Below are 57671 nucleotides of genomic sequence, written 5' to 3' on the forward strand. Positions count from 1 at the left end.
CGACGGCCGTCGCTGTTTTGACGAACCACTCTCAACTCAGAGTCTTTGTCAGCCATAGGTGTCCACCTCCAAAATAGGTGGACACCTATGCTCCTCGCTCAGAGCGCCGTTGGGTAGACGCCGACAATGGACCGCATACGATAAAGCAAGGTCCGCTTGGACAGAGGGTGCTGTACCTCTCCGAGCACTATTCCAACACCCTGAGCGCTTCCTCAAGCGCGCTATGGGGGTGGGCGGCGTGGGGACACCATACTGCCGTCAACACGAGAAATGAACGTGAGGGATGCGTCGTCGCCCGCGTACTCACCAGCACATGACATATCGTCCACGCTTACGAAGACTTGAACACAACAGGAATAAGGGACGGACTTGGGTTGCGCAAAAAATACATACTGTATGCGCCAACAGGTACTTTTGCTCCTTATGCGACGCGGCTTTCGCGGTACTGCACTTTTCTAAAAAAGTGCAGTACTCGCCGGGTCCGAGTCAGCGCAGTTTTCTCATTTTTCATGAGAAGTCTTGAGAAAGAGCATCATCGCCAACCGCGAAGGAAGTCTTCAAAATCCGTAGCGTAAGCGCAGCTCATCGGCTCTAGGTCTTCGTCAATTGCCGGACATGTGCTGTGAGCGATGCTCCGACGGAAAAATGTTTGTGCGGGCTCAGGTATTTCGCGCAACCGAACGTACCGTACCGTGCCACCTGTGTGCACAGGCACTTCGAGAAGCGTCGGACGCGGCGGTAGTTGCTCCTTGCCGCCGTTCAAAGCAGCGGCAAGGCATCTGGCCACAAGGTCCCACACGGTCGCCGACCAACGCGGATAGCTGCGCACATGGGCAATGGCGCCAACATCACCGAGCAGCGTTTCTTCCAGGTGCACTTCGTAGTCGGCGAGTGCGCCGTTTTTGACGCGCCCGATGTCCGCAGTGGCAATGACCCTTTTGCTGGACTCGCGACCACCTGGTCACAGTTCTACAGTAACTCTTAGCATCCTTTGTACTCCGTATCGTTATACATCGTTGCTAGTTTAGCTTTCAACTGAGCAAGCACACTCGGCTCGCTGAGGCCGAGCACTGGGTCCGTGAGGACGAGGTGGTCGCGGCACCAAGCGGGCCAATGCAGCCAATCATCATCCATAGCCAACCACTCGACCGGCCACCGGCGCAGGACGTCCGCCCAGATTTGCATGCCACGTGGCGCAGCGGCGAAATCTTCGCGGTTCATCCGGCTGTGATATGTCGCGCCCACGACGCGCGCCTGCAGCGAAGGTGTGAGCCGGCGCGACACGCGCACGATACTTCCGCGATAACGGCGCACCCAACTGGTGGACAGCACTATTTGCACTTCGGGATACGGTTCCAGCACCTCTTCAAGCAGTTTGCAGTGCTCAAAAAGGCTGTGACCCGGCGAGTTCAGTAAAATTGGACCACGCTTGTGAAGTAAGTAGACGTCCTCGGGGTGAAGCACCCCATCGTAATCAAGATACAGTACGCGGCCGCCGGTTTGTCGAGGGGGCGGTATCTGCGGCGTGGGGACCTTCAGTTTTGTTAACATTGCCTACCATATTCCCTGTACAAGTGTGAGCCAACTGCTGTGTGGACATGCAGTCGAAAACTCAGTCGTGCCAGCGGTGGCCGGCGCGCTGGTGCCTCCGCACAGAGAGACGGCATAATTCCAGTCCTCTGACGCTCCAGTCTCCTCAACGCTCGTTCCCCGTGATTTTTTCAACGGGCACCTGCCGCCCGTTCCGTGGATTCAATCGCTTGGATGCTTTGACGCTGCCTCCAACACGCGACGGGCAGTGGTAATGACGTCGTCGCCAATCACATACGCTGCGGGTGGGAGCTGCGCAATCAATTGAGCCGTTCGTGCGCTGGCATAAGCGAAACTTCCTTCGCATAGAACGTCAATTCGAAAGGTGGCCACTAGCCGGGTGCCCGCAGCTGCATGGCGGGAAGTCTCATGAACAAAAATCGTGAAGCGCTCCGACACCGGGTATGGGCCACGCGGTGTCGGATAGGCGAGCGCCCGTAGAGCGCGCTGCGACGTCAAACCGCCCGATTCGATGGAAGTGCCGTCGCACACCACGAGCAAGGTATCGCCACTGCAGTCACCCAGATACACAGCGACGTCCGTCTGCACGGCAGCGCTATGTTGCGATATACCCGGGGCATCGCACATGGCTAGTCCTCTCGCGTCTCGATTCGTCTCATGGAGTGTCCTGATTACCACGCTCGTACACGACTCTCCTGCTACCAACCTGAATCCGCCGGGTGATACGTCGTCGGCCAGTGGTGACGACTGCCACCATCGGTATTTGCGTGGACGTACCACCGTTGTACTCTCTCGCGAGCTTTCCCGGACCGACGGAAATGCCCAGCTTTTTGAAAGCCTCCGCAGCTATTGACTCGAACGTTGCGGCCGACGCGGGACGGCCCGTATATCGATTTATGCGGGTTTTGGCATATATGCCATGGCCTACTCGTATCAGTTGTCCAGTCGCGACCAGCTTGGCTAGCACGCGGGTCAGCTGCGATTGGCTTCCCAGTCCCGACACCTCCGAGCGAAGAATGACGACGCCCGTACGCTGGCGGATGGAGCGCACGACACGAGTCTCCAGTGTCATCTTCGTCAGTTGCTCGGCGCATCGATTGATGAAGTCAATCGCAAAGAAGTCTCCCCATTGCTACGCCGACTTGCATGCCGCAGAACGCGACCAATACCAAACGAGCGACGCTTCAAAGCGGGTCTCCCCGCCGCATACGGAGCATGATGTCCGCGACCGCGGGTTGATGGTCTCTACTAGCCAGATGGAGCAGCACAGCAAGGCCGATTTCTGAAGCAGAATGAGATGGGTCCACGCGCATTCGCGCGATTTTTACCGCCCGCTGGCCAGTGGCAACAGCCTCCCCACGTACTCGCCCTACCGAGTCAACAGATACTGTGAACCGACCGGCCGCATTTTGCACAGACGCTCGCTCCCGCTCCACGAGGCAGGTCACATGCGCTACACGGCCCCGTTGTGTAGTCGGCACAGGCCTATTTGCTATCACGGGACCGTCCTCCGATATGAGTTGTGCGCTCTCATATCGGTGTAAAGCGTGATATGCGTCAGCCCAAATATCTGGAACGCCGCTGTGCTGTATGCACCGGGTGTACAGCTCTTGTGTCCATCGCAGGTCTGAGCCGAAACGGCCAACGCACACGGCAATGGCGATATCCTCGTCCTGCCTGAATCGCGCCGGTTCTACTACATAAGCCAACATTACCACTGCTCCTGTTACATCGCGTCTCGTTGACGGCAGCCTGTCTCGGTGTCACACGATTGCACGCCATTCCTAGCAGGCGTCGGCACCAAACACGTTCTGCACCAGCAGCAAACCCGGGCCACCTATAAGTCGGTAACCCTGCGCAGGGAGGACATGCCCTCTCTGCGACCCGGGTGGCCGATGGGTGCCCAGTCTAAAGCGGAAAACATGCAATGTAAAGATTGGCAGTTTATAAACCGCCACTTTAAATAGGGTAGATTCACAGCTGGCGATGGGCGATGCTCCTGTCGCATATGGAAGACACCACAACACCTCACCAAAAGGCTGCCCGGCTGTGGCTCGGTGCGAATCTAAAATTGTTACGCGGGAAGCTGGGCATCTCGCAAGAGGTGCTCGCTGACCGCGTGGGGTTGCACCGGAATCACGTCGGGCAGATTGAGCGGGGCTTGGCGAACGTAACTCTGGACACTCTGGTGTCGCTCGCCAATGCGCTCGGCGTTCACGAGTCTCAACTGCTCCTAGAACCTACCGAGCGCCCTGTATCCATCAAAACCGGCCGCAAGAAGAAGACCGACGCAGGCGGCCAGACCACGGGCGACCGCAATAAGCCGAAAACTTAACGCCTCGGGTATCCGGTTGATGCCGGCGCAGTGTCTTAAACGCGTCCGCTCAAAAAATCGTACTCGTGGTGGCAGAGCCAAGAGTGCTGCCTCGTCGCAGGATGGCTGTACCGACTCGGTCGCGGAACGACGTCCATGACGCTCGCAGCCACGCCTCGACGGCGCCCTGACACCAACGCAAAAGCTCGTGGTCAAGGAGCCCGGCCTCCCGAGCGCGGCCATCTGTCAGGCCACGCCCATCCGCGTTGTGTGCGTGACTCCGAATCCGCACATGTTGGGCAGGGCTTGAACCGCTCTCCCCTTCCTCCCTCTTTTCGCCTAAAACAGCCTGTTCATCCGACGTCGCTATATGCCTTTGGAACGCTGCGACGCTTGGCCATCGCTGATGGACGTCGCAACGCTCCGCGCGCCGCGGGACGCTGCGAAACACATAACGGCAGTGCTCCTGCATTTTGTGAACCAAATTGACGGCCCCGTTACGGTGTATGGGCAGGCTTGGCCTGTTCACAAACCACCGGCGTCGAAGTGCCAATGAACCTCGAAGTCTTTCTCCCCCGCAAATACATGCTGCACCTCGTTCAAGCGGCGGAACGGCATGACTTCAGCACTGCCCGTTCGCGCATTTAAGCGACCTGCCTATAGAACGGACCATCAATTTTCTGTCGATGATGCCGCCACCGGACATAACGGACGGACGGTCAACTGCCTCGGATGCAGATGACCGGAGGTCCCATGAAAAATTCATGTGAAATCAATCGCGTAGAAAGAGTTCGTTATCGTCTGAAGCTCTGCCATAACGCAGACGATAAGGGTGACTCCTGGCGGCTCGTCGACGGTCCATGCGAGCATCGAATGCTTACATACGAAGAAGTCATCGCCCACCGCAAAACCGAACTCGTTGTCCCGTCTGAGCCCGCGAATTCGAGCGCCGTCCAGGTATTCCGCAACCACCTTTCCACCCTTCATTCATACCTTGCCTATGCAGGGAAAACGGAAGAATCTGCGGTCGGCCGCGAAATGCTTGCTGGATTCGACACGGAACTCCGCTCCTACGTCGACTCGCTGGGCGCTACTGTTACCGCGCGAACGAAAAGCGACCGGCGGAGCCACCTGCGTGCTTGGCGCGCTACGGTTGACGCCCTGCGCAACGGCGTACACAACAAGCAGACGAGCGGCGGCAACCGCGACAAGACGAGCCCATTTCACCATTTGCTGCGACGGTCGATATCGGCTGCCAACGCTCCCGCGAAGACCCTCGCCAAGCGTGCCGGCGCGTCAACCTCTGCCCTGCAGCGCTGGCTCAAGGGGGCCTATCCAAACCGCCGCGCCTACCCATCGGTTCACCGGATAGAAGCTGAACTGGGCCTCGGACGGGATGCGCTGCTTGGCCTGGTGCCGTCGACCACTCAGGCACAGGAGGTCGTGCGCGGAAAGGTATCGACCGAATTTGGCGAGCGTCAGCGCCGCAACAGCAAAAATACCTACCGGCTCCGGACGAAAGACATGTCGTCCGAGTTTCGCCAAGAATGGTATGGCTTCTTCGACTACAAGACCTCACGGAGTCCCCGGTTCAAGCGCCACGACCGGGGCGTCTGGCGTCAACTCCCCGTAGAGAAGCTTGCCAAGAAACTGCCCGCGTATGCGTATCGCGGAAACAAGGGCTCCCCGACTGCGAAAATCGCGATGGAGCGCATTCGCAGTTTTGTAGGCTATCTCGCGCTGCCGAGGAAGGCGGGCGGTTTCGGCCTGCCGCCCGAGGCCGCCCAGTCACTTGCGTGGCTTGCCGTGCCCAGCGCCATCGATGGGTATCTGGAGTTCATGAGCGAGCGGTCCAACGGTGCTGTTCACGGCGGTCACGCCGGCTTCTGTGCGCTCGGCGCCAGCGTTACGCACGCCGCCTTCGGTTACCTGACGCAACAGCCGTCGTTCGCCACCCGCATTCCGGCAGGCTACCTGCAGGATAGCTGGGCAACGACCTGCGAGCAGGCCTACGAGCTTTACCGGCATTGGGCCCGGGACGCGCGCGAAGTCTCGCGCAAGCCCGATGCGCCGATTCAGACGCTCCTAAACGCATCCGAACCGCTCGTGCCTGTCTTTCGTGCCATCGATGCGCTGGACCGGCTAGCTGCCGAGTCCGCACCGGGCAGCCTGCAGGAGAGCCTCTATAAGCGCGATGCGTTGGTTCTCTCGATGCTCACCGCGAATCCGCTGCGGGCGCGCAACTACATTCTTCTGTCGTGGCGTGAAGACGGTACGGGGTCACTGTATCGCCGCGAAGACGGGCAATGGCGCATCCGGTTTGGCGCCAACGACTTCAAGAACGACAGCGAGGCGTCGCATACCGACTATGACGCTCCACTCCCGCGTGCCCTGACCAAGCGGATAGAAGAGTATATCGATGAGTACCGCCTGCGTATTCTCAAAAACACACCCGCAGTCGACCTCGTTTTTCCAGCGAAAGGCGGCGGGAAGTGGGAAAACATGGGCAAACAGCTCGCACGACAGACGCGAAGGCTCATCCCGGGCACGCCCGGATTTGGCCCCCACGCCATGCGCCATTTGGTCGCAACAGATTGGCTGAGGAAACATCCGAATGACTTCTTGACCGCGGCCATGCTGCTTCACGACAAGCTGGAAACCGTACTTAAGAATTACGCCCATCTTAGGCAAGACGAAGCCTTCAATCGTTTCGAGGAGCATTTGAATGCAGTGGGTCGTGCAATGAAGGGCTGAAACGGAGATTCGTCCATACGATACGCCTCGCCTCCCGGCCGCCTGCACCGAAAGCCGTCTGTTCCATGAAGAACGAACGGCTTTTGCTTGCTTTCCCGGACGCTGCCATCCCGGGCCGCTTGTAACAGCTGCGGCTACTCACTTCGGTGGCTTCTCACGCAGCACATACGGCGAGACCTCGCAGCGCGCCGCCTTGGCTGCTGGCATTCAAAGCAATCATCCACGACACGCACCACGTCACACGGTCTCAAGACTCCGAAGGTTCTAGCAGGGCACCGACGTTCCTCCCTGTCGCTCGCAGGGCTCAGCTCCTTTCCGTGGCAAAATGCATCTGCTTACGCCACAGGCTACGAGAGGCTTGAAAAAACCTCTGAAAATCGAGAGCAACAATAAACGAAGGAGAAAAGCTGTCTTGAAGCCCAAAGTCTTTATCGGTTCCTCGGTTGAGGGCCTCGATTTCGCTCAAGGAATTGCCGCTGGTCTGGACTACGCCGCGCGTGCTGTCCCTTGGCCGGCGACTTTCCCTGCAAGCGGAATGACAATTGATTCGCTACTCGAAGAGTTCGCAAACAAGGATTTCGCTGTATTCGTGTTTTCACCGGACGACGTTGCAAAAATTAGAGAAACAGAGTACGCGGTAGCGCGCGACAACGTTCTTTTTGAAGCCGGTTTGTTCATGGGCATGCATGGGCGGAACCGCGTGTTTATCGTCACCCCCCGCGGCACCGAGAAGCCCTTTCACATTGCCAGTGACCTCCTTGGCTTTACACCCATCGGCTACGACCACGATTGGGCAAAAGAGGAAAGCATCGCAGCGGGGGCTAATCCGGCGTTTCTCATAAAATCGGCCATCCAGAAGAGCAATTGGTCCACCCAGCGACTCGATATAACGGACAAAAAGGTATTCTTCCAGGATAAATCAGATACGGGCGCGGATATCACGTATAAAACAAAGCTGTTCTTCAAAGTTTCAAACAACACCAAGTGGCCGGTGGTCGTCGAATCGCTCGAATTTAACTTTGGTGAGCATGCGGCGTGCAAACTTGCCAACATCTATGGCAAGCGCGGTGCGAGCGTTCACAAGCCCGAGTTTCATACGGGTGTAAAACACGACAAAAAGCAGGACGACTACAAACCTGTCTGTCACCTCTATCCCGGTGAGTCCGTGAATGCGTGGGTTGCATACGAGCCCGATACCGACCCCGTCACGCACGCAGCTCAGCTCAATGCACTTGCGACGAGCAACAAGCTCGCGACGTGGACATATTCTTGCGCGTGGGGCGGAGGTCGGCCCCGCAAATACCGCGAGCAGATGTAAATAGAGCCCGACGCCGGTTCAGAAGTCACTGGAAATCAGCAGCGGCCCACCACCGTGGGCTCGCTTGCTAAGTCGTGGAGTGTCTACGCGCTCAGTCTGTGCAACATCCACCCAGCCTACTCTTCCGAGTGAAACATTCACGGCCAAAGACGGCAGTCAGTTGCTGGTCGACGACGAGCCACGAATGGCTAACCATCGGCGAATTTCGAACCGATTCGGTCGCGAGCAGCACCGAGCCTGCGTGGAGATTGCTTAAGCGTTAGGCACTCTAAACGGTGGACCGTGAATGCCTCGTTGGTCCACAGTCACCCAATTGCGTTATGAAAATTCGTAAAGCCGCGCCGCGTTATCTCTTACGAACTCACGGGCCGAATCGTGAAAACCTGGCGGCAAGACCTTATAGCTTCCCACCGGCAGCACAAGTTCAACCCAATCGTTGTCGGGCATCAGATACTGCAGACCCAGTGCTCCATCGCCGCTAATGGCGGCCCGCATCCTTGTGTCCATCGCGAGCATCGCTTGCTTCACGGCAGCAGGGCCTTCAGAGGATTTTCGCGCGTGGCGGCGCCAGCGGTTGTGCTGGTACCCGACTATGGCTTCGTCGTACTCGAAAAGCTTGCTAGACACTATCTGAACGCGCTTAGGGTCCACGCTCGACCCGGCAGTCCAAGCGCTTGGGCGAAAGATGGCCTGTTCAGGACGACCCCGCAACAGCCCTTCCACGTGTGCACGCAATAGCGGTTCGAGTGCCGAATCCACGCTGAAGTTCGGTGAAAGGTCTCCATTGTGCTCGGCAAACGGCGCGAGCAGCCAGGGGAGCACCTTGTCAAGCAAGGTATTCGCACGATGAATCGGAACCAGTACGTCGTCAAGCACTCCCGCCCCAGAGAACCCAACAAGGAACTCCGCACCCGATGCATCCCATCTGGTTATCTCAGCATCGATTTCGTCTAGTGAAGAAAAGACATATTCCAGCGGGTGCGGTCCGAATGCCGACAGACCACGCCGCTTTTTCCTGCTGTCTCGTTCAATCTCAATTCGTCGAATATCCAATCGACGCCGAATTTCTGCTGCATCCCAGCGACGGTCGACAATTGCAAGCCTGCATTGGGAAGGACGAGCAAACCGCTGCCCTGCGACCGCAAGCAGCTCGACTGCGTTGGGGTTCACCCTTTGGCTGACCAGCGCGTTGACGTTCTCGTCTGAAGGCGGCTCTGGCCAGTTCGCGCTATCTGAAGCTCTTGAGCGGGACTCGTGGGTGAGGCCCCAGATAGGCAGGTATGTGCCCGCGTCCCCTTCTGGAATATTCAGACGTCGCGCCAAGACCACAGTTTGGTATCGGTGACGTTCTACGAGCTCAGACGCCGTATTTTGACTGTCTAGCGGGCTGGCAGGAATGCCGCTCTGCACCGCGCGCTCGAGCGCGTGCCAATCGTCAAAGCCAAGCGCCTCGGCAGTGACCTGCTGAGCAGAGGAAAGTGTCAAACTGGGAAATGCCCGACGGAGCTGCTTGGCCTTACGCTTGGCGTGAGCGATATTCGAAGGGACGAAGACGGGTGCAAACTGGACGGCTGCTGACATGGCTCGCTCCTGCGCGTAAGCGCAACGAAAGGCTTGTGCCGGCTCCAAGCCTCACAAGGGAACAAACCAAGTGATGTGTGGCAAAACGCGAAGCTTCTTCTCCAAGAGTTGTGCTACCGGCGCACACGACCAGAAGCGGGGCCGCGCGTAATTAAATCACGCTGCGCCTTGCACGCGCAAGCGCCGTCGGAAAACCTCCCTTCACGCTTGGCTTGGGGTGCGGCGAGACGACGGCCAGTTCCAGCAGAACGCACTTGCTCACGTAACGGCCGTTGAAATTTCGCACTTGAACTGCTACCCGGGCCTGCTATCTTGAAAGGGTGTAGCAGCCGGAATACGAGGCTGGATAAGGCTTTCGGGGAATCCGTCGCGAATCCCTGATTCGCCACCAAATCTCGAAAAGCCTTGTAGATCATCGATCTGCGAGGCTTTTCTCATTTTGGCACCCGGAGAACGACACCAGAAAACGACACACCTGGAGTTCGAACCCATGCCGTGTGTCCGCCTACCCTCCCATCTGCATCGCTCGCCGTACAGCGTCTACCCTTTCCGTCTAGTTCTGCCCGCCGCGCTCGCCGAAGCCGTCGACAGCCGAGGAGATCGCTGCGGCCGAGGCTGAAGCTGAGGCCGGCCGCAAGCTTCGGGAGGCCGCGGGCGCCAAGCCGCTCGGGGAATGCGTCCCGCTGTATCGGAGCACCAAGGGCGGCTCGCACCGCCGTCCCGAAAGGATTAACAGAATGGGCTTGCTCAAAGCGCCAGCGTCAATGTCTCGCAGGCTAGCTTGCTGCAACCATTGATTTGAACGATCCAGACTGCTCTATCCGCGATACCGCGTCAGATCTTGGACGCGCTGAGGGGAACCGTCCGCGCGACACCCCCGGCGCTCCCCCGGCGGAGAATTCCGATCGCGAGGCCCACGATGATCACCACGATCGACACCATTTCCACCCGCTGAACACGTTCACCGATGAGGGCGATCGAGGTCACGATCCCGAACACCGGAATCATCAGGGAGAGCGGCGCGACCGTCGACACGGGATACAACTTCATCAGCGAGTTCCATCCCCAATACGAAAAATGCGTCGCGAGATAAACCTGGAACACGAGCGAAAACACGGCAACGCTGCCCGCGTTGTGCCAGGTCGTCACGAACGGTTGTCCGCCCTCGACTAGCCACGCACCGACCAACATCGGGATGGGAGGAAAGAGACTGGCCCAGACCATGAACGAGAAAATCTCCTTCACGCCGGATTTCTTGATGATGACGTTGCCGATACTCCATGCCACCGCACTGAGTACGATCAGCGCAATGCCGAACACCTGATGCGCGCCTTGCTGCGCCAGGAAGATGCCAGCCAAGCCGATCAGCACGACAGCGGCACCGATCCATTGCGCCGGGCGCATGCGTTCGCGAAACAGCAGAGCACCCCAGAACATCGTGAAAAAGGCACTCAGTTGAATGATTAGGGATGCGATTCCCGGTGCCACGCCCGCGGCAATACCGTAGTTAATCGCACCCCACATGCCGATGCCGAATATCAATCCGTAGGCTGCGACGTAGCCGAAATTAACGGAAGGCCGGCGTACGAAAAAAACCAGTGGTATAGCCGCGAGCACGAATCTGATTCCCGTGAGAACGAACGGATCCATCGAATCCAGACCTAGCTTGGTAATAGGGAAGTTGATGCCCCATACGAAGGTGACGAGCAACGCCAGGGCAAGGTGCTTTTTTTCCATGATGGCTCCAGTGCAAGAAATTCGATTGGCGGGCGCGATGAGGTCGCTCCCGCCGCGCAGCGTTGCGCCTTCCTGCACACCGCTGCGGTTGCAGGAAGGCGCCCGCGTCTCGCTAGCGAAGCGCGAAGCGCTTTTGCAGCAATTAATAACGGATTGATCTTTCACCTGTGTGAGGTCGAGCCCGGAGCAGAAATGCTCGCTGGTGCTGTAAAGTACAGCTGCGCCAACATCATCGGGGATATTTGAAAATATTTCGCGAAGCTCGAACATCATCGACTTCGGCATCGCGTTTCGCTTTTTGGGGCGGTTTAACCCAACCATTAAAACGTTGTTCTGTCGAGACACCTTAAGAAAGGATTGACCTGTCAATTAAACCATCGCATTTTTTGGAATAGCGATACTACCGTGCAATCGAGCATGTTCAGTTGCGAAATCAGGCTTTCTTATTATAAAATTGGGCCAGCGGCATCTCATCGCGAAGCGCGCCAACGGCCGGGCGCGAAGCACCGATTGATCCAATGAAAATAGAGAGATTCGATTCGAACGATGGTCCCCATGCGACTGATGTCGCAGTGACGACTCGAACCTTTAAGGCAGGCGAGGTGTTCGCTCGCCACAGTCATGAGGAAGGACAATTCGCCTACGCGGCGACGGGCGGCATTTCGATGTTTACCGATGAGGGAAACTGGATCGTACCGACGCAGCGCGCGATCTGGGTGCCCGCGAGCGTCGGTCACGAAATGCATATGCACGGCCCCGTCACCATGTTCAATACATTCATTGGGCCGAGGGCGGCTCAGCTTGCGGCTTTGCCATCTCATTGCCAGGTTTTCGGCGTTTCTGCGTTACTGCGGCATCTGCTCGACGCGATGTTGGAACTGCCGGTAGATGCGGGTGCGAAACGTGCGCGACTGGAAGCGGTGCTACTCGACGAGATGAGCGAGATGCCGCGGCTTCCGTTCAGCGTGCCGTTACCCCAGGATCCGCGGTTGTCGCGTGCGTGTCGGCATATGCTCGACGCGCCAACACAGACGATATCGATCGACGAAATGGCAAGGCTGGCGAATGTCAGCCGGCGCACGTTCACGCGGCAATTCCGCGAAGCGACGGGTCTTAGCTTTGTGGCGTGGAGGCAGCACGTCTGCGTGCTCGAAGCCCTGTCTCGACTGAGTCAGGGGGCGAGCGTGAAAGATGTGTCGGTCGATCTGGGATATAGCAGTACCAGTGCTTTTTCCGCCGCGTTCAAACAGCTTCTCGGGGAGCCACCCGTTCGTTACTGTTCTCGATATCGAGCACTTGCGGTAACGGCTCGTTGAGCGCAATCGCGATCCCGGGTCAACATGAACCAATACTGCACCCATTCCATTTAGACCCATTTCAGGCCGACCTCAGCCTCGGCAGAAATGGGTGTAAATGGGTGTCGAAATGATAATCGCCCCTCACCGCTCCGCATTGGCGCTATGCGGTACCACCACTCGTCCGCTCGAGTTCGGTTGGAGCGGCACCATCGCCTCGATCGCCGTCCCTTCCCCCGGCGCACTGACGATAGCGAGCGTCCCACCCAGCATCGACACGCGCTCCCTCATCCCCGCCAATCCGAAAGACCGTTTGCGGATCGCCACCGGATCGAAGCCGCGGCCGTCATCGCAGACGCGCAACCTGCACGAGCTTGCGTCATGCTCGAGCGTGACGACGACATGTTGCGCGCGTGCGTGCCGGCGAACGTTCGTCAACGCTTCCTGGGCGATGCGAAACAAGGCAACGGCGTGATCCTCGGCCAGCGGCGGCACCTCTTCCGGCATCTGGAGCCTGCACGACGGCGGTTCGTTGTGCCCAAACTCCGCAACGAGCCATTCGAGCGCCGCTGCGATACCCGCATCGAGCACCGCCGGCCGCAACGACGACACCACGTCGCGAACCACCCGCATCGTCTGATCCGTCAGCGTCACGAGCTTTCGAACATGCTCGGCGAGCTCGGGGTTATCGGTGCCGAAGCGCAGTCGAAGCGTCGATGCGCCCATGCGAAGCGCCGTCAAATGCTGCCCCAGTTCGTCATGCATCTCGCGCGCGATGCGCTTGCGCTCCTCCTCGACCGCCGTTTCGCGCTTGGAGGTCAGCTCGCGCAACAATTCATAGGACTCATGCACACGATGCTCCGCGTCCTTGCGCTCGGTAATGTCTCGCCAAATCGTCAGCACGCCCTGGACCGCACCCGCGGTATCGTACTCGGGCACCGCGTGCACGTACCAGCACTCATGTCGATCATCGTGATCGCCCGAAAGCTCGAACTTCGCGGGCCGGCCGCTCACCATGATCTGCTTCAACCTCGCCTTGAACTCGCGCGCGGCGCCGCGCGGCGCGCGCGGCAAGCTCCCGGCGCTGCCGCCGATCAGCTCGGCGGCTCTGATGCCGCTCGCGCGCTCGAACTCGGGGTTGACATACGTGCGCCGGCAGTTCCGGTCATACCGGGCGATCGGGTCGGGCGCATTTTCGGCGAGTGTCCGAAATGCGCGTTCGCTGTCTCGCAGCGCCCGCTCCATGAGGCGCAAACGTGTAATGTCCCGTGCGAGACCCAGCACACTGATGACCTCTCCTCCGGCGCTTTTCTCGGGAATGTAGCGCACCTCGAAGATGCGCTCGCCTTGGGGCGTCGCCCATTGGACTTCGGCCTCGTTGGGCTCTTTGCTGATGAAAGCGTGGTGGACCGCGGCAATATGGCGCTGCTTCAAGTCCGCGTCGTCGTTCGCGGCGAACTCGAACGGACGCCCACCGGCCGCTGCCCGCCGCGCACTCCCGAATGCGGCGGAGACGGCCGGATTGGCGTAGATCACTTGCCCGGCGCTATCGAAGCGCGCAATGAAATCGGGCAGATTTTCGGTCAGCGTGCGAAACAGTTGTTCGTTGCGTTTGAGCTCGTCGATATCGCGGCAGATGGCAAGAACGCTTGCCACCGTCCCGTCAGGCGCCAGCTCCGGCACCATGCGCATATGCCCCCAGCGTAGCGCGCCGGAACCGTCGCGAAACCGCATTTCGTCGGTGATCTCGTTTCCTGTTTCGAGAACGTATCTGAGCTGCGCCATATATCGGCCGGTATCGACGATGGGCGACAGTTCCGCGGGAGATCGACCGATCACGTTCGGGGCAAAGTTGAGCAACGCCGGGTTGACATAGGTGCGGCGCAAAGCGCGATCGTAGCGGGCGATATAGTCGGGCGAATGTTCGACGACGGCGCGAAACGCCTGTTCGCTCGCATGCAGTCTTTCTTCGGCATTGCGCCATTCGGTAATGTCGCGCCCGAGCGCCAGCGCGCCAATGACCTCTTTCGCGGGCCCGCGCTCGGGAACGATGCGGACATGGTGATGGCGGACGGTCCCGCTCGGATCCGCCAACGACATCCCCAGTTCCTGCGGCGAGCCCGATGCAATCACCTCGGCGAGCCGTTGATGAAGCACCGCGAGCGTTTCGCCCGGATGATGCTCGCTCGGCGTTTTTCCGAGCAGCATCTCCAGCGGGTGGCCAAGCGTGGCCTGCAAAGCCGAGTTCGCGTAGACGAGACGGCACTGGAGATCGTAACGGCAGATGACGTCCGGGCTGCACTCGGCGAGCCGGCCAAATTGCGCATCGAGTTCGACCTGGGTCGAGAGCAGCGATTGCGTCTGCTCCCGCGCCTTCAATTGCAAGAGCCCATCGAGACGCGTCAGCTGACGTTCGAGACGATCGGCCCGCTCCTGCAGGGCGGCATTATTTCGTTTCAATTCCTCGAGCAGGTTCGAAACGGGCGAATGGGTGGGGGTTCGACTCATGCGTCACTTTCTCCGCGTCCCGACGGATCGCTAACGCAGGCATTGGGGAGGCAAGACTGGCTCGAGTGAGACTTCCCGAGCACCGGGCCAAGCGCCCCTGCGTCCCGCCTACGGCCCGCTTGTACTTTGCGCCGATCGTCGTCATAGCGGAGTGTACACGCGTCGTTAAAACGGCCCGCCCCCTCGCGTGACCTGGGGGGCATACTCAACCGTCATGATCGCTTCGTCGCCGAGCATGTCCGCCATCGATACCTGCATATGCAAACGCCCGGGCGAAAGCGGATTGGCGTCAACGCATTTCATTGCTTCGAGCAGCAGCGCCAATTCGTCCCGCCGCGGATCCTCGGCAGACATCCGCGCGAGCCGCTCGGTCCCGCGGCCGATCAAGTCCGCATCGGTCGCCCGCGTGCCGATCTCGATCAATTGTCCGTGCGTCAGGGTTCGGTCAGCGTCGAACGCCTCGACTACCGCGATGCTCCCGGCGTAGATCGCCCGATAGCCGGGACCTTCGGTCGGGATGCGATCGCGTATCGTTTGAACATCGGGCAGTTTGAACCTCGCCAACGTCGGCCGATCGACCAGGTCTTCGCGTAACAGGTACTGAATCCCCTCGTCCCAAAATCGTTTATGCCAAGCAGCCGACCCAATGTCATCGTAATACTCGAGGCTGCACATCTGCGCGGAGGTCGCCGGCTCGATCTTGGCTAACGGTTCATCGTCACGTTCGCCCCACTCGCCGACCAATAGCGAGCGACGGACATAGCTTTCGTGAAACGAGCGGGCGGTACAAACAATTTCGTTCTGATCGACGACGGCAAACATCTGACACTGCATGACCATGGCGGCTGCCTCCTCGCGGCTCACGTCCCCCGCTTTCACGGCATCGCCGAGCATCTCGTACCACTTGGCCCGCTCGCGCTCCGACGCGTGATGAGCTGTCCCGGCCGTAAATATCTTCGCCACCCGAAGCTCGAACGGGTCGAAATGCGCATTGCGCGCCGCATGTCCGTAGCGTTGCAAGGTGTGCGGTACGAACGGAGGTTTGCGGTCGCTGCCCACGTTCCAATCGTGGCGATAGCCCACCGCCTCATAGAAGTCGAGGCCCAGGCTCGCCAGTCGCCCGGGAAAGGGTTCGCCGAGCGCGGCGCAATAAGCGAGGAAATTTGCGCCGGCCGCCCGGCCAACCCCCGCACAGTGTTGCGCGTCGTGTTGAAAACCGGGGCCTTCGTACCCCACTTCGCTCCTGAACGACGCTGCGCATTCCGGTGCCCGGGCAGCAAATCCCGTTGCCCAATGCGCGTCGTCGGTCGTCTTGCGGCCAGTGGATTCCAGCGGTGCCCTGGAGAGCGAAATCTTCGAAGCATAGGCGGCAGGCAGCGGCGGGCGGCCCCCACTCGCAGGGAAAAGATCGATGCGTACCGGTCCTGTAAGCTCGGCACGCCTCGCCAACGCGCCTTGGCTCGTACCCCGGAAATGCGGAAGCTCGCTCAGCGCAGCCGGTCGCACGGCCGGCGATCCCGGTTTGACGACCTCTTTCGAGGCCGCATCGTCGGCAGGCCGATTGACGTTGTTATCCGGAGTGCCTCCCAAGCCCCGTATCGAAGAATCCATGTGACAGAGATACCCGTGACGAAGGGAAATCGATGCTATGAGAACGCCGCCGCACGTTTGCGTCGAGAGGCGAAGCAGCGAGAGGCAATACGAAAAGTGGACTAGCCGCGGCCGATGGTTCGAACGCCGCAGCGCTTATCGACAACCGGCCGCGTCGGGAGGTTTCGAGCTGTGGCAGTGGCAGCGGCTGCGGCTGCGTCACGCATGCGCGACGGCCATGGCGACGCGATTGCGCCCGCCGCGCTTGGCAGCGTAGAGCGCGTGATCGGCCTCTTCGACGAGCAGCTCGACGCTCGCCGCACCCGCGCGCACCGTCGCGCAGCCGACGCTGACGGTCACACTCAGCCGCACATCCGGCAGCACGATGCCATCGCCGGCAATCGCTTGACGAATGCGCTCGCCGGCCGCTCGCGAGCCGGCCGGATCGCAATGCGGAAGGATCACCATGAACTCCTCGCCGCCGTAGCGCGCGAGCACGCCCGTGTCGCCGATCTCGTCCGCGACGGTCGCGGCGATCCGTCGCAATACGGCGTCGCCGGCCGGATGGCCGTACGTATCGTTGACGTGTTTGAAGTGATCGATGTCGAACAGCAGCACGGAAAACACCTCGCCGCTCGCCTGCCAGGCGCGATACTCGCCTTCGAGGCACCGTATGATGTAACGCCGATTGAACAGGCCCGTAAGCGCATCGCGCTCGGACGAATCGCGCAGCGCTTCGAGCGCCGCCTCTTTTTCTCGCCAGGCGGCGGCAAGCTCCGTAACATCGGCAATCGTCACGCAGACAGCCACGACCTGGCCGTCTTCCATGAGCGGCATGAACGCGCAATCCTGCTGCATGCGGTCGAACGATCCGGTGATCGGGCAATCGTGTTCGAACGGCAGCAGCCACGGCCTGTGTTGCCACGACGAGAACGAGCCGCTGTGCAGCAGGAACACGGTATCGAACTTGCGCTTGAGCCAGGCATGCGGCAGATCGGGAAAGCATTCGAAGATGCTGCGTCCGCGCGCGGCCTCGGCGCAAACGCCGCTATGCTCGGACATGAAGCGATTCCACATCACGATGCGATAGTCGCGATCGACGGCGAAAATCCCCAGCTGAACCCGCTCGAGCGCAAGCTCGGCAAGCCGGGCGGTATCGGGCATTTCCATTGACTGCCTCTGCCTCGAAGACGTCGTCAGAGATTGGCGAGGAATCCGTCGAGCGCGGTGACCAGCGCCTCGACCGCCTTCGCCGTCATCAGCGTCAACAGGTGCGATCCGAACACGCCATCTTCCGTCTGCAAGGTCACCTCGAGCAGCAACGCCCTGTCCCATGGCAGTTTCGACGGGTTGAGGATGTCTTCGAGATCGAGATGCGCGCCCATCACGCGCGGCGGCGTGAATGTCGGTACCTGCCCGATCTGCTCGAACAGGCCCGTCAGGCAGGCCCCTGTGATGAGATTGGCGACGTCGGACAACGCTTCGATATCTTGCTCGTCGGCCTCCTCGGGCGACGCGAGTTCAGACTCGTCGGCACGGAAGACGAACTTCATGTGCGCCGCGCCCCGGCTATCGAACAGCGATATGGCTTCGCCGGCTATGTCGCAGCGAAAGCTTTGGCGCAGCGCCGTGACAGGCTCGGTGAAGTCGAGCATGTCACGCACGGCGGACGGCAGCGAAACGGTGTCAACCATGCGGATGCGCGGCACGGAAAGATGAATGAACCGGCCCAGCAATGCAGCCAGTCTCGCCCCGGCCTGCCCCATCCCGATGTTGGCGATTTCCTGAAGCGCGTCGCGCCGGTCGCCGCTCAAGATCGCGTCACTCATAGAGTCCATACTCTTTCAGGATGGGCAACAGCTTTTCGCTAGAAATGGGTTTTTCGACGAAGGCGACGGCACCCAGTGCCTTCACACGTACTCGCGCTTCGGGCTGGATATCGGCGGACACGACGATGACGAAGCTGTCGAGTCCTTCCGCACGCACCGTTTCGAGGACATCGAAACCCGTCATGCCCGGCATCGTCAGATCCAGAAACATGATCGAAGCGCGCCCTTCGCGGTATGCCGCGATGGCGTCGGAGCCGTTCGACGCCTGAGACACATCGATATCCCAGGCGTCCGGTAACGCGTTGATCAGCAAGCGGCGGGCGAGCGTCGAGTCGTCCACCACGAGTACAGGCAATCCCATGGCCGTCATTCCTTTGTAACTGAAGGCAATAACGGCGGGGTAAATTACTTTCTGAAGTGCTCCATAACCCGAGGGTAATAGAATAATCCGCAAACGATTGCGGACATTATCATTCAACCGTTTGAAACGCACCCCGTTTTTAATTGATTTAAATCAAATGGGGCTGGCGTTTCGGGTGCTAGGCGCGTGGCGCGTCATCCGCGAGGTACGCCCGGATCACATCGACGAAGTCGCGGTCCCCGATAAACCCAAGCGATTCCGCGCGCGTCGTATCCCACCGTCCAGGCCAACTGCCGACGATGCGCTCGATACGTTCGTCACGCCGATAAACGACGCGCGCGGCAGCGGCGTCGCCTGCCACCTCGCGCAACGCTTCGATCATCTGCGCGGCGCTGACGGACAAGCCCGGCAAGTTGACGATCGGCCTTTCTCCAAGCAGCGACGGATCGAGCGCATAACCGTGCACCAGGGCCTCGATCGCGGCGCGCGGCGAAAGCAGCCACAAGCGCGTCGCCGGGTCGACCGGCAACACGGCGGTCTCGCCGGCCAACGGCTCGCGCACGATACCGCTCGCAAACGAGGACGCCGCGGCATTGGGCCGCCCCGGCCGCACGCTGACGGTCGGCAAACGCAGCACCCGGCCGTCGACGAAGCCGCGGCGGGTGTAATCGGCGAGCAGCAGCTCGGCGACCGCCTTTTGCATCCCGTATGAAGAGCGCGGATCGAGCGCGGTGTCGTCGCGCACGATTTCCGGCAGCGCTCCACCGTAGACCGCCACCGAACTCGTGAACACGACGCGCGGACGATGTCCCCGTGCGCGGCATACCTCGAGCAATTGGCGCGACGCGTCGAGGTTGATTCGCATGCCGAGATCGAAATCCGCTTCCGCCTGACCGCTCACGATCGCCGCCAGATGAAAAATCGCGCAAGTGTCCGGTTCGATTGCGTCTTCCAGCACGCGCCGCTCGGCCATATCGCCGACTACGCTGCGCACGCGCGTATCGCCCGCGCTCGGAGCGGGGACGACATCGAGCAACGTCAATTCGTCGATGGGTTGGGTGCGGCCCTCGCAACCGGGCAACGCGCCCTCATCGAGGAGCCTGCGCGCGAGCCGTTGACCGAGAAAGCCCGCACCTCCGGTGATCAGTACCTTCATCTGGAATATTCCTCGTCGTCCTGTTTCAGTTCGTCCGGCATCCTGACGATTCGCGGCCCTGGGCGATGGCGCCTAGCGCTTGTATGGCGCGAACCAGCCGAGCCCCTCGGACGTGCCCGCGCGCGGCCGATATTCGCAGCCGATCCAGCCGCCGTAACCCAATGCGTCGATGAGCGAGAACAGATACGGATAGTTAAGCTCGCCGATGTCCGGCTCGTGCCGCTCGGGAACGCCCGCGATTTGGATATGTCCGATGCCCGCGATATCGCGCTCGAGCTTGGTCGCGAGGTCGCCCTCCACGATCTGGCAGTGATAGCAATCGAACTGCACCTTCAAATTCGGCGCACCGACCTCGCGGCAGATCGCCTGGGCGTCGTCCTGCCGGCTCAGGAAATAGCCGGGCATATCGCGTGTATTGATCGGCTCGATCAGGATCGTGATGCCGGCGCTGCGCGCCCTGTCGGCGGCGAGCGCGAGGTTGCTCAAATAGGTGTCGCGATGGCGCGCACGATCGTCCCCGGGGCCGGCTAGCCCGGCCATCACATGGATCTTGTCGTTGCCGAGCACGGCAGCGTACTCGAGCGCGCGATCGACTCCTCGGGCGAACGCGTCCTCTCGCCCTGGCAACGATGCCAGGCCGCGCTCGCCCGCGGCCCAGTCGCCGGGCGGCGCATTGAAAAGCGCCTGCACGAGATCGTTCGCGTCCAGCCGGGCTTTCAATTCCTGCGCGGGAAAATCATAGGGAAAGAGGTACTCGACGGCCGCAAACCCGTCCCTCGCCGCGGCGGCGAAGCGATCGGGGAACGCATGCTCGTTGTACATCATCGTCAGATTCGCGGCGAAGCGCGGCATGATAGGACTCCTTTCAGTGTCGAGGGCGCATCACGTGCAACGAGATGGGTCGAACGCGCTACCAGTGGGCGCCGAACGTCTGCCGCAATTCGTCGAGCGCCGTTTCGTCGAGCGGTTCGGGGCGCGGCGTCGCCATGAGCCACAGCCGCGCTGTCTCTTCGAATTCCTCGAGCGCATACGAAGCGTGCGAGACGGAACGCTCCCAGACCACGGGCCCCAACCGCTCGAGCAGAACGGCTCGCACGGTTGCCGCCAGCGCGGCGACTTCTCGCGCAACTTCGCTGTCGCCAGGGCGGCGGTAACGAATCAGCGGCGCGTGGCCCACTTTCATCACGTAGTACGGCGTGATCGGCGGCAGTACGTCGTCATCGCGCCATACACCGCCCGCCTCAGGCCGGGCGAGCGTGAGTGCCACGAGGTGCGTCGAATGCGTATGGACGATGCCGCGCGATGCGGGGCTCGCCGCATAGATCGCACGATGCAGCGCAAGCGTTTTCGACGGCTTGTCTCCCGAAACGGGGTGCCCGTCCAAATCGACCTTGGCGATGCGCGCCGGATCGAGCCGTCCGAGGCATGCGTCGGTCGGCGTGATGAGCCAGCCGTCGTCCAGGCGCGCACTGATGTTCCCCGCCGTGCCGACCGTATAGCCGCGCGCGTAGAGGCTCGCACCGGTCGCGCAAATCTCTTCGCGCGCCGCGGATTCAGCCTGTCGCAAATTGAGCGAGACCGTCATGACGCCGCTCCGCCGAGTTGACGCAGCGCCTTCTCGAAAAAGTCGACGCTGCCGAAGTTGCCCGACTTGAGCGCCAGCGCGAGCGGGGTCGGTCCGATGCTGACCGTTGCGGGCACACCCGGATCGATTTGCGCGCCGATGCGCAGCGCGCGCACGCCGAGCGCTTGCACGACGGCGCCGGATGTTTCGCCGCCTGCGACGACGAACCTGCGTACGCCCAGCGCATGAAGCGCGCGGGCAATCGATGCGAGCGCGGCTTCGACGAGTGCGCCCGCGCGCTCGACGCCGAGTTCATGCTGGGCGGCCCGCACCTCGTCAGGTGTGGCCGTGGCATAGACGAGTACCGGCTCGGGTGTCGATGCTTCGGAGTGCTCTCGTGCGAAAGCCACCGCCCGTTCGACGAGCGGCTCGCCGCGGGCCAGCGCGAGCGGATCGATGCGAAAAGCGGGACGCGACGCCCGCCACGCCCCCACTTGCGCAAGCGTCGCTTTCGATGCACTGCCGGCCAGCACGGCCGCACCGCCATCGACGCACGGCAGTGCCCCCGCATCGCACGTCGCTGACAGCAACCCCGCGCGGCGAAAGTTCTCCGGCAGCCCGAGCGCGAGACCCGAGCCGCCCGTCACGAGTGCCCTATCCATGCATGCGGCGCCCAGCGTGTGCAGATCGCTGTCGGATATCGCATCGGCAATCGCAATGCGCACGCCTTTGGCCTGTTCGGCGGCTAATGCGGCGCGCACCGCATCGCTGCCGCGCGCAACCGCGTCGTAGCGCACGAGCCCGACTTTGCCCTGGGTTTGCCGTTCGAGCACGCGCACGAGATTGGGATCGCGCATCGGCGTAAGCGGATGGTTCTCCATGCCCGACTCGTTCAAGAGCGCATCGGCGACGAACAGATGTCCTCGATAAACGGTGCGTCCGTTTTCCGGAAAAGCGGGACAGGCAATGGTCAAACCGCTGCCGGGCAGATCGGCGAGGGCATCGAGGAGCGCCTCGGCCACCGGACCGATGTTGCCGGCATCGGTCGAATCGAAAGTCGAACAATATTTGAAGAAGAACTGACGGCAACCTTGAGCGCGCAGCCATTCGAGTGCGGCGAGCGACTGAGAGATCGCATCGGCCGCCTCGATCGTGCGCGACTTGAGTGCAACCACGAGTGCGTCGGCACCGCGCGCGGCCGCGGCGACTTCCGGGGTCTCGGGTACGCCGATCGTTTGCATCGTGCGCATGCCGCCGCGTACGAGCATGTTCGCGAGATCCGTCGCGCCGGTGAAATCGTCGGCGATGCACCCCAGCAGCGCACGCCCTTGCCGTGCCCCGCTCATTGCGCGGCCTCCTTGTCGTTGTGGCGTCCGCCCGCCGGCAGGTCGATGCCAGGGAACACCTTGATGACGGCCGAATCGTCCTCGCCTCCGTGGCCGGCGCTCGATGCCATCATGAACATCTGATGCGCCGCGGCCGAGAGCGGCAACGGGAATTTGCTCCGCCGCGCGGTGTCGAGCACGAGGCCGAGATCCTTCACGAAGATGTCGACGGCCGACAGCGGCGTGAAATCGCCCGCAAGGATATGCGGCACGCGGTTTTCGAACATCCAGGAGTTGCCGGCGCTATGCGTGATGACCTCGTAGAGCGCCTCCGGGTCCACGCCCTCGCGCAGACCCAGTGCCATGGCCTCGGCCGCCGCCGCAATATGGACGCCCGCCAGCAGTTGATTGACGATCTTGATTTTCGAGCCGATACCATGCGCCGCGCCCAGCCGATACACTTTTGCGGCTATCGCTTCGAGTACGTCGTTGCAGCCTTCATACGCGGCGGCCGGCCCCGACGTCATCATCGTCATCTCGCCCGATGCGGCCCGCGCGGCGCCGCCGGACACGGGCGCATCCAGCATCTGCAGCCCCGCGGCCTCGATACGCTTGCCGAGCGCAACGGCATATTCGGGTGCCACGGTCGCACTCGCGATGACGATACCGCCGCGCGACATCGCCGGTACGGCACCGGTCTCGCCGAAGAGCACTGCATCGGTCTGTGCGGCATTGACGACGAGCGTCAAAACCACCTCGCAACGGCGCCCGAGTTCCGCCGGGTCCGCGCAGGCGACGCCGCCCTCAGCGGCGAACGCATCGAGCACGTCGCGGCGCACGTCGCACCCATACACGGTGAACCCGGCGCGCAGTAACGATCGGGCCACGCCGAGGCCCATGGCACCCAGCCCAATAACACCGACATTTTTCGACATGCTCGACCTCTGCAGAAAATCAGGAGTCCTACGGAATTGAAAGCACGCCGCCCGTTTGACGACGCGCCGTGAAGCTCAGCGGCAGATTCCGGCTTCTGCCAGCCGCCGAGCGGCGTTGTACATGTGCGTGCAGGCGGCATTGCGTGCGGCCATCGGGTCGCCAGCACGGATTGCAGCCACGATCGCGGCATGTTCTTCGCGCACCTGCCGCGCAAAGTCGCCGCGCAGCGCCTCGTTGCGACGTGTCACGACCGTGCCCGCTTCCAGGTATTGATTGAGGAACGTCAGCGTCTTGAGAAAGTACGGATTGCCCGTCGCCACGGCGATGGCACGGTGAAACGCAACATCTTCCGCGACGCCGTCATTTCCCTCCGCCCCCGCCGCGTCGATTTTTGCGAGGGCTGCATCGATAGCTGCCATATCGGCCGCGGTACGGCGCATCGCAGCCTCGGAGGCGACTTCCGCTTCAATGGCGCGCCTCAGTGCGAGGATTTGCACGACGGCGCTCGGTTCCACCGCCTCCGCATAATCGATGCGCAAGGGCCGGATGCCGGCCCGCTCGACGATGAACACCCCACTGCCCTGGCGCGGTTCGACCACGCCTTCGTTCTTCAGACGCGACACGGCCTCGCGAATAACGGTTCGGCTCACGCCGAACTCCTGCGCCAGCACGGCTTCCGTCGGAAGTTTCCCGGTCCGCGCGAACGAGCCCTTCTCGATCTGCTTGAGCAATTGCTGCGCGACGGTGTCGCTCAAGGCACGCACAGGAATCTTCTCGAACATCGGGCGGGACATAAGATGCGTCGCTCATCATCAGGTGATGCGGTCATCATACAAGTTTGCCCTCGAGCTCCTATCGGGACAAACCCGGGGGCACTCGCGCATCGATTGATCGAATTGGGCGCGATTGAGCGCTCGTTTCGGCCAATTGAATTGCCGCGACGGGGGCTACACTGTTTTCCATGGAGCGAGACGTTGGCTCCATCCACACGCTCCCCTCGTGTGGCGATTCAAAGTACCTGAAGACCAGTTGCACCAACGAAGTTTGTCCGACGTAGTGGTATCGCCGCAGTCGCATCACCGGCAGTTGGCAGTACGCAGTCGCATCACCGGCAGTTGGAAGTACGTGGTTGGCAATACGCAGTTGACAGTACGCAGTCGCATCGCTCGTAGCTCGCAGTTCGGATCATCGCAATCAGCAGCACGGGGTTACATCCTGGAACCGGGGGAACGGCGCGGGCACCTGAGTTTCCGCCCAAGGCCGCTTGGCAGCACGCAGTATCTGTATGTAGCAGGTGGTTGAGGCCGCTGACGCTGGAAACAGCATCGGCGGCCTTTGTTCGTCTGCCGCCGCACGAGGCGGCGGGGCCGCAACGCACCCGGCGCGGGCCGGATCGCGGTACATTGTTCTCTGCACGTTTTCGCGGCACGCTTCTCGCACCGCGAAAACGAAGCTGAACGACGAACCACCAGAGAGCACACGACATGCAAACCAAACCGGTACTCGGTCTTGCCGAAATCGACGACCTCCTCGCCGCGGCCCGCAGCGAAGCGCAACGTCATGGCTGGGCCGTCAGCATCGCGCTCGTCGACGACGGCGGCCATCCGCTCGGCCTCGTAAGGCTCGACGGCGCATCGCCATCGAGCGCTTACCTCGCCACCGAAAAGGCCCGCACCGCGGCGCTCGGGCGGCGCGAATCGAAGCTTTACGAGGACATGATCAACGGCGGACGCGTCGCTTTTCTCAGCGCGCCGATCAGCGCCACGCTCGAAGGCGGCGTGCCTATTCTCGTGAATGGGCAATGCGTCGGCGCGCTCGGCGTGTCGGGCGTCAAGTCCGATCAGGACGCGCAAGTCGCCAAGGCCGGCGCCGCGCGCCTCGCAGCCTGAGCCGGTTCCCTCTTCTCAACGTATCAGCAAGTCAACCCGCATACTGACCGACCGACCATGGACAATCCGATCGACCATCACGGGCTGCGCGTCGCCCCAGCGCTCAGCCGCTTCATCGAAGACGAGGCGATGCCCGGCACGGACCTCGATGCCGCCGCGTTCTGGCAAGGCTTTTCGGCGCTCGTGCACGAGTTGGCGCCGAAAAACCGCGCGCTCGTCGCCGAACGCGAACGCCTTCAGACGGCGCTCGACGAATGGCACCGCGCGCATCCGGGCCCGGTGCGCGATCTCGCGGCCTACCGCGCGTTTCTCGAGCAGATCGGCTATCTCGCGCCGCTGCCGCCGCATTTTCAGATCGACACAGCCGGCGTCGACGAGGAGATCTCGGAACAGGCCGGCCCGCAACTGGTCGTGCCCCTTTCGAATGCGCGTTACGCACTGAACGCGGCAAACGCCCGCTGGGGCAGCCTCTACGATGCCCTCTACGGCACCGATGCGCTGCCCGAAGACGGCGGGGCGACGCGCTCGGGTGCCTATAACGCCGTGCGCGGCGCAAAGGTGATTGCATACGCTCGCACGTTTCTCGATCAGGTGGCTCCGCTCGCGAACGGCTCGCATCGCGATGTAACGCGCTATGCCGTACGGGATGGCCAGTTGAGCATGGAAACGGCCAAGGGCGTCACGTCCCTCGCCGAGCCGGCTCGGTTCGTCGGCTATCAGGGCGAGCCCGAATCGCCTTCCGCCATTCTGCTCAAGCACAACGGGCTGCATGTCGAAATCCAGATCGATGCCGACGCACCCATCGGCCGCACGGACCCAGCGCATGTCAAGGACGTCGTGCTCGAAGCGGCAGTCACGACGATCATCGATTGCGAGGATTCGGTCGCGGCCGTCGATGCCGAAGACAAAGTCCTGCTCTATCGCAACTGGCTCGGCCTGATGCAAGGCACGCTGACCGAGTCCGTCTCGAAGGGCGGCACCACGTTCACGCGCCGGCTCAATGCGGACCGCAGCTATCGCGCGCCCGATGGCGGCACGCTCGCGCTGCATGGCCGCTCGCTGCTGTTCGTGCGCAACGTGGGCCATCTGATGACGAACGGGGCGGTGCTCGATCGCGACGGAAACGAGATTCCCGAGGGCATCCTCGACGCTGTCGTGACCACGCTGTGCGCGCTGCACGACCGCCAGCGCAAGACGAATTCGCGCACCGGCGCGATCTATATCGTCAAGCCGAAGATGCACGGGCCGGCCGAAGTGGCGTTCGCCAACGAGCTGTTCGATCGCGTGGAAGACCTCTACGGTTTGCCGCGTCATACGATCAAGATGGGCATCATGGACGAGGAGCGCCGCACGAGCCTGAATCTCGCCGCGTGCATCGCCGCGGCCAGCGGCCGCGTCGCGTTCATCAACACGGGCTTTCTCGACCGCACGGGCGACGAAATTCATACCGGCATGGAAGCGGGGCCGATGCTACGCAAGGGCGATATGAAGAGCTCGAAGTGGATCGCCGCGTACGAGCGCCATAACGTACTCGTCGGCATTGCCTGCGGGCTGCGCGGTCGCGCGCAAATCGGCAAGGGAATGTGGGCGATGCCCGATCTGATGCGCGCCATGCTCGAACAAAAGGCCGCTCAACTGCGCGCGGGTGCGAATACGGCATGGGTGCCTTCGCCTACTGCAGCGACGCTCCATGCGCTGCACTATCACGAGGTCGACGTGCAGGCCGTCCAGCGATCGCTCGAAGGCGTCGATTACGCGAGCGAGCGCGACGCGTTGCTCGAAGGGTTACTGACCGTTCCAGTCGTCGAAAAAGCCGCGTGGTCCGAAGACGAGCTTCGCAACGAAGTCGAAAACAATGCACAAGGCATCCTGGGCTACGTCGTGCGATGGATCGATCAAGGGGTCGGCTGCTCCAAGGTGCCTGACATCCACAATATCGGCCTGATGGAGGATCGCGCGACGCTGCGCATCTCGAGCCAGCATATTGCCAACTGGCTCCATCATGGCGTCATCGACCGATCGTTCGTCGAGGAAACGTTCCGCCGGATGGCCGTCGTCGTGGACAAGCAAAACGCCGGCGATCCGAACTACCGGCCGATGGCGCCCGAGTATGACGCGTCGGTGGCGTTCGAGGCCGCTTGCGCACTCGCGCTGCAAGGCCGGCAGCAGCCGAGCGGGTATACCGAACCGCTGTTGCATAACTTCCGGCTCGAGTACAAACGCCGTCTGAAGCAGCATTGACCAGACCGTCCATCGGTCGGCCAGCCGCCCGCGCCTCGAGACATGGGGCGACGCGCTGGCGCGCGCAACCATTGCACAATGCCGTCTACATGACGCTCTATCACAAGTCCTACGCGGCGATCGGGTGATTCCTACGCTGCCACAATAGCCGCGATCTTACGTATCTTCGTAGTAGGCGGCCTCATTGGCCGCCTTTTTCTCGCCCCCAAGAATTGTTACAAAAATCTCACGATGGGGGTCCGCGGATTACCTAAAGTGCATTTGCCGTTCCCCGCGAGGTCGGGCTCGTACGGAAACGGCAGGTCCGTCCCAGTCGCGGCACTCATGCCGTGGCTGGACGACGCGGCAACCGACGCGCTGGCGTTTCCAGCGCTTGCGGCCCTGCGGCAGTTGAAGCGGTAGTGTGTTTGGCGAGCAAAAAAGCACAAAGACGTGAGGCACGCCGAGGATGCAATCGTCGAAACTCGGACGAACGGGGCGCAGGACTTGCCACGTCGTGCGTTTTTGTAGCGGCACCTCCGGCTGGCTGACGCGGGTCGCATCGAGAGGGGTGTCTTCCATGCGACTCAAATACAAGCCTCGTACGTTCATTCGCGCCATTCCGGCTGCGGTGGTGATGGCGGCGGCCTCGGCTGCGGCCACGGCGGCAACCGTCGATCCGGTGGTGGTATCCGGCCCGAGTCCATTCGCCTCGTGCACGATCGGTGGCCCGGGCACCAGCTACGTCAACGCTGAAGTGGAACCCTGGGTGGCGGTCAATCCGGCCAATCCGTCGAATGTGATCGGTGCCTGGCAACAGGACCGCTGGTCCAATGGCGGTGCGCGCGGCCTCGTCGCCGGTTATTCGTTCGACGGCGGCCAAACCTGGGCGCAGACGAATCTTCCGTTCTCCGCCTGCGCCGGCGGCCTGGGCTACGAGCGCGCGTCCGATCCGTGGGTTTCCATCGGTCCCGACGGAACGGCTTATAGCGTGTCGATCTCGTTCAATCAATCGAACAACAATAATGCAGTCGCCGCGGCCGTTTCTAAAGATGGCGGAAAGACATGGGGCAATCTGAGCGTGATCATTGCCGATAACGAGCCGTCGCTGCAATTTTTCAACGACAAAGAGTCGGTCACGGCCAATCCGACGAAAGCCGGCGTGGCCTACGCCGTATGGGATCGGCTCGAACTGCCCAACGGCAATCCGTACGCGAACTTGCATACGAGGGCCTATCGCGGGCCAGCGCTCTTTTCGAAGACGGTGGACGGCGGACTCACCTGGAGTTCACCTGCCCAGATCGTCACGGTGCCGTCGCGGCAACAGACGATCGGCAACCAGATCGTCGTCGATCCACGCAACGGCACGCTCTATGATTTCTTCGATCTGATTACCTCGCCTTCGAACGGCACCCCGTATAACGTCGCGTTCATCAAGTCGACCGATGATGGCGCGACGTGGACGAAGCCGCGACTCATTGCCGATCTGCGCACGGTGGACGTCGTCGATCCGAACACGAACGAGCCGTTGCGCACGGGCGATATCATCCCCGAGCCGGCGATCGATCCGGCGACGGGTCAGCTTTACGTCGTCTGGCAAGACGCGCGCTTCAGCGGCGGGCAGTACGACGAGATCGCGATCTCGACATCGACCGATGGCGGCGCAACATGGAGCGCTCCCGCGCGCGTGAATACGCCGACGGGGCGGCTCGCGTTCAACCCGGCGGTCCGCGTCAATTCGTCGGGCACCGTCGCCGTGACGTATTACGACTTGCGCAATTTGGCGGCCGGCAACACGACGACGCTACCGACCGACTATTGGCAGACGACGTCGACCAATGGCGGAGCGAGTTTCGGGAATGAAGTGCATCTGGCGGGATCGTTCGATCTGAAGCTCGCGCCGTTCGCGGAAGGGTATTTCGTGGGCGACTACGAAGGACTCGACGCGCGGGGAACCTCGTTCTTGCCGTTCTTCGTGCGGACCAATACGACCACGGCCAATCCCACGGATGTCATCGCAGCACCCTGAACCGCAGGTCGACCGGCAGCGGTCGCTGAGATAGCGGCCGCTGCCGAGCGAACGACGTCCCTCCGCCCCCGTTGCCTGCCAACTCTCGCTCGTAATTGTTATAATTCGCTCATACCGCCGATATAAAAATAACGCCCTGTTATCGGTGCCCATGACGAATACGACGGCAGCGGCCCAGACCCACGCTCCTATGCTCAAGACCGAACGCCTGCGCTCGCTCGCCGACGCGCTCGCCAAGCACAATGTCATGCGTCTGCGCGACGCAGCTTCGCTGCTCGGCGTTTCCGAAATGACGGTGCGTCGCGATATTGCCGCGAATCCCGAGCGCTTTACCTATCTCGGCGGCTATATCGTCAGTGCGGTCAACGTGCCGAATGCGGCGGGCTACTCGCTCGAACAGGAAAAGGACCACTTCGCCCAAGCCAAGGCACAAGCTTCGGCGCATGCGGCCGTGCTGATCGCCGATCACGAGACGATCTTCATCGATTGCGGCACGACACTGACTTCGCTCGCCCGGCTGATACCGGCCACGATGCACATTACCGTCGTCTGCTATTCGCTCAACGTTGCCGAGATTCTGCGGCGCATGCCGAACGTACGCATGATCCTTCTGGGCGGCGTCTACGTGCCCTCCTCCGACTCGTTCACGGGTGACGAAAGTCTGGAGATGCTGCGCCGCATGGGGATCAACAAGGCATTCATTTCGGCAGGCGGCATCGATGAGACGCGCGGGGTCACCTGCTGGAATTTCCATGAAGTCGCGCTGAAGCAAGCGGCGATGGATAACGCGGTCGAGCGGCACCTCGTGGCCGATTCGAGCAAATTCGGTATCGTCAAAGCCGTGCGCTTTTCGCAGCTCGGCGATTTCGATTCGATCATCACGGAAAAAGGCCAGACGCTGCGCAAGCGCAAGGCTTGACGCATGCGGTGAGCGGGACGCCGCGCACCGCGTCCCGTCAACCGCGCCGGCGCAGTACGAAAAGCGTCCCGGCGATCAGGATGAACGCGCCGACGATGACCTTCTGCCACGTACTCGGCACGCCAATCAGAATCAGCACATTGTTGATGAGCGTCACGAGCACGACGCCGAGCAGCGTCCCGATGACCGTACCGCTGCCGCCCGTGATGCGGGCACCGCCGAGAATGACCGCCGCGATCACATCGAGCTCGGAGCCTACGAGGTCGAACGGATTCGCAATCCGATTGTTCGATACGTGCAGAATGCCGGCGATGCCCGCAAGAAAACCCGTATAGCCGAACACGAACAGATGCACGGCCCGCAGGTTGTAGCCGAGCCGCTCGGCAATGGCGAGGCTCCCGCCCATCGCATAGACCGCTCGCCCCATCATCGTCCGGTTGAGCAGCCACCACGTCGCGAGCGCCGCAACGACCAGCGCGATCACCGAGATCGGCAGCACCGCGTGCAATCCGTCGGCCGTCCGATAGGCAATGAGCGGTATGCGGCCGAAGCGGTCCATGCTGTGCGGAATGTTCATGAAGAACGTCGTGCCGACGAAAGTCAGCAAGACACCGCGGTAAAGATACTGCGTGCCGATCGTCACGATCAGCGACGGCGCCTTCAACCGATAGACGAGTACGCCGTTGAGCAACCCGAGCAGCACGCCGCCGATAGCGCCTGTCACCAGGATCAACGCAAACGGCGCGTCGGGCCACCACGCGAATACGGCCTTCGTAATGGCATACATCGTCAGCGCGCCGATGGCGGTGAACGACACGTCGATGCCGCCGGAGGCGAGCACGACGAGCGTGCCGAGCGCGAACAGCGACATCGTCGTAGCCGAATGCAGCATGTCGAACAACGTCGCCCATTGCAAAAAGCGCGGATTGAGCGAGGTCACGACGACACAGGTCACCGCGATCAACGCGGCAGTGAACCACTCGGGGTTGCGTGCGAGGCGCGCACGCCAGCTCGCCGCCCGCGCCTTGCGGGACAACTCCAGTGCGTTCGTGTTGGGGGTACTCATCGTTTGATTGATGCTCATACTGGCTCCGCCTGCGCCGGCCCCGCTTCCGCCAACAGCGCCTGATACAGCGCCGCCTCGGTCAGCCCTTCGGCACGATATTCCCCCGCAATGCGGCCTTTTTTCATCATCAGGATTCGATCGCAATTGAGCAGCAACTCCGGCAGATCGTCGCTGATCAGCAAGATGCCGATGCCGCGCTGCGAAAGCCGCTGCATGATCCGGTAGATGATGTCCTTCGATCCGACGTCCACGCCGACCGTCGGCCCATGCAGGATCAGCACATGAGGATCGATCGCAAGCCAGCGGCCGATCAGCACGCGCTGCTGGTTGCCGCCCGAGAGCGACTGCACAGGCTTGTCGATGTCGGGCGTGGCGATCTGAAGTTCCTTGACCGTATCGACGGCCAATGCGCGCGAGCGCTTGCGGTCGATCTGGCCGAAACGGTCGCGCAAGCTCGAAATCATCGCCGTGATGACGTTTTCGCGAATCGACTTGTCGAGAAAGAGCCCTTCGCTCAAGCGGTCTTCCGGTACATAGCCGATCCGGTGCCGCTTGGCATCGGCCGGCGTCGAAAGCGTCACGCGCCGGCCCTCGAGCGTGACGGTGCCCGTATCGGCGGGGCTCACGCCCGCGAGCGCGCGCGCAAGCTCGTTGCGCCCCGAGTCGAGCAAACCGGTCACGCCGAGAATCTCGCCGCGATGCAGCGCGAACGAGACCTGACGAAACTGCTCGCGCCGCCCCAGTTCTTGCACATCGAGGACCACCTCCGCGTGCGAGTCGGCCGCGTCGCGATAGCGCTCTTCCGAAAGCTTGCGCCCCGTCATGAGTTCCGAGAGCTGCGCCTTCGAGTAATCGGCGATCGGGCCTTGCGCGACCTTCTGCCCGTCGCGCATCACGATGACCTCGCCGCCGATCGCAAAACATTCGTCGAGCTTGTGGCTCACGAACAGTACCGTGACGCCTTGCGCGCGCAGCGTCTCGAGCACTTCGATCAGATTGGCGACTTCCTTTTGCGTCAGCGACGTCGTCGGCTCGTCCATGATGACGAACTTCGCTTCGCTCGCGATCGCGCGAGCGATCGCAACGAGCTGTCGCGTCGCGAGCGGCAGCTGTTCGATCAGCGTGCGCTGGAATTCGGCGTCGCTCGGCAGACCCACTGCTTCGAGCGCGCGCCGCGCCGTCGAAAACAGCACGCGCCGGTCGAACGTGCGGGCGAGCCGGCCATCGTGCTCGGCGAGTTCGGCCGTGAGGGCCACGTTTTCCGCCACGCTGAGATTCGGCAGCAGCGAGAGATCCTGATAGACGGTTTCGATACCGGCCGCGAGCGCCTGCAACGGCGAAAGCCGCGCATAGCGCGCGCCTTCGATCACGAGCTCGCCTTCGTCGGGCGGCTGCGCCCCCGAGATGATCTTGATGAGCGTGCTTTTGCCGCAACCGTTTTCGCCCAACAGGTGATAGATCTGGCCGCGCGCGAACGAAAGCGTCACCCCGCGCAGCGCATGCACACCGGTGAAGCGCTTGTGTACGCCTACGACTTGCAACAACGGCTCGCTGGCCTGGTGCTCATTCATCGTGATCCCGCTCGCAATCGAAACGACGAAGCGCGCCCGGCTGCTACTGCCGGGCGCGCGTCTCACGCGCCGATCAGAAGTTGTATTGCTTGTAGTTCGTCTTGTCGACGCTCACCCAACCCTGGCCGCGTGCGATGAGGCCCTTGCCCGGCCCCTTGCTGAAGACGACTTTCTCATAGCCGGGCATGCCGAGATTCAGCGTATCGCCGACTTTGAACGTCTTGCCATCGACGAGCATCTTCGCGATCTTGTTCATCGCCTCGCCGGCCAGCTTCGGATCCCAGAACGCAATGCCGTTGATCGCGCCGCTTTCGAGGTACTTGCCGGCTTCGGCCGGCAACCCCGTGCCGAACACGCAGACCTTGCCCTGCAGGCCCGCTTCCTCCACGGCGCGCCCGATGCCGAGCACGTCGAGCGACGACGATCCCTGGAAGCCCTTGATGTCCGGATGCTTGCGCAGCACTTCCTTGGCCACTTCGTAGGCACGCGTGCCGTCGTTGTTGGTTTCGAGGTTGTGCTCGACGAGTTGCATCTTCGGATACTTCGCCTTCGCCTCGGCGATGCCGCCTTCGGCCCATTGCACCTGCGAGCGGCTGCCGAGCGAGCCGACGAGCGTCGCCCACTTGCCCTCGCTCTTCATGCAGCTGGCGAGCCTGTCATTGAGCGCGGCGCCGTACGCGGCGTTATCGAAGGCCTCGAGATCGACCATCGTGTTCTTGGCGTTGTCCGCCTCGTGCGTGACGACCTTGATGCCGCGATCCATCGCTTTTTTCAGCACCGGTTCGAGCGTCGGCGGATCATAGGGGACGACTGCCAGCGCGCTCACCTTCTTGGCGATCAGGTCTTCGATGATCTTTGCCTGTTGGGCGGCGTCGGCACGGCCAGGACCGGTCTGGTACGCGTTCACGCCCGTTTCCTTGGCGAATTCCTTGACGCCGTCGTCCATGCGGTTGAACCAGCTGATGCCGGTCACTTTCACGACCGTGACGATCGTCTCGTTCGTCGCCGCTTGTGCCGCGAATACGATGCCGGCGCCGAGTGCGCATGCGGTGAGCGCGAGGCTCAATCGAATCGGTTTCATGCCGTGTGTCTCCTGTGTATTGTTCGCTCGATGCCCCTTGCTACCGCGGCGAACGCCCGAGGCCTTGGTGTTCGCCGACTGCTCGATCCGCTTCGTCCCTGCTGTCTTCATCCCCCGGGGCGAGGCGGCGTCTTGCCGCCGCGCGGCAGCGCGATGCCGAAAATCGCGCGTACGCGTTCGCCGCCCGCAAATGCCAGCGAGAGCAGCAGCAGAAATCCCCACGTACAGTCTCCGAAGAACTGCGACACGTTCATGAGGTTGAACAGGCTCGAGAGAAACTGCAGCACCGTCGCGGCAAAAAACACGCAGACGACGCGGCCGTACCCGCCCGCGGGATTCACGCCGCCCATCACCGCGATCAGAATCGCGATGAGCAGGTACGAGTTGCCGTAGTCCCACTTCGCGCTCATGGTGTGCGTCACGCTCACGAGACCCGCGAGCGAAGCCAGCAGGCCGCATAGCGTATAGGTGGCAATCAGCATTCGCGCGTTCGGCACGCCCGCATAGAACGCGGCGCGCTGGTTGGTACCCATCAGATACAAGCGCAGTCCGAACGGCGTGCGCTTGAGCACCCAGCCCAGCACGAGCGCCGCGGCGAGAAAGATGCAAAACGAGATGGGCACCTGAAAGAAGGTGCCGTTGCCGATGTCCGAAAGCGGCTCGATGTAATCGATGTGCACCGACGCGCCGTTGCTCAGCGCCACGGCCAAACCCGTGAAGACGAGTTGCGTGCCAAGCGTGCAAAGGATCGGCGTGAGCCTCAGACGAGCAATCACCAATCCGTTCAAAAAGCCCCCCGCAAGCCCCATCGTCACGACGATCGCGCAAAAGAGCGCGGTATAGAGCACCGGGGAATCGTCGCCGTTGACGAACTGCGGCACGACGAGTGCGGCGACCATGCCCGACAGGTTCGCAAGACCCACGCCCGAGAGATCGATGCCGCCGTTGCCCGAGAGCATCGATAGCATGATGCCGAACGCGAGCAGGCCGACCTCGGGCAACTGCGAGCCCATCGACTGCAGGTTGTCGATGCCGACGAACTGCCCGTGCGAAAACCCTACCGCGACAAGCACCACGAGCACGTTGACGCTCAATAGAAAGTTGAGCTGCCGGTCGGCGAACCACTGGGCGGGACGGATTGACGGCTTCATGTTGACGACATGCTCCTCCAAATCTTTTGCTCGGACCGTTCGCGTTTGCCGCGCGAAACCTGTTTCACGCGATGTGCGCGTCGCGCTCCGCCTCAGCCCGCGGCCGCAGCCGCACCGAGCAGCGACTCGATTTCCGCGAGTCGCGGCATCGACGGCGCCGTGCCCGGGCGCGTGACCGAAATACCGGCGAGCGCACAGCCGAAGCGTATCGCCTCGACCGGATCGTCGCCGCGTGCAAGCGCGGCCGCGAAGCCGCCCGTGAAGCCATCGCCGGCACCGGCCGTCTCGATGACGGGTCCGCATCGGAACGCCGGCACGAAGACCGAGCGCGCATGCGAGTGCATGAGCGCGCCGGCCTCGCCAAGCGTCACGATGACCGCACCCGCACCCTTCGCGAGCAGCGCATCGGCCGCCTTGCGCGCATCGTCGCGCGAACGCACTTCGATGCCGGTCAGCGTGGCGGCCTCGGTCTCGTTCGGCGTGACATAGTCGCACAGCGCGAAGATATCGTCGGGCAGCGGCAGCGCCGGAGCCGGATTGAGCACCGTGGTCACGCCATGGCGGCGCGCGATCTCGAGGCCGCGACGGGCGGCTGCCACCGGCTGCTCGAGCTGGGTCACGAAGACCTGAGCCGAAGCGATATCGGTTTCGATCGCGTCCGCATCGCCGGCATCCATCGTGCCGGCCGCGCCGGCCGCGACGATGATCGCATTGTGGCCCGTTCCCTCTTCGACGAAGATGTGCGCCGCGCCCGTCGCCATGCCCTCGACACTCGTGGCGCGCGCCACGATCCCCTCCGCCTGCCAGGTCGCGCGCGCGATGTCGCCGAACGCGTCGTTGCCCAACCGCGTGCAAAACACGACCTCGGCACCGGCGCGCGCGGCGGCGACCGCCTGGTTCGAGCCTTTGCCGCCCGGACCCATTGCAAACGTCGAGCCGGCAATCGTCTCGCCGATGAGCGGCATGCGTGACGCCCGGAACGCGAGGTCCGTCACATAGATGCCGAGGATGACGACGCGCCCGCCCATCATGCTGCCTTGGTCGCATCCCCGGAGGGGATTGCCTTCGGGGCATCCCCGGAGGGGATTACCTTCGGGGCATCCGGCGCGAGAATCACGCCCTTGGCGAAAACGAAGCAGCCATAGCCGCGCAGCTCGCCCGTCGCAATGACGCAATAGGCCTTGCGCGCGCGGGCATAAAAAGCGTGACGCTCGATGGACGCGAACGGCACGCTGCGCCCCTCGGCGGCGTCGACCTCCGCTTGCGCCTCGCGCTGCACGGCCGGCAGCGCCTGCGGATCGCCGACGACTTCCATGCGCATCGCGGGCGCCTCGACGTACGTGTCGAGCGGCAAGATCGACAGCACCGCGCGCACGGCTTGCGCCGAATCGGCGCCATCCATGCGCAGCAGGCGGCCCAGCTTCGTATCGCGAGCCACTGAATCCGCGGGGAAATTGGCGTCGCAGATCACGACTTCGTCGCCGTGCCCCATTGCGCTCAGCGCGTAAAGAACATCGGGGTTCAACAGCGGGTTCAGATTCTTCAGCATCTTGTCTCCTGTCTCCTATCGCCTGACGATGCGAGGCATCGGCATTGTATTGCCCGCGCGTCGAGCGCGCCGCCGCGAATCAATCGCCGTAAGGTATCCAAATGTTCTTGACTTGCACAGCCTGGCGCAAGAACGGCAAACCCTCATTCATCGCATCGAACCAGTCGATTTGCCGTCCGTAGTCGACAAATGTCCGTTTCAGGTTGCCGACCGATTCGCGCTCGACGAGCGTCGAATCGGCAGCCGGCCCGAAGCACCAGAGCGCGTCGACGTCGTCGTGCTTGGCCAGCGCGGGCAACAGTGCCGCGCGCGCGCCCGTGACGATGTTCAGCGCGCCGGCCGGCACGTCCGACGTTTCGACGACCTGATAGAAGTCCGTCGCCATCAGCGGGCAAGCCTCGCTCGGCAGCACGACGACGCGATTGCCGAGCGCAAGCGCCGGTGCCACGAGCGAGACAAACGCCGCCAGCGGCGCTTCGTCGGGACACGCTATGCCGATCACCCCGAGCGGCTCATGCATCGCCAACGCCACGCCGCGCAGCGGCGGTGCATGTACGGCACCGTCGAATTTGTCGGCCCACGCGGCGTAGGTGAAAAGACGCGCGATCGATGTCTCGACTTCGCGCGACGCATCCTGCCGCGCTGCTCCAGTGCGGCGCACGAGTTGCTGGGCGAACTCCTCGGCCCGCACGGCAAGGTTCTCCGCGAGATAGTAGAGCACCTGGGCCCGGCCATGCGCGCTCGTTTGCGACCACTTGTCCGCGCTACGCGCCGCCGCTACCGCATCGCGGATGTCCTTGCGGTTGCCGTCGCCGACTTCGCCGACGAAGGTACCGTCGGGCGCGTGAACCTCGCGCGAGTAGCCGCTGTCGGGCCGAACCTGCTTGCCGCCGATATACAGCTTGGCCGTGCGGTCGATGCGCGCAATGGTGTCGTCGCGCTGGCCGACGACCCCGGCCGGCGATGTCGCGCGCGGTGCGGATTCGGCGCGCAATGGCAATCCGCTCCAGCCGGGCGGCTTCAAATACTCGTAGATGCCCTCTTTGCCGCCCTCGCGCCCATAGCCCGATTCGCGATAACCGCCGAACCCGACGGCCGCATCGAAGAGATTCGTCGCATTGACCCACACCACGCCACAGGCAAGACGCGGCGCGATGTCGAGCGCGCGGCCGATCGTTTCGCTCCAGACGCTCGCGGCCAGCCCATAGCGCGAGTTGTTCGCGAGCTCGACGGCTTCGTCCGGCGTGCGAAAGCTCATGACCGTCAAGACGGGGCCGAAGATTTCCTCCTGCGCGAGCGTCGATGCGGGTGCGACGCCGGTCACCAGCGTCGGCGCATAAAAGACGCCGCGCGCCGGCAACTCGACTTCTCGCGGCTGCCAGATCGTGCAGCCTTCACGCCGGCCCGTTTCGACAAGCGCCTCGATGCGCGCGAGCTGCACGCTGTCGACGATCGCGCCCATATCGATGCCCTTGTCGAGCGACGGGCCGATCCGTAGCGTCGCCATGCGGCGCTTGAGCTTGTCGATGAAACGCCGCTCGATGCCTTCTTGAACGAGCAGCCGCGAACCCGCGCAGCAGACTTGCCCCTGATTGAACCAGATGGCGTCGACAACGCCCTCGACGGCACCGTCGAGGTCCGCATCGTCGAAAACGATGAACGGCGATTTGCCGCCGAGTTCGAGCGTCAGCGACTTGCCGGAGCCCGCCGTGGCAGCGCGAATGAGTCGGCCGACTTCGGTCGAGCCCGTGAAGGCGATCTTGTCGACGTCGCCATGCTCGACGAGGGCGGCACCCGTGCGCCCGTCGCCCGTGACCACATTGAGCACGCCATCGGGCAGACCGGCGCGCCGGGCCAGCTCCGCGAACAGCAGCGCCGTCAGCGGCGTGTATTCGGCCGGTTTCAGCACAACGCAATTACCGAGCGCGATGGCCGGTGCGATCTTCCACGCGAGCATCAAAAGCGGGAAGTTCCACGGCACGATCTGGCCGATCACGCCAAGCGGCGTGAAACCCGCGAATTCGCTGTCTTGCAACTGAGCCCAGCCCGCGTGATGCAGGAAGTGGCGTGCGACGAGCGGCACGTCGATATCGCGCGTCTCGCGAATCGGCTTGCCGTTGTCGAGCGCTTCGAGCACGGCAAAGAGACGGCTCTCGCGCTGCACCATCCGTGCAAGTGCGTAGAGGTGGCGCGCGCGGCCCGCGCCGCCCAGCGCTTGCCAGCCCGGCTGTGCAGCGCGAGCGGCCGCGACGGCCGCATCGACATCGGCCGCATCGCCCTGGGCCACGCGCGCAAGCGTTTCGCCGCTCGCCGGCGCCAGCACATCGAATGTCTCGCCGGCCGACGGCGCGCGCCACGCGCCCCCGATGAAATGTCCGAACCGGCCCTCGTGTGCGGCAAGCCACGCACGCGCCGGCTGATCGTCCTCGGGTGCGGGACCGTAATCCATCGAAGCAAAGTACTCGGCTACGCTCATCGCAGTGCGCTCGGTCAGGCTAGAGGGTGTCGGTTGAAAGCGGAATAGCGGCCGCTGACGTGGTGTTCGAGCTGCCGCTCGATATCGGCCAGCAGGCTCGACGCGCCGATGCGAAACAGCGCGGGTTCGAGCCAGGGGCGGCCGAGTTCTTCCTTCATCAGAATTTGATACGCAAGTGCCGATTTGGCCGTGGAGACCCCACCTGCCGGCTTGAAGCCGATGGCGAAGCCCGTTCGCTCCCCGTACTCGCGGATCATGCGCGTCATCACGAGCGAAACGTCGAGCGTGGCGTTCACGCCTTCCTTGCCCGTCGACGTCTTGATGAAGTCCGCGCCGGCCATCATGCAGACCATCGAAGCCTTCGCCACGTTCGACAGCGTGCGGATGTCGCCCGTCGCCAAAATCGCCTTCAAGTGGGCCGCCCCGCATGCGGCGCGAAACTCGCGCACTTCGTCGTAAAGCGCGCGCCAGTTGCCGGTCAGCACGTGTTCACGCGTCACGACGATGTCGATCTCCGCCGCGCCGTCGGCCACCGACGCTTCGATTTCCTTGAGCTTGAGCGGATGCGGGATCAGGCCGGCCGGAAAGCCCGTCGACACGGCCGCAACGGGAATGCCGCTGCCCGCCAGCGCGTCGACCGCGGCCGCGACGAAGCGGTGATAGACGCACACGGCGCCGGTTGTCAGCCGCGCGTCGCCCATGCCGAGCGCCTCGAGGAGGTCGTCGCGAATCGGCCGACGCGCCTTGGCGGCCAGACGCCGCACGCGCGCCTCCGTATCGTCGCCGGCGAGCGTCGTCAGATCGATGCAGGTCACGGCCTTCAACAGCCATGCCGCCTGGGCGTCCTTCTTGACCGAGCGGCGAGTGCCGAGCGTCGCCGTGCGGCGCACGACGGCCGATTGATTGACGCGCAGCGTATCGAACCATGCGGCATCGAACGACACGCCCGCATTACGCAACGGATGAGGCGGCGCAGCGCCACGCAGCGCGACCACCGCCTGGGATGTAGCTTCTGACATGGAAAGATGCCTGAATGGTGCGCCACACAACGCGGCGTGAGCGCAGATTGGCAACCATCCTATATCAGGCGATACGATCGTGACAAGTGCTTGTGATGATTATCTCTACAAGCCTGTCTGATCTGTCCGCAACGCGTGCATCGATTCGCGCAGCGCGGGGTAGAGCGCCTTGTAGACGTCGAACCGTTGCGCGTAGATCGCGCGTCTGCCGGCGTCGGGCCGTGCGTGCTCCCGCAGCGTCACCCAGCCGCGTGCGGCGGCCTCTTCGGTCACGATTCCGGTACCGAGCGCCGCAAGCAGCGCCGCCCCAATGGCGGCCTCGACTTCCTGTTCGATCGTGTAGACCGGATAGCCCGTCACGTCGGCGATGATCTGCATCCACAGATTCGAATGCGCGGCCCCGCCCACGACGATGAGCCGCTCGTCGAGCGACTGCGCGCCCCGCCGTCCCGCGTCGATGTTGTGCTGCAGCGCGAACGCCACGCCCTCCAGCACGGCACGGTAGAGGTGCGCGCGCGTATGGACGAGGTTGAGGCCGACGAATGCACCGCTCGCCTGCGGGTCCCAGATCGGACTGCGCTCGCCCATCAGATAAGGCAGAAACATCACGCCCTCGCAGCCGGCCGGCACTTCAGCGGCGGCGGTTTCGAGCAGTTGGTGTGGGTCGCCGTGCGGGAGCGCGCGCGCCGCCTCGACCTCGGCCTGGCAGAACTGATCGCGATACCAGCTCACGCAAGCCCCCGCGCAGCTGGCCCCGCCGAAGATGTAGAGATCGCGCCGGCCATTGAGCACGTACGGCATGCTGACCAGGCCATGTCGTGCATCGACGGTCTGGTTGATATAGCCCCAACACATGCTTGTGCCGATCATCGCAACATGCTGGCCGGCCCGCGTGACACCGGCCGCCAGCGTGGCGATGGCCGCATCGACGCCGCCGGCAACGATCGGCATGCCCGCCGCGAGCCCGAGCTCGGCGGCCCATGACGCCAACAAGCCGCCCACCGCTTCCGACGATTCGACGAGCCGCTGGGGCATCAGCGCAGCGGGAATGCCCAGCATGGCGAGCGCTTCGTCCGACCAGCTACGGCGCGCGACATCGTAGACGCCGCCGATGTTGCCGGCCGAGCTGTGATCGACGGCGAGCTCGCCGGTGAGCCGGTAGGCGATATAAGCATTGGGAGGAAGAAAGTAGCGGGTCTGGTTCCAGACATCGGGCTTGTGCTCTCGCAGCCACAGCATTTTGGTAAAGCCGTAATAGCTGTCGACACCGTTACCGGTGATGGCCCGCAAACGCTCGACATCGACATGGCGGCGTACCCATTCCACTTGATCGGTCGCGCGCCGGTCCATCCAGATCAGGCAAGGATGAAGCGGGCGAAATTCATCATCGACGGGGATGCCCGACCCGCCGTACAGGCTGCTGATCGCCAGCGCTTTGATGTCGCTTGCCGCGATGCCCTTCGTGCGCGCCTCGCGCGTGCAGGCCGCGATGCAAAGCACCGCTGCGTCGAACCAGACGTCGGGCCATTGTTCGGCCCACAGCGGTCGCGGCGTGTCGGGCCGGTAGCCGTGCGCATGCTGCGCGACGATGGCGCCGCTCGCGTCGACGAGGACAGCTTTCGTACTTTGCGTGCCGATATCGATGCCGATGACGTAATCCATGGCGGGACGTGTCTCCTTCGTTGTTTTTGCGCGCGACGAGCGCGCACGGTCCGCCCACATGCGAACAGTGCGTTTATAGGCCGATCGTCGGGGCGGTGCAACGTCCGGAGCGGGGCAACCGTCCAGGGCGCACTCGATAATGCCGTTCGCGCCCTGGCGCCCATGGCGACATGGACTGTCGGCGCCTTACTTCTCGCTCTTCTTCGGAATCTTGGCGCCGTGCTTGCGCGCCTGATTCAGTGCGATGGCCACAGCTTGCTTTTGCGGTTTGCCGTGCTTCATTTCGGTCTTGACGTTCTTCGAAACGTCTTCGCGGGACGTGCCTTTGCGTAGTGGCATGATGTCCTCCTGGATGGGTTGTCCATACTCGCTCGTCTTCGCGACGGCTTGCTCGTATACAAGCAACGCCCATTCCACACATAACCGGCACGCGCACCGGCGAAGTGCCGAGGGAGGCTTCAGCCCTCGATGCGCCGGCGCGTCGTGCCCAGCAACTCGGCCATGGCCCGCCGCGCCCCATCGGCGTCGCGCTGCCGGATCGCATCGAACACCGCCGAATGCTCGTCAAGCGACGCGTTGAACACCTCCGCGCGTTTCGCATTGAGCAGCAGTTGCGCTTCGAGCGTGCGACCGATCAGCGGTCCGAGCGGCATCAGCAGCTCGTTGCTGCAGGCGGCCAGAATGCCGAGATGAAAACCGAGGTCGGCGCGTACCCATTCGTCGACGGTCCGCGCCGACACCATCGCGGCATGGGCGCGCTCGAGCGCGACGAGCGTCTCGCTCGTATGGGCGCGCGCCGCGAGTTCGGCCGCATAAGGCTCGACCATCTCGCGCATTTCCTGCAGCTTCAACGCGAAACTGAGCGGCGGCGCGACCTGCGAGTACCAATCGAGCAGATCCGCGTCGAGCAGATTCCAGGCATGGCGCGGCCGCACACGGGTACCGACTTTCGGCCGCGATTCCACGAGCCCTTTCGATGTCAGCGTGCGCAGCGCTTCGCGCAGCACGGTCCGGCTCACGCCGAACGAGCTCATCAACTCCGCCTCGCGCGGCAGGATCGTTTCGGGCGCATAGTCGCCCCGCAAAATGCCTGTCGCCAGCAGGTAGGCGACGCGTCCGTGCAGATCACGCTGGATGATGATTCTCCTTTCCAATTGCTTTCGCCGGCCGTTGCGATTCACGGCCGTCGACCGCGATTATCGCGGGGCCTGCGCAAAGCGCAAGCCGTCGATCCGGGCAAGAAGTCGCCGCTATAAAAGTACTATTAATATTACTCTAAACAAAGTTGAGGTACGATACCGTTTTCGGCGCGATCGGACAGCGCCCGGCTGTCCGTCATTCAGGCATTCAGGCCGCCACCGCCCTGCACAGTCAAAGGAGGAGAGGGATCCATGAAAATCACCAAGCTCGAAACGTTCGTCGTGCCGCCGCGCTGGCTGTTTCTGAAGATCGAAACCGACGCAGGGATCGTCGGCTGGGGCGAGCCGGTCGTCGAAGGTCGCGCGCATACGGTTCAGACGGCGGTCGAGGAACTGGCCGATTACCTGATCGGCAAGGACCCGCTCGCCATCGAAGATCATTGGCAGGTGATGTATCGCGCCGGCTTTTACCGCGGCGGCCCCATCTCGATGAGCGCGATCGCAGGCATCGACCAGGCGCTCTGGGACATCAAGGGCAAGCACCATGGCGTGCCTGTCCACGCCCTGCTGGGCGGCCAGGTGCGAGACCGTATCAAGGTGTATTCGTGGATCGGCGGCGACCGCCCGAGCGATGTGGCGAACAACGCGCGCGCGGTCGTCGAGCGCGGCTTCAAAGCGCTCAAGATGAACGGCTCGGAGGAAGTGCAGATCGTCGATACCTTCGACAAAGTCGAACGCGTCATCGCGAATGTGGCGGCCGTGCGCGAGGCGGTCGGCCCGCACGTGGGCATCGGCGTGGACTTCCACGGTCGTATTCACAAGCCGATGGCGAAGGTGCTCGCGAAAGAGCTCGATCCGTACAAGCTCCTGTTCATCGAAGAGCCGGTGCTCTCGGAAAACGCCGAAGCGCTGCGCGACATCGTGAACCAGACGAACACCCCGATCGCGCTCGGCGAGCGGCTCTATTCGCGCTGGGACTTCAAGCAGATTCTGCAAGGCGGCTACGTCGACATTCTCCAGCCGGACGCCTCGCACGCGGGCGGCATCAGCGAGTGCCGCAAGATCGCGACGATGGCCGAGGCCTATGACGTCGCGATCGCGCTGCACTGCCCGCTCGGCCCGATCGCGCTGGCGGCGTGCCTGCAACTCGACGCCGTCAGCTACAACGCATTCATTCAGGAGCAAAGCCTCGGCATCCACTACAACCAGGGCAACGACTTGCTCGATTACATCCGCAACCCCGAAGTCTTCAAGTACGAGGACGGTTTCGTCTCCATCCCGCAAGGGCCCGGACTCGGTGTCGAAGTCGACGAGGCGAAGGTGCGCGAGATGGCGAAAGTCGGACATCGCTGGCGCAACCCGGTTTGGCGCCACGAGGATGGCAGCGTCGCCGAGTGGTAACCGCGAAGCGCCGCACGGCGCTGCGCGATGCCGCGTAACGTTCGCCCAACGTTACGTTCGTTCAACGTTACGCCCGTAACGGCACGCGCGTAACGCCCGCCGTTTCGGGCGCTCTCGGCCGATCGGGCAATCGCCCGGTCGCAGCCCGATTCATTGCTGCACAGGGCTTCGCGGTGGGCCGCCCCATCGATGCGAACGACTGGCCCGGCTCTTGCGTATCTCCCCGCAAAACGACACATCAGGGAGAAACCGCCATGCATGACTATCTGCCCGACTATTTGATCCGGGAACAGATGGCGGTCAGCGCGCTCGTGACGTTCGGCGTGCTGCGCGTTCTGGCCGCGGCGCTGCTCTGGCGCCGCGGCTGGGAAGCTGCATGGGCGGACAAGGCCGGTATCGCCGCGGCGCTGCTTTACTGCGCGCCGCAGCTCGTCGGGCTGTTGTCGCACTCTTACTTCTTGCCGGGCGCAATGGCCGAACTCGAAGGCAAGATGGCAGGCTGCGCGATCGCACTGTTTGGCGCCCCTATCCTCAGCCATCGCCTCGGCTACGAATGACGGCCTCGCGCCTATCGTCATCGCCGGCCCAGGCCGCGACGCCGCTATCAGGTATGACCGGGCGGTGTCAGCCCAAGCACCGCCGCAGTCACGAAGATCGCGACCATCACCAGTGCTTCAAGGTGTAGAACGTTGCGAAACGTATGCGCGTCGAGCGTCGAAGCGCTGCGGCGCAGCCGCGGCAACGCCGACGTACGATTGAGCGCCCCCAGCACGACAGCCAGCAGCACGAGCGAGAGCTTGAGCGTCAGCACGTGTCCCCATGCAGTCCCGCGCAAGGCCGCAAACGAGCCTCCCAGCCCACGTTGCGCGCCGACCAGACCGGAGATCAGCACAACGCAAAAAGCCGCGAGCGATACGTTCGAGACCCGGTCCGCAAGGCGGATCAGCGCGATACGCGTGATCGACGTGTCGAGCGCGGGCAGCACCACGAGCCCGCCGGCCAGCACCACGCCGCCCCAGACGGCCGTCGCCAGCACGTGAACCGCCTGCATCGCCCAGCCGAGCGAGGGTATGCCCGCGTCGGCGGCATGCCCGATCGCAGCCGTGCCGGCCGCGCTGGCGAGCGCGCCGAGCCAGAACATCCCCGCCCCGAAGCGCCCGCCGCGAGACAGGAGCGCCGCCATGAGCAGCCAGGCGGCGCCGGCGAATGCAACGCACCAGGCATGTCCGACATGGGTCGTGCCGACGACATCCGGCAAAGCCGCCAAGCCGCCCGCTACGCCCGCGCCCGTCATCGCACCGGCTTCATACAGCAACCAGCCGCCCTCCGCCAGCACGAGCGCGAACGCGGCGGCCATCAGCGACGCGCGCGCCCGATGCCAGGCGGCATGCGACGGCGCGGTCCGCGCGAGCGCACCGTCCGCGGCGAGCCATCGCTCGAAAAGCGCCGAACCGATGGCAAATGCAAAGGCGACATGAACGAGCGCGGTCAGCGCGACTTGACCGATCAGCAGGCCGGAAGCGCTCATCGGGACTGACGCTCCACGAACGCGAAGGGAACATGCGGATGCCGGCCGGCAACTCGACTGGAACGGCGGGATCGGGTCATACGGGAATTGGGGAAGGATCGCTTCATCGGCAGGCAGGACAAACGAGGGGCTAACGAGAAAAAACCGTGGCGGCCGGCGCGCACGATGCCGCGCAAAGCGCGAATCCGTGGAATCCGTGGGCCGCCCCGGTCCGACGCAGCCGAGAGTGTACGCGAGCCGTGCATATCGGGAACGGAACGGGACCTTGGCGCGGCCGAACGGTGTATGCCGGACAACCCGGAGCGCATCGAATATGCGCGTCAAATTGTCGCGCCGCCGCATCGGGACGGATTTACGTCGCCTGAGGCAAATAGCTCGTGACAGGCATCGATGATAGAATGCTGCGTCGCAACGCCGCGGGTCGCCGCTGCAAGTGTGGCAAACCCGAATAATTCGCCGAACAATTCGTCGAACAATTTGCCTCGAGCTGTAGGCCAGCTCGCAGCACCGCACCGGGCCGATCGAAGTCCGGCAGGTCCCCGAATAACGATGGAGTTACGCGTGTCTTCCAGACGCATTTTCCGCCCGCTACTCGCCCTCTTGCTGATCGGTGGTGCTGGCGTCGCAACGAGCGCACAAGCGCAAACCCAGCCGAAGGCCCCGGATACGATGGAACAGCGCGTGCAAGGCTGCACGGCGTGCCATGGCAGCCATGGGCAGGGCACCGATAACGACTACTTCCCGCGCCTCGCGGGCAAGCCGGCCGAGTATCTGTTCAATCAATTGCAAAATTTCCGCGAGGGCCGGCGCAAGTATCCGCCGATGAACTACCTCGTCACGTACCTCTCGGACGAATACCTGCACGAGATCGCCGATTACTTCTCGAAGCAGCGCCCGCCCTACCCGGCCCCCGCCAAGCCGACGGTGTCGCCGGAGACGCTCGCGCGCGGCAAGGAGATCGTGCTCAACGGCGATGCCTCGAAGAACATTCCCGCCTGCGCCGCCTGCCACGGCAAGAGCTTGACGGGCATGGAGCCGGCGATTCCGGGTCTCGTCGGACTGCACCAGGACTACATCAGCGCGCAGCTGGGCGCCTGGCGCAGTGGCACGCGCCACGCCAAAGCGCCCGATTGCATGCATGAGATCGCGACGCGCCTGACCGATGACGACGTCAACGCCGTCGCCGCGTGGCTTTCGACTCAGCCCGCCCCGAAAAACCCCGTTCCGGCTCCGGCCCGCTCGATGAAGACTCCGCTTGCCTGCGGTAGCGAACCGCAATAAGCGCGAGGAGAGACATACCCATGAAACGCAAGTCACTGTTCGCGCTGTCGGCTGTCGTCCTGACGGCCGCCGCGCTCGGCTCCGTCCTCTGGACGGGCAGCGATAACCTGCACAACGGCTCGGCCCAGGCAGCCACGCCGGCCGACCAGGCTGCGCTCGTGAAGCGCGGCGAATACCTTGCCCGCGCCGGCGATTGCATCGCATGCCACACCGTACGCGGCGGTCAGCAATTCGCGGGCGGCCTGCCGATGGCTACGCCGTTCGGCACGCTCTATACGCCGAACATCACCCCGGACGATCAATACGGTATCGGCAAATGGTCGTCGGACGATTTCTATCGCGCCATGCACACGGGCCGCTCGAAGGACGGCAGCCTGCTCTACCCGGCTTTCCCGTTCGCGAGCTACACGAAGGTGACGCGCGAGGATTCGGACGCGATCTACGCCTACTTGCGCTCGGTGCCGCCGGCCTCCGTGCCGAGCCGTCCGCATGAACTGCGCTTCCCGTTCAACAATCGCAACCTGCTGATCGGCTGGCGTACGCTGTTTTTCCGCGAAGGCGTCTACAAGGACGATCCGACGAAGTCGGTCGAATGGAACCGCGGCGCGTATCTCGTCGAAGGCCTCGGCCACTGCTCGATGTGCCATACGTCGATCAACATGATGGGCGGCCCCGTCAATTCGGCCGCGTTCGCCGGCGGTCTGATTCCGCTGCAGAACTGGTACGCGCCGTCGCTCACCTCGAACAAGGAAGCGGGCCTCGGCGACTGGGACATCACGGACATCGCCAATCTGCTCAAGAACGGCGTGTCGCAGCGCGGCGCCGTGTTCGGTCCGATGGCAGAGGTCGTCCACAACAGCCTGCAGTACTTGTCGGACGAGGACGTCCGTGCGATGGCCACGTATCTGAAGACCATTCCGCAGAAGAAGGAAGCGCCCGAGACGATGCAGTACGAGACGTCGGAGAAGTTCGGCGGCGAACTCTTCGAGCTGGGCAAGAAGGTCTACGGCGACAAATGCGCGACCTGCCATTCCGCAAACGGCCTCGGCAAGCCGCCGGCATACCCGCCGCTCGCGAACAACCAATCGATCCAGATGCCGTCGGCGGTCAATCCGATCCGCATGGTGCTGAATGGAGGTTATCCGCCGAGCACGGGTGCCAACCCGAAACCGTACGGCATGCCGCCGTTCGCGCAAGCGCTGACGAATCAGGAAGTCGCAGCCGTCGTGACGTACATCCGTCAGTCGTGGGGCAACAAGGGCTCTGCGATTTCGCCACAGCAAGTGACGGATCTTCGCTCGGCGCCGCTCGATTGAGCACATGAACCACCAAGGGCGCGGCCATGCGGATTACCGCGGCCGCGCCCTTCGCATTTCCGGCGAAGCCAACCGGCCCCGCCGGAACCCAGGCTGGCCGGCGCCAACAGCGCCGCGCTCGCACGTTCGCCGCACGGCCGCCTTCGCGGCACGCGGCATGCGTGACGGACAGCCGTCATCCCGCATTTGAAGAAAACTATGTCCTTCGATTCCCTCGGCCTGTCCGAACCGCTGGTACGGGCTGTTCATGAGCTCGGCTACACCTCGCCCACCCCGATCCAGAAGCAGGCCATCCCCGCCGTGCTCGCCGGTGGCGACCTGCTTGCCGGCGCGCAGACCGGCACCGGCAAGACAGCCGGCTTCACGTTGCCGATCCTGCAGCGGCTCGCCGCGCCGCGCGCCGGGCAGGCTGCCGGCACACGCCGCCCGCACGCCGTGCGCGCGCTGATCCTGACGCCGACGCGCGAGCTCGCCGCTCAGGTCGAGGAAAGCGTGCGTGCCTACGGCAAGTACTTGCAGCTGAAGTCGACCGTGCTGTTCGGCGGCGTCGGCATCAATCCGCAAATCGATGCGCTCAAGCGCGGAGTCGACATCGTCGTCGCGACCCCGGGCCGGCTGCTCGACCATATGCAGCAAAAGACGATCGACGTCTCGCATCTCGACATCCTCGTGCTCGATGAAGCGGACCGCATGCTCGACATGGGCTTCATCCACGATATTCGCCGCGTGCTCGCCAAGCTGCCGCCCAAGCGTCAGAACCTGCTCTTTTCGGCGACGTTCTCGGAGGAGATCAAAGCGCTTGCCGACAATCTGCTCGACGCGCCGGCGCTTATCGAAGTCGCACGCCGCAACACGACGACCGAACTTGTCACGCAGCGCGTGTACAGCGTCGATCGCGATCGCAAGCGCGAACTGCTCACGCATCTGATCCGCGAAAACACCTGGTTCCAGGTGCTCGTGTTCACGCGCACGAAGCACGGCGCCAACCGGCTGGCCGAGCAACTGACGAAAGACGGAATCAGCGCGCTGGCCATTCACGGCAACAAGAGCCAATCGGCCCGCACACGCGCGCTCGCGGAGTTCAAGGACGGCACGCTGCAGGTGCTCGTCGCAACGGACATCGCGGCGCGCGGCATCGACATCGATCAATTGCCGCACGTGGTCAACTTCGATCTGCCGAACGTTCCCGAAGACTACGTTCACCGGATCGGGCGGACCGGCCGTGCAGGTTCGACCGGCGAGGCGATTTCGCTCGTGTGCGTCGACGAGCGCCAACTGCTGAAGGACATCGAAAAGCTGACCCGGCAGACATTGCCGCAAGAGGTGATTCCGGGCTTCGAGCCGGACCCGAACGTAAAACCCGAGCCGATCCAGCAGCGCCGCGGTCAAGGTGGCGCAGCGCGCCAGCCGCGCGCGCAAGCGCCGCGGCGCGAGACGTCTCAAAGCGCCAAAGCGCCGGCTGCGCCCGCGGCTCAAGCTTCACGCCGCGAAAGTGGAGCGGGCAAGAGCGGCGCTGCAGGCCATGCGAAAGGCAAAGCAAACGGCAGCGGTAACGGTAACGGCGGTCTCAATGACAGCGCTCATGGCAGCAACGCCAAAGGCCGCACCGGTGAGCGCCGCAGTGGTACCGCGACGCCCAAAGCAAGCGATGGATCGCGGCCTGCCGCTGGGCAACCGCCGAAGAGCGGGCAACGTTCGCCCGCGCGCGGGGCCGCCAAACCCGAATCGGCCGCGCGACGGGAGCCGGCTGCTCAAGCCGCGCAGGCCGCTCCGTCCGCCGGTGCCAAGCGCGACACGGCACGCGGCACGGGAGTGCGCTCGGGCGATCCCGGCGCGCTGCTAGGCGGCAAGCCGCGCTCGCCTGCCGGCCCCGCCGGCGACAGGGCGCGCCGCCGCTGAGCCCGACGCGAGCGGCTCGTCGCGACAATCAAGGACTTGCCGCTCCTCGGTCCGCTTGGCATCTCGATGCCACAGCGCGACGCAAGCGCTCGATCTGCTGCTGCCAGCGATCGATCACCGCCTGCCTTTGCTGCGACTGCAGCTCGAACGTAATGCCCGACGTGAGCTTCGCGTAGCCGACTTGTTGCGCATCGGCCGAGTCGATCGACGCGATGAAGCACGCGAGCGGTCCGCCCCCCTCGACCTCGAGCGCGTCCACCCGCAGCTGCACCTGATAGAAAGCACCCTCGTGAACGAACGTGAGCGCGGCTCGCCCGCCCCCACGACGCGCGGCCGCGTCCAGCATGCGTGCTGCACGCGCGGCGGGCCACAGGGCGAAGGCCAGCGAGCGCGAATCGGGCGCATAGAGCTCGCCCGCGCTCAATAGCGAAGTGCGCAGAGGGCCCTGCGCATCGGCGTCCGCGACGACGAGACAAGCCGTAAAGCCTTCCTTGCCGGCAAGCCCGGTGCCATCGAAGAGCGCACGCAGCACGGGCGGCCATTCATCGAACGCCTGCACTGCGAGCGCACGTTCGCGCGAGGAGGAATCGGACATCGGGGTGCGCGCGCTCGGCTCAGCGGAAGAAGACGTGCTGCGCCATCTTCGCGAGCGGGTAATGGACACCCGGCTGGATGCGCGCCGGAATGTCGAGTGGCTTGAGCAGCATTTTCACGCACATGTCGGCCGAGAGATTGCGGCGCACGAGCGAGCTGATCCGCGCGGTACGCGCACGGTTGTACTCGGTATCGTGTGCGCGCTCGGGATAGCGCGTCGCAAAGACGTGACGCAGCGCGATCTCCGAATCCTCGCTCTTGATTTCGATGACCCGGCGCAGCAGCGCGCCCAGGACAGCCAGGCGGCCGTTCCCCTCGATCACGTTGTACTTCTTGAAGTATTTGAAAAAGTGCTTGTAATGGCGCACTTCGTCCGTCCGGATGTGATCGGTGATCTCCTTGAGCACCGGTTCGTCGGAGCATTCGTTGATGGCGCGATAGAGCGTGGCCGTACCGGTTTCGACGACGCAGCGGGCCACCATTTCGAGCGCTCGCGTTTTTTCGAACTCCTCGACCGAGCAAGTCGTCGAGTATTCCTCGAAGAAGTTCCGAAATGACGTATCCCAGTCGAACTCGGGCCAGACATGGTTGATATAGGCTTTCAGCGCGCGCCCATGCTGCAGCTCTTCAGGTTCCCACTCGTCGTTGAGCCATGCGGAGACCTCGGGATCTCCGTCGAAATAGGCGGTGAGGTTGCTCGTATAGAGGTCCGTGCCGCTCTCGATGAATGACGCCGCGCACAAGAGCAACAGCAGATCTTCGTTCGTCGCGGCGCGTCGACGATCGATCCGCGTCAGATCGATATCCTCGATACGCCAAGGCAGTGCGTGCTTGGATTCGGTGTACATTGCGTTGCGCTCCGAAAGCCGCGTCCCCCGAACCGATCGCGGCCGGCGATCGGCCCGGCGCGAAGCCCTCGCTTCGAGCCGGTTCATCGGATGCGGCGTTTTGAACTTTTCGATCCGTTTTCCCGGCATGTTAGCCGGACTTGTCCGATACTGCTTCGACACAGACAGTGACCGCGCAGTCATCTTCCGGTTCCGGCCCTGAGGCCGCTATAGAACCTTCGGACGATTCGCTCATCTTTCGCCGTATTACAGACGATCGGCCCGTCGGCTCAAAACCCGGCCGCAAGCCCATCGCGCCGGCTATCGCTGGCGGCCACATAGCCGCGCTCGGCGTTGCCGTGCTCCAGCTTCCAGACGTACTGGCCGGAGCCGAAATCCATGTAGGGATCGTCGAACGCCGCGATCCGATGGCCGCGCGCCTCCAAGGCGCGTGCCACCTCTGGCTCGAACGTCGACTCGAGATCGATCGAGAAATCCCGATTGACCTTCCAGCGCGGGGCATCGCAGGCCGCCTGCGGCTGCTGGCCATAATCGAGCATGCGCACGATCGATTGCAGATGGCCTTGCGGCTGCATATCGCCGCCCATGACGCCAAAGCTCATCACGGGCCACACGTGAGCGCCCTCGCGCTGCGTGACGAACGCCGGAATGATCGTGTGAAACGGACGCTTGCCGCCTGCCACTGCGTTGGGCGAGCGCGGATCCATCGAAAAACCGCAGCCGCGGTTTTGCAAAGCGATGCCCGTGCCCGGCACGACGACGCCCGAACCGAATCCCATATAGTTCGACTGGATGAAACTCACCATCATCCCGCGCTCGTCGGCAGCCGAAAGATAGATGGTGCCGCCCGCGCGCGGCATCCCGAAAGCGGGATGCGTGGCGCGGCGCGGATCGATGCATGCCGCACGCGTGGCGAGATAGGCATCGTCGAGCAACTCGGCCGGTGAAATCTCCATTGCCCGCGGATCCGCGACGTAGCGGTAGACGTCCGCGAAGGCAAGCTTCATCGCCTCGATCTGCATATGCTGCGAATCCACGCCGTCGCGTGCAAGCGCCTTCAGGTCGAAGCGCGACAATATGCCGAGCGCGATGAGTGCCGCGATGCCCTGGCCGTTCGGCGGAATTTCATGCACGGTGTAGCCGCGATAGTCTTTCGTGATGGGCTCGACCCATTCGACACGGTAATCGCGCAAATCGGCCGCCGTCAGCGCGCCGCCGCCATCGCGCGCGAACGCGGCGATGCGCTCGGCCGGCTCGCCTTCGTAGAACGCGCGCGGGCCCGATTCGGCCAGCTCGCGCAACGTGCGCGCATGACCTGCGAAGCGCACGAGCTCGCTCGGCGACGGCGCGCGCCCATGCGGCATGAAGGCTTCGGCAAACCCCGGCTGGCCCTGGAGTTCGGGCACGGCCGCCGCCCACTTTCTTGCCACGATGTTCGCGACGGCGTGCCCTCGCTCGGCGATCTCGATGGCGGGCGCCATGATGTCCGAAAACGAGAGTTCGCCGAATTTCTCGCTCAGCGCTTCCCAGCCGGCCACCACGCCGGGGACCGTGACGGTGTCCCAGCCGCGCTTGGGCTGCGCCGCTATGCCGCGCGCGCTTTCGCCATGACGGCGCCTGAAATAGTCGACGCTCCAGGCTGCCGGTGCCACGCCCGAAGCATTGAGCCCATGAAGCGCTTCGCCGTCCCAGACGAGCGCGAACGCATCGCCACCGAGGCCGCACGACACGGGCTCGACAATCGTCAGCACGGCGGCGGCCGCCAATGCGGCATCGACGGCGTTGCCGCCCTCCCAGATCATGCGCAGCCCCGCCTGTGCGGCGAGCGGATGCGAAGTCGCCACGACATTGCGGGCGAACACGGGCAGACGCGGTGTCGGGTACGGGTTGTGCCAGTCGAAATGCGTCATCTTGGGTTTTCCGGAATTCGCGTTTATCTCGATCGATCCACTGCAGCCGGCCCGGCTCGTTCGAGGGCCTGTAACCAGCGCGAACAGGCCCTACAATACCCCCTCTTCAATCGCCGCGCTCAGCCCCGCCATGACCCGAGACCCTCGCTTAAGCCTGAACGCCCGCCAGCAGGAACTGCTCGACTGGGTGCAGCGCGATGGCTTCGTCACGGTGGAAGACCTCGCCGCGCATTTCAACGTGACGCCGCAGACGATCCGCCGCGACGTGAACTGGCTCTCCGACATGAACCTGCTGCGTCGCTACCACGGCGGAGCAAGTTTGCCGACGAGCTCGGAAAACGTCTCCTACACGGCGCGGCAACGCATGTTCCATGAGGAAAAACGCCGCATCGCCGCGTTGCTCGCCTCTCATATCCCCGACCAGGCCTCGCTTTTCATCAACCTCGGCACGACCACCGAGGAGGTCGCCCGGGCATTGAATCGCCATCGTGGGCTGCGCGTCATCACGAACAATCTGAACGTCGCCAACATGATGAGCGGCTATCCCGACTGCGAAGTGCTCGTCACCGGGGGAATCGTCCGGCCATGGGACAAGGGCATCGTCGGCGAACTCGCGATCGATTTCATCCGTCAGTTCAAGGTCGACTTCGCGGTCATCGGCACATCGAGCATCGAGCCGGACGGTACGTTGCGCGACTTCGACACGCGCGAGGTTCGCGTGGCCGAAGCGATCATCCAGCAGGCGCGTACGACACTGCTGGCCGCCGACCACTCCAAATTCGGCCGCCCGGCCCTCGTTCGCCAGGGGCACCTGAACCAGATTCACGCGCTTTTCACCGATGCCCCACCGCCGCCCGAAATGGCGGAAACGATTTCGGCCGCAGGTACGCAAGTCTATGTCGCCGCGGATGAGTGAGCAAAGGCTCGCGGCGTGAGCCAAGGCTCTTATGGCACGCCCGCTCTGGATGCCGAGCGGGCGCCTACACCGAACGCGTCGGTCCATGCTGCGACGCACGCGAAACTTGAAGTAATTTCGCGAAATAACGGGCGCGAGTGAACCGCTTCCGGCCCGGGCAATTGTCAAACAGAAAATTTTGAGGGGATGATTTGGAGAAGAACGGGCGCTTGACTACACTCCAGTTCCCCGACGCGCTATGGCTGCGCGGTGCGGGTACCACCTGACCTGCTCCCGATAGGTTGAGCACGCCGGCAGCCGAACGCCGGTTGCCGAGGCAATTCGATTGCCCATGGAGAGAACGATGCTGAGTCCGCATGAATTCGCCACGTTGCTGCTCGTCAAGGATGCTCCCAACCAAGTCGATATGGCCCGAGAAGAGCTCGATGCACTGCTCGAACAACAACTGGTGCGGCTCGAAAGTCTGGCGTCGGGTCTTCAGGAATGGCGCTTGACCGAGTCGGGCGACTCGGCCATCAAAGCCATCAAACGCTTTTCCTAGCGCACCCGACCCGCGCTGCGCGCGGCGCAGCGCGTGGCACGGGTCGGCGCATCTTTCGTCTTTGGACGTCAGCCACGCAATGTCGGGTCCACCGCGGCGCGCCAACTGAGCGCTTTGGCGCGCGCGTCGTTGATGAAATCGGCCCAGCCGGTGGAGGCGCTCGCCCCGCCTGCGGCCAATGTTGCGTGCTCGCGGGCGATCGACGTCTGAAAGCCGCAGTACTCGTTTTGCGACAGCCTGCCATGGCGGTAGGCCACATAAGCGTCCAGTAAGGCCGGATAGACGGTCGCCGTCTGCGCGCCGTAATCAGCCGATGCGCCGCACACCTGCTCGAGCGCGCCCAGCGACGGCGTGCTGAATCCGTCCCACCCCGCGCAGCCAGTCAAGAGCACGGCCGTCACCGCCGCGCCGCGTCGAATCCGTTCAAGCATCGTCCACCTCTTCGTCCGTTTCCCGTGATGGTAGCCTCCCCGCGCGCAGCGCACATCGGCAACGCGACATGTTCGATTCGAGACCGAATACCGCACTTTACTTTTTCGATAATGTTCGATAGATTTCGCAAACGAACATGATAGGTTCGTTTCGTTTTCAATCGGAGTCGCAATGGCCGCTGAGGGCACGGGAGCACGGCAACTGACGCAAGGCAGCCCATACGATCTGCTCGTCGTGGGCGGCGGGATCAACGGCGCGGGGATCGCGCGCGACGCCGCGGGGCGCGGGCTCAGGGTCGCGCTCGTCGAGCAGGACGACCTTGCGGGGCACACGTCGTCGTCCAGCACCAAGCTCATTCACGGCGGACTGCGCTATCTCGAATACAAGGAATTCGGGCTCGTGCGCAAGGCGCTGCAAGAGCGCGAGACGCTGTTGCGTTCCGCGCCCCATATCATTCGGCCGCTGCGCTTCGTCATGCCCCATATGCCGAATCTGCGTCCGGCGTGGCTCATTCGCGCGGGGCTCTTCCTCTACGATCATCTTGCACGGCGCGAGCTGCTGGCGGGCTCGCGGGGCATCGTCATGCGTCGGCACCCGGCCGGCGCGCCGCTCGTGGATTCGATCGAACGCGGCTTCGTCTACTCGGACGGGTGGGTCGACGACGCCCGGCTCGTCGTACTCAATGCGGTGGATGCGGCCGAGCACGGCGCGACCGTCGCCACGCGTACACGGCTCGTCAAGGCCGTGCGTTCGGGCGGCGAATGGCATGCCGAACTCGCGGGCGCCGACGGCACCCCGTTCACGGTACGCGCGCGCGCACTGGCGAATGCGGCCGGACCTTGGGTCGGCACGCTGCTGCACGATGCGCTCGGCCGCGCGGCCCATCACACCGTGCTGCTCGTCAAAGGAAGCCACATCGTGACGCGGCGCCTGTTCGATCATGATCACGCCTATATCTTTCAGAACCCGGACAAGCGGATCATTTTCGCCATTCCATACGAGCACGAGTTCACGTTGATCGGCACGACCGACGTCGAATACCACGGCGACCCGGCGCGCGTGTCGATCGACGAGAACGAAACACGCTATCTGTGCGAATCGATCAACCGCTATTTCAAACGCAAGATCTCGCCCGCCGATGTTTGCTGGACTTACTCCGGCGTGCGGCCCCTGCTCGAGGAGGAGGGGGCGGACGATCCATCGGCCGTGACGCGCGACTATCGGCTGGAGCTCGATGCGCGAGAAGGTGAAGCCCCGCTGCTGTCGGTGTTCGGCGGCAAGATCACGACCTTTCGCAAGCTCGCCGAAGAAGCCGTCGACCGGCTCGCCCACGCGCTCGGCCGGTCGGCACCGTCATGGACTGCCGGCGCGCCGCTGCCGGGTGGCGACATCCCCGGCGCGCAATTCGAACGGTT

47 protein-coding genes and 1 pseudogene (1 of these 48 running past the window's edge) are annotated in these 57671 nt (G+C 63.2%); 17 read left to right on the forward strand and 31 right to left on the reverse strand.

What is annotated here, in order from left to right; genetic code table 11:
• Positions 1 to 981: 981 nt before the first annotated feature.
• Together ACO1XS_RS19035 and ACO1XS_RS19040 are read right to left on the reverse strand one after the other, a co-directional pair.
• On the reverse strand, positions 982 to 1551 hold the full coding sequence (locus ACO1XS_RS19035; RefSeq protein WP_486391423.1) for an HAD domain-containing protein: 570 nt from the start codon (positions 1549 to 1551) through the stop codon (positions 982 to 984).
• A 655-nt stretch (positions 1552 to 2206) separates the two neighbouring features.
• On the reverse strand, positions 2207 to 2623 hold the full coding sequence (locus tag ACO1XS_RS19040) for a DUF6088 family protein (protein ID WP_486391424.1): 417 nt from the start codon (positions 2621 to 2623) through the stop codon (positions 2207 to 2209).
• Between ACO1XS_RS19040 and ACO1XS_RS19045 the strand changes: the two genes are divergently transcribed.
• The 4 genes from ACO1XS_RS19045 (at position 2568) to ACO1XS_RS19060 (ending at position 7937) form a co-directional block, all read left to right on the forward strand.
• A complete protein-coding gene (locus ACO1XS_RS19045; protein ID WP_486391470.1) occupies positions 2568 to 2837 on the forward strand; it encodes a hypothetical protein in 270 nt (89 codons plus the stop codon). The genes ACO1XS_RS19040 and ACO1XS_RS19045 overlap by 56 nt on opposite strands.
• Positions 2838 to 3544: 707 nt before the next feature.
• Entirely contained in the window at positions 3545 to 3886 is a 342-nt protein-coding gene (locus ACO1XS_RS19050; protein ID WP_486391425.1) for a helix-turn-helix domain-containing protein, read from the forward strand.
• Between the two features lie 732 nt (positions 3887 to 4618).
• The gene (locus ACO1XS_RS19055; RefSeq protein ID WP_486391426.1) at positions 4619 to 6619 is read left to right on the forward strand and encodes a hypothetical protein; all 2001 of its coding nucleotides are present in this window, start codon (positions 4619 to 4621) and stop codon (positions 6617 to 6619) included.
• A 412-nt stretch (positions 6620 to 7031) separates the two neighbouring features.
• Positions 7032 to 7937, forward strand: coding sequence for a TIR domain-containing protein (locus ACO1XS_RS19060; RefSeq protein ID WP_486391427.1), 906 nt, complete (start codon positions 7032 to 7034; stop codon positions 7935 to 7937).
• Positions 7938 to 8255: 318 nt separating this feature from the next.
• On the opposite strand, the gene ACO1XS_RS19065 is transcribed toward ACO1XS_RS19060, so the two are convergent.
• Entirely contained in the window at positions 8256 to 9518 is a 1263-nt protein-coding gene (locus ACO1XS_RS19065; protein WP_486391428.1) for a hypothetical protein, read from the reverse strand.
• An 834-nt stretch (positions 9519 to 10352) separates the two neighbouring features.
• On the reverse strand, positions 10353 to 11600 hold the full coding sequence (locus ACO1XS_RS19070) for an EamA family transporter (RefSeq protein ID WP_486391463.1): 1248 nt from the start codon (positions 11598 to 11600) through the stop codon (positions 10353 to 10355).
• Between the two features lie 173 nt (positions 11601 to 11773).
• On the opposite strand from ACO1XS_RS19070, the gene ACO1XS_RS19075 reads away from it, so the two are divergent.
• On the forward strand, positions 11774 to 12571 hold the full coding sequence (locus tag ACO1XS_RS19075) for an AraC family transcriptional regulator (protein WP_331573827.1): 798 nt from the start codon (positions 11774 to 11776) through the stop codon (positions 12569 to 12571).
• 123 nt (positions 12572 to 12694) lie between these two features.
• On the opposite strand, the gene ACO1XS_RS19080 is transcribed toward ACO1XS_RS19075, so the two are convergent.
• From ACO1XS_RS19080 to ACO1XS_RS19130, 11 genes and pseudogenes are all read right to left on the reverse strand, one after another.
• The gene (locus ACO1XS_RS19080) at positions 12695 to 15058 is read right to left on the reverse strand and encodes a PAS domain-containing sensor histidine kinase (protein WP_486391429.1); all 2364 of its coding nucleotides are present in this window, start codon (positions 15056 to 15058) and stop codon (positions 12695 to 12697) included.
• A 165-nt stretch (positions 15059 to 15223) separates the two neighbouring features.
• Positions 15224 to 16648 carry a hypothetical protein gene (locus ACO1XS_RS19085; protein WP_331573825.1) on the reverse strand — a complete coding sequence of 475 codons (1425 nt, stop codon included), beginning with the start codon at positions 16646 to 16648 and terminating at the stop codon, positions 15224 to 15226.
• A gap of 219 nt (positions 16649 to 16867) precedes the next feature.
• Entirely contained in the window at positions 16868 to 17818 is a 951-nt protein-coding gene (locus tag ACO1XS_RS19090; protein ID WP_486391430.1) for a GGDEF domain-containing protein, read from the reverse strand.
• A gap of 26 nt (positions 17819 to 17844) precedes the next feature.
• On the reverse strand, positions 17845 to 18477 hold the full coding sequence (locus ACO1XS_RS19095; protein ID WP_331573821.1) for a chemotaxis protein CheC: 633 nt from the start codon (positions 18475 to 18477) through the stop codon (positions 17845 to 17847).
• Positions 18470 to 18838, reverse strand: coding sequence for a response regulator (locus tag ACO1XS_RS19100; RefSeq protein ID WP_331573819.1), 369 nt, complete (start codon positions 18836 to 18838; stop codon positions 18470 to 18472). The genes ACO1XS_RS19095 and ACO1XS_RS19100 overlap by 8 nt, the downstream gene beginning before the upstream one ends.
• A gap of 178 nt (positions 18839 to 19016) precedes the next feature.
• Positions 19017 to 19994 (reverse strand): D-erythronate dehydrogenase, encoded by a 978-nt coding sequence (gene denD / locus ACO1XS_RS19105; RefSeq protein ID WP_486391431.1) that lies wholly within the window; start codon positions 19992 to 19994, stop codon positions 19017 to 19019.
• A gap of 72 nt (positions 19995 to 20066) precedes the next feature.
• Positions 20067 to 20846, reverse strand: coding sequence for a 2-oxo-tetronate isomerase (otnI, locus tag ACO1XS_RS19110; RefSeq protein ID WP_486391432.1), 780 nt, complete (start codon positions 20844 to 20846; stop codon positions 20067 to 20069).
• A gap of 58 nt (positions 20847 to 20904) precedes the next feature.
• A complete protein-coding gene (gene otnC, locus ACO1XS_RS19115) occupies positions 20905 to 21579 on the reverse strand; it encodes a 3-oxo-tetronate 4-phosphate decarboxylase (protein ID WP_331569490.1) in 675 nt (224 codons plus the stop codon).
• A complete protein-coding gene (gene otnK / locus ACO1XS_RS19120; protein WP_331569492.1) occupies positions 21576 to 22904 on the reverse strand; it encodes a 3-oxo-tetronate kinase in 1329 nt (442 codons plus the stop codon). Before otnK ends, otnC begins: the two co-directional genes overlap by 4 nt.
• Positions 22901 to 23839, reverse strand: a pseudogene (gene ltnD, locus ACO1XS_RS19125) (L-threonate dehydrogenase); the annotation flags it as partial. The pseudogene ltnD and the gene otnK, both read right to left, overlap by 4 nt.
• Positions 23840 to 23893: 54 nt before the next feature.
• Positions 23894 to 24601, reverse strand: a complete 708-nt coding sequence (locus ACO1XS_RS19130; protein ID WP_331569663.1) for a FadR/GntR family transcriptional regulator — start codon at positions 24599 to 24601, stop codon at positions 23894 to 23896.
• A gap of 702 nt (positions 24602 to 25303) precedes the next feature.
• Between ACO1XS_RS19130 and ACO1XS_RS19135 the strand changes: the two genes are divergently transcribed.
• The 4 genes from ACO1XS_RS19135 (at position 25304) to ACO1XS_RS19150 (ending at position 30876) form a co-directional block, all read left to right on the forward strand.
• On the forward strand, positions 25304 to 25708 hold the full coding sequence (locus tag ACO1XS_RS19135; protein ID WP_331569494.1) for a heme-binding protein: 405 nt from the start codon (positions 25304 to 25306) through the stop codon (positions 25706 to 25708).
• 57 nt (positions 25709 to 25765) lie between these two features.
• Positions 25766 to 27949: a malate synthase G gene (locus ACO1XS_RS19140; RefSeq protein WP_486391433.1), complete on the forward strand. Its 2184-nt coding sequence runs from the start codon at positions 25766 to 25768 to the stop codon at positions 27947 to 27949.
• Between the two features lie 616 nt (positions 27950 to 28565).
• A complete protein-coding gene (locus ACO1XS_RS19145) occupies positions 28566 to 29957 on the forward strand; it encodes a sialidase family protein (RefSeq protein WP_486391464.1) in 1392 nt (463 codons plus the stop codon).
• A 190-nt stretch (positions 29958 to 30147) separates the two neighbouring features.
• On the forward strand, positions 30148 to 30876 hold the full coding sequence (locus tag ACO1XS_RS19150; protein ID WP_331569500.1) for a DeoR/GlpR family DNA-binding transcription regulator: 729 nt from the start codon (positions 30148 to 30150) through the stop codon (positions 30874 to 30876).
• Between the two features lie 37 nt (positions 30877 to 30913).
• Here the strand turns inward: ACO1XS_RS19150 and ACO1XS_RS19155 are convergent, their stop codons facing one another.
• From ACO1XS_RS19155 to ACO1XS_RS19205, 11 genes are all read right to left on the reverse strand, one after another.
• Positions 30914 to 31960 carry an ABC transporter permease gene (locus ACO1XS_RS19155; RefSeq protein WP_331569502.1) on the reverse strand — a complete coding sequence of 349 codons (1047 nt, stop codon included), beginning with the start codon at positions 31958 to 31960 and terminating at the stop codon, positions 30914 to 30916.
• Positions 31957 to 33513, reverse strand: a complete 1557-nt coding sequence (locus ACO1XS_RS19160; RefSeq protein ID WP_331569504.1) for a sugar ABC transporter ATP-binding protein — start codon at positions 33511 to 33513, stop codon at positions 31957 to 31959. The genes ACO1XS_RS19155 and ACO1XS_RS19160 overlap by 4 nt, the downstream gene beginning before the upstream one ends.
• A gap of 73 nt (positions 33514 to 33586) precedes the next feature.
• On the reverse strand, positions 33587 to 34594 hold the full coding sequence (locus ACO1XS_RS19165; protein ID WP_331569506.1) for an autoinducer 2 ABC transporter substrate-binding protein: 1008 nt from the start codon (positions 34592 to 34594) through the stop codon (positions 33587 to 33589).
• 107 nt (positions 34595 to 34701) lie between these two features.
• The gene (locus tag ACO1XS_RS19170; protein ID WP_331569508.1) at positions 34702 to 35745 is read right to left on the reverse strand and encodes an ABC transporter permease; all 1044 of its coding nucleotides are present in this window, start codon (positions 35743 to 35745) and stop codon (positions 34702 to 34704) included.
• Between the two features lie 92 nt (positions 35746 to 35837).
• Complete coding sequence (gene rbsK, locus ACO1XS_RS19175) at positions 35838 to 36773, reverse strand: ribokinase (RefSeq protein ID WP_331569665.1); 936 nt, start codon at positions 36771 to 36773, stop codon at positions 35838 to 35840.
• Positions 36773 to 37294 (reverse strand): RbsD/FucU family protein, encoded by a 522-nt coding sequence (locus ACO1XS_RS19180; RefSeq protein ID WP_331569510.1) that lies wholly within the window; start codon positions 37292 to 37294, stop codon positions 36773 to 36775. The genes rbsK and ACO1XS_RS19180 overlap by 1 nt, the downstream gene beginning before the upstream one ends.
• 79 nt (positions 37295 to 37373) lie before the next feature.
• Positions 37374 to 39770, reverse strand: coding sequence for an aldehyde dehydrogenase family protein (locus tag ACO1XS_RS19185; RefSeq protein WP_331569512.1), 2397 nt, complete (start codon positions 39768 to 39770; stop codon positions 37374 to 37376).
• A 14-nt stretch (positions 39771 to 39784) separates the two neighbouring features.
• Positions 39785 to 40789: a deoxyribose-phosphate aldolase gene (gene deoC, locus ACO1XS_RS19190; RefSeq protein WP_331569513.1), complete on the reverse strand. Its 1005-nt coding sequence runs from the start codon at positions 40787 to 40789 to the stop codon at positions 39785 to 39787.
• A gap of 105 nt (positions 40790 to 40894) precedes the next feature.
• Positions 40895 to 42451 (reverse strand): FGGY-family carbohydrate kinase, encoded by a 1557-nt coding sequence (locus ACO1XS_RS19195; protein WP_331569515.1) that lies wholly within the window; start codon positions 42449 to 42451, stop codon positions 40895 to 40897.
• Positions 42452 to 42637: 186 nt separating this feature from the next.
• The gene (locus tag ACO1XS_RS19200; RefSeq protein ID WP_331569517.1) at positions 42638 to 42790 is read right to left on the reverse strand and encodes a DUF6496 domain-containing protein; all 153 of its coding nucleotides are present in this window, start codon (positions 42788 to 42790) and stop codon (positions 42638 to 42640) included.
• Positions 42791 to 42909: 119 nt separating this feature from the next.
• Positions 42910 to 43590 carry a FadR/GntR family transcriptional regulator gene (locus ACO1XS_RS19205; RefSeq protein ID WP_331569667.1) on the reverse strand — a complete coding sequence of 227 codons (681 nt, stop codon included), beginning with the start codon at positions 43588 to 43590 and terminating at the stop codon, positions 42910 to 42912.
• A 252-nt stretch (positions 43591 to 43842) separates the two neighbouring features.
• Here ACO1XS_RS19205 and dgoD point away from each other — a divergent pair, with 252 nt between their 5' ends.
• Complete coding sequence (gene dgoD / locus ACO1XS_RS19210; RefSeq protein WP_486391434.1) at positions 43843 to 44991, forward strand: galactonate dehydratase; 1149 nt, start codon at positions 43843 to 43845, stop codon at positions 44989 to 44991.
• A 254-nt stretch (positions 44992 to 45245) separates the two neighbouring features.
• Positions 45246 to 45548 (forward strand): hypothetical protein, encoded by a 303-nt coding sequence (locus tag ACO1XS_RS19215; protein ID WP_331569521.1) that lies wholly within the window; start codon positions 45246 to 45248, stop codon positions 45546 to 45548.
• A 47-nt stretch (positions 45549 to 45595) separates the two neighbouring features.
• Here the strand turns inward: ACO1XS_RS19215 and ACO1XS_RS19220 are convergent, their stop codons facing one another.
• Complete coding sequence (locus tag ACO1XS_RS19220; protein WP_331569523.1) at positions 45596 to 46519, reverse strand: CopD family protein; 924 nt, start codon at positions 46517 to 46519, stop codon at positions 45596 to 45598.
• A gap of 549 nt (positions 46520 to 47068) precedes the next feature.
• On the opposite strand from ACO1XS_RS19220, the gene ACO1XS_RS19225 reads away from it, so the two are divergent.
• The 3 genes from ACO1XS_RS19225 (at position 47069) to ACO1XS_RS19235 (ending at position 51015) form a co-directional block, all read left to right on the forward strand.
• Positions 47069 to 47800 (forward strand): c-type cytochrome, encoded by a 732-nt coding sequence (locus tag ACO1XS_RS19225; protein ID WP_331569525.1) that lies wholly within the window; start codon positions 47069 to 47071, stop codon positions 47798 to 47800.
• Between the two features lie 20 nt (positions 47801 to 47820).
• Entirely contained in the window at positions 47821 to 49116 is a 1296-nt protein-coding gene (locus tag ACO1XS_RS19230; RefSeq protein WP_331569527.1) for a c-type cytochrome, read from the forward strand.
• Between the two features lie 198 nt (positions 49117 to 49314).
• The gene (locus ACO1XS_RS19235; protein WP_331569529.1) at positions 49315 to 51015 is read left to right on the forward strand and encodes a DEAD/DEAH box helicase; all 1701 of its coding nucleotides are present in this window, start codon (positions 49315 to 49317) and stop codon (positions 51013 to 51015) included.
• Positions 51016 to 51043: 28 nt separating this feature from the next.
• On the opposite strand, the gene ACO1XS_RS19240 is transcribed toward ACO1XS_RS19235, so the two are convergent.
• From ACO1XS_RS19240 to ACO1XS_RS19250, 3 genes are all read right to left on the reverse strand, one after another.
• Positions 51044 to 51610 (reverse strand): hypothetical protein, encoded by a 567-nt coding sequence (locus ACO1XS_RS19240; protein ID WP_331569531.1) that lies wholly within the window; start codon positions 51608 to 51610, stop codon positions 51044 to 51046.
• Positions 51611 to 51629: 19 nt separating this feature from the next.
• A complete protein-coding gene (locus tag ACO1XS_RS19245; protein WP_331569533.1) occupies positions 51630 to 52457 on the reverse strand; it encodes a ferritin-like domain-containing protein in 828 nt (275 codons plus the stop codon).
• Positions 52458 to 52726: 269 nt separating this feature from the next.
• Complete coding sequence (locus ACO1XS_RS19250) at positions 52727 to 54367, reverse strand: gamma-glutamyltransferase family protein (protein WP_486391435.1); 1641 nt, start codon at positions 54365 to 54367, stop codon at positions 52727 to 52729.
• A 130-nt stretch (positions 54368 to 54497) separates the two neighbouring features.
• Here ACO1XS_RS19250 and ACO1XS_RS19255 point away from each other — a divergent pair, with 130 nt between their 5' ends.
• Both ACO1XS_RS19255 and ACO1XS_RS19260 read left to right on the forward strand, forming a co-directional pair.
• A complete protein-coding gene (locus ACO1XS_RS19255) occupies positions 54498 to 55283 on the forward strand; it encodes a DeoR/GlpR family DNA-binding transcription regulator (RefSeq protein WP_331569537.1) in 786 nt (261 codons plus the stop codon).
• A gap of 343 nt (positions 55284 to 55626) precedes the next feature.
• A complete protein-coding gene (locus ACO1XS_RS19260) occupies positions 55627 to 55824 on the forward strand; it encodes a hypothetical protein (protein ID WP_173259182.1) in 198 nt (65 codons plus the stop codon).
• Between the two features lie 68 nt (positions 55825 to 55892).
• Here the strand turns inward: ACO1XS_RS19260 and ACO1XS_RS19265 are convergent, their stop codons facing one another.
• Positions 55893 to 56255 carry a hypothetical protein gene (locus tag ACO1XS_RS19265; protein ID WP_331569539.1) on the reverse strand — a complete coding sequence of 121 codons (363 nt, stop codon included), beginning with the start codon at positions 56253 to 56255 and terminating at the stop codon, positions 55893 to 55895.
• A gap of 202 nt (positions 56256 to 56457) precedes the next feature.
• On the opposite strand from ACO1XS_RS19265, the gene glpD reads away from it, so the two are divergent.
• Positions 56458 to 57671: the 5' portion of a glycerol-3-phosphate dehydrogenase gene (gene glpD, locus ACO1XS_RS19270; RefSeq protein ID WP_486391465.1), read on the forward strand. Its footprint extends 337 nt past the window's final position; the window shows 1214 of its 1551 coding nt (coding positions 1-1214); its start codon is at positions 56458 to 56460; its stop codon lies off the right edge, out of view.

This window comes from Trinickia sp. (assembly GCF_057351765.1).

Bases quoted from the DNA above. Each gene is read 5' to 3' on its own strand.
- ACO1XS_RS19035 (WP_486391423.1), bottom strand. From the start codon at position 1,551: ATGTTAACAAAACTGAAGGTCCCCACGCCGCAGATACCGCCCCCTCGA.
- ACO1XS_RS19045 (WP_486391470.1), top strand. From the start codon at position 2,568: ATGACGACGCCCGTACGCTGGCGGATGGAGCGCACGACACGAGTCTCC.
- ACO1XS_RS19040 (WP_486391424.1), bottom strand. From the start codon at position 2,623: ATGACACTGGAGACTCGTGTCGTGCGCTCCATCCGCCAGCGTACGGGC.
- ACO1XS_RS19050 (WP_486391425.1), top strand. From the start codon at position 3,545: ATGCTCCTGTCGCATATGGAAGACACCACAACACCTCACCAAAAGGCT.
- ACO1XS_RS19055 (WP_486391426.1), top strand. From the start codon at position 4,619: ATGAAAAATTCATGTGAAATCAATCGCGTAGAAAGAGTTCGTTATCGT.
- ACO1XS_RS19065 (WP_486391428.1), bottom strand. From the start codon at position 9,518: ATGTCAGCAGCCGTCCAGTTTGCACCCGTCTTCGTCCCTTCGAATATC.
- ACO1XS_RS19075 (WP_331573827.1), top strand. From the start codon at position 11,774: ATGAAAATAGAGAGATTCGATTCGAACGATGGTCCCCATGCGACTGAT.
- ACO1XS_RS19080 (WP_486391429.1), bottom strand. From the start codon at position 15,058: ATGAGTCGAACCCCCACCCATTCGCCCGTTTCGAACCTGCTCGAGGAA.
- ACO1XS_RS19090 (WP_486391430.1), bottom strand. From the start codon at position 17,818: ATGGAAATGCCCGATACCGCCCGGCTTGCCGAGCTTGCGCTCGAGCGG.
- ACO1XS_RS19095 (WP_331573821.1), bottom strand. From the start codon at position 18,477: ATGAGTGACGCGATCTTGAGCGGCGACCGGCGCGACGCGCTTCAGGAA.
- ACO1XS_RS19100 (WP_331573819.1), bottom strand. From the start codon at position 18,838: ATGGGATTGCCTGTACTCGTGGTGGACGACTCGACGCTCGCCCGCCGC.
- denD (WP_486391431.1), bottom strand. From the start codon at position 19,994: ATGAAGGTACTGATCACCGGAGGTGCGGGCTTTCTCGGTCAACGGCTC.
- otnI (WP_486391432.1), bottom strand. From the start codon at position 20,846: ATGCCGCGCTTCGCCGCGAATCTGACGATGATGTACAACGAGCATGCG.
- otnC (WP_331569490.1), bottom strand. From the start codon at position 21,579: ATGACGGTCTCGCTCAATTTGCGACAGGCTGAATCCGCGGCGCGCGAA.
- otnK (WP_331569492.1), bottom strand. From the start codon at position 22,904: ATGAGCGGGGCACGGCAAGGGCGTGCGCTGCTGGGGTGCATCGCCGAC.
- ACO1XS_RS19130 (WP_331569663.1), bottom strand. From the start codon at position 24,601: ATGTTCGAGAAGATTCCTGTGCGTGCCTTGAGCGACACCGTCGCGCAG.
- ACO1XS_RS19135 (WP_331569494.1), top strand. From the start codon at position 25,304: ATGCAAACCAAACCGGTACTCGGTCTTGCCGAAATCGACGACCTCCTC.
- ACO1XS_RS19140 (WP_486391433.1), top strand. From the start codon at position 25,766: ATGGACAATCCGATCGACCATCACGGGCTGCGCGTCGCCCCAGCGCTC.
- ACO1XS_RS19145 (WP_486391464.1), top strand. From the start codon at position 28,566: ATGGCGGCGGCCTCGGCTGCGGCCACGGCGGCAACCGTCGATCCGGTG.
- ACO1XS_RS19150 (WP_331569500.1), top strand. From the start codon at position 30,148: ATGCTCAAGACCGAACGCCTGCGCTCGCTCGCCGACGCGCTCGCCAAG.
- ACO1XS_RS19155 (WP_331569502.1), bottom strand. From the start codon at position 31,960: ATGAGCATCAATCAAACGATGAGTACCCCCAACACGAACGCACTGGAG.
- ACO1XS_RS19160 (WP_331569504.1), bottom strand. From the start codon at position 33,513: ATGAATGAGCACCAGGCCAGCGAGCCGTTGTTGCAAGTCGTAGGCGTA.
- ACO1XS_RS19165 (WP_331569506.1), bottom strand. From the start codon at position 34,594: ATGAAACCGATTCGATTGAGCCTCGCGCTCACCGCATGCGCACTCGGC.
- ACO1XS_RS19170 (WP_331569508.1), bottom strand. From the start codon at position 35,745: ATGAAGCCGTCAATCCGTCCCGCCCAGTGGTTCGCCGACCGGCAGCTC.
- rbsK (WP_331569665.1), bottom strand. From the start codon at position 36,773: ATGGGCGGGCGCGTCGTCATCCTCGGCATCTATGTGACGGACCTCGCG.
- ACO1XS_RS19180 (WP_331569510.1), bottom strand. From the start codon at position 37,294: ATGCTGAAGAATCTGAACCCGCTGTTGAACCCCGATGTTCTTTACGCG.
- ACO1XS_RS19185 (WP_331569512.1), bottom strand. From the start codon at position 39,770: ATGAGCGTAGCCGAGTACTTTGCTTCGATGGATTACGGTCCCGCACCC.
- deoC (WP_331569513.1), bottom strand. From the start codon at position 40,789: ATGTCAGAAGCTACATCCCAGGCGGTGGTCGCGCTGCGTGGCGCTGCG.
- ACO1XS_RS19195 (WP_331569515.1), bottom strand. From the start codon at position 42,451: ATGGATTACGTCATCGGCATCGATATCGGCACGCAAAGTACGAAAGCT.
- ACO1XS_RS19200 (WP_331569517.1), bottom strand. From the start codon at position 42,790: ATGCCACTACGCAAAGGCACGTCCCGCGAAGACGTTTCGAAGAACGTC.
- dgoD (WP_486391434.1), top strand. From the start codon at position 43,843: ATGAAAATCACCAAGCTCGAAACGTTCGTCGTGCCGCCGCGCTGGCTG.
- ACO1XS_RS19215 (WP_331569521.1), top strand. From the start codon at position 45,246: ATGCATGACTATCTGCCCGACTATTTGATCCGGGAACAGATGGCGGTC.
- ACO1XS_RS19220 (WP_331569523.1), bottom strand. From the start codon at position 46,519: ATGAGCGCTTCCGGCCTGCTGATCGGTCAAGTCGCGCTGACCGCGCTC.
- ACO1XS_RS19225 (WP_331569525.1), top strand. From the start codon at position 47,069: ATGGAGTTACGCGTGTCTTCCAGACGCATTTTCCGCCCGCTACTCGCC.
- ACO1XS_RS19230 (WP_331569527.1), top strand. From the start codon at position 47,821: ATGAAACGCAAGTCACTGTTCGCGCTGTCGGCTGTCGTCCTGACGGCC.
- ACO1XS_RS19235 (WP_331569529.1), top strand. From the start codon at position 49,315: ATGTCCTTCGATTCCCTCGGCCTGTCCGAACCGCTGGTACGGGCTGTT.
- ACO1XS_RS19240 (WP_331569531.1), bottom strand. From the start codon at position 51,610: ATGTCCGATTCCTCCTCGCGCGAACGTGCGCTCGCAGTGCAGGCGTTC.
- ACO1XS_RS19245 (WP_331569533.1), bottom strand. From the start codon at position 52,457: ATGTACACCGAATCCAAGCACGCACTGCCTTGGCGTATCGAGGATATC.
- ACO1XS_RS19250 (WP_486391435.1), bottom strand. From the start codon at position 54,367: ATGACGCATTTCGACTGGCACAACCCGTACCCGACACCGCGTCTGCCC.
- ACO1XS_RS19255 (WP_331569537.1), top strand. From the start codon at position 54,498: ATGACCCGAGACCCTCGCTTAAGCCTGAACGCCCGCCAGCAGGAACTG.
- ACO1XS_RS19260 (WP_173259182.1), top strand. From the start codon at position 55,627: ATGCTGAGTCCGCATGAATTCGCCACGTTGCTGCTCGTCAAGGATGCT.
- ACO1XS_RS19265 (WP_331569539.1), bottom strand. From the start codon at position 56,255: ATGCTTGAACGGATTCGACGCGGCGCGGCGGTGACGGCCGTGCTCTTG.